This window comes from Rhodanobacter denitrificans (genome assembly GCF_003335105.1).
Lineage (GTDB): Bacteria > Pseudomonadota > Gammaproteobacteria > Xanthomonadales > Rhodanobacteraceae > Rhodanobacter > Rhodanobacter denitrificans_A.
Window position 1 is genome coordinate 113,387 of sequence record NZ_QFWQ01000009.1, and the last position, 54,894, is coordinate 168,280.

Consider the following 54,894-nt stretch of genomic DNA (forward strand, 5'->3'; position numbering starts at 1 on the left):
GAGGCGCAGTTGTGCATGGAGATGATCGCCGATGCGGGGCGCGTGGCGTCGCTGGACATCGTCGAGCTGAACCCGGCCTTCGACAAGCGCAACCAGACCGCGAAACTGGCGGTGGATCTGATCGAGTCGCTGTTCGGCAAGTCCACGCTGATCCGCTGATCCGGAACGAAGAGGTTTCGGCGCGACCCGCTGGGCCGCGCCGAAGGATTGCTCATTCCTCGACCAGCTTGGCGTCCGGTGCGTTCGCCATCACCGAGTCGATGCCGACATCGCGCGAGCGATCGCTCTCGTACATCTCGCTGCTGCCGATGACCTGGTGATTGGCGGCTTTCAGGTTGAAGTGGAACTTGCCGTTGGTCGAGATCTTCTTCTCGTAGCGCGCCGCATCCGGCGCGTTCTTGCGCACCGACTCGATGCCGTTGCGTGCGCCGGCCTTGTCCTTGTATCCCTCGCTCTTGAGGATGATCTCGCCGTTGCCGGCCTTGAGGTTGAAGTAGGTCTCGCCGTTTTTGCCGGTGAACATCGTGAACTTGCCGCTCATCAGCTTCGAGCTCCTTGCCATGGTCAGGGTTGGCAGAATCTGGACCGGTTTGCGTGATTTTTTTGGGAAGGTGTGCCGCCGGTCGCGGCAGCCGGCCGGTCGAGCCGTTTTGCCGGATGTCGTAGACTGGCGCTTTACCTGCGCGGCACAGCATGAATACCCGAGTCCTCACCGGCATCACCACCACCGGTACCCCGCACCTGGGCAATTACGTGGGCGCGATCCGCCCGGCCATCGAGGCCAGCCGGCGCGACGACGTCGATGCGTTCTTCTTTCTCGCCGACTACCACGCGCTGATCAAGAGCGACGACGCGGCGCGCATCGAGCGTTCGCGGCTGGAGATCGCCGCCACCTGGCTGGCCGCCGGCCTGGACCCGCAGCGGGTCACCTTTTACCGCCAGTCGGACATCCCGGAGATCCCGGAGCTGACCTGGTTCCTCACCTGCATCGCGTCGAAGGGCATGCTCAATCGCGCGCACGCGTACAAGGCCGCGGTGGACAAGAACGCCGCGGCGGGCGAGGACGCCGATGCCGGCATCACCGCCGGCCTGTACATGTACCCGGTGCTGATGGCGGCCGACATCCTGGCGTTCGACGCGAACCAGGTGCCGGTGGGACGCGACCAGATCCAGCACATCGAGATGGCGCGCGACCTCGGCCAGCGCTTCAACCATCTGCATGGCGACGAGTTCTTCGTGCTGCCGGAGGCGCTGATCGAGGAGCAGGTGGCCACGCTGCCGGGCCTCGACGGCCGCAAGATGTCGAAGAGCTACGACAACACGATCCCGCTGTTCGCCGGCGGCAGCAAGCAGCTGCGCGAGACGATCATGCGCATCGTCACCGACTCGCGCCTGCCCGGCGAGCCGAAGGATCCGGACGACTGCGCGCTGTTCACCATCTTCCGCGCGTTCGCCAACGAGGCCGAGACCGCGGTGTTCCGCCAGGCGCTGCTGGACGGCATCGGCTGGGGCGAGGCGAAGCAGGTGCTGTACGAGCGGATCGAAACCGACGTGGCGCCGATGCGCGAGCGCTACGAGGCGCTGATGGCGGACCCCGCCGCGATCGAGACGATCCTGCGGCAGGGTGCGCAGAAAGCCCGCGCGATCGCCACGCCGAAGGTGGCCGCGTTGCGTGGCGTGCTGGGGCTGCGCGCGATGACGACCACTCCGGCAGGTGCTGGCCAGACGAAGGCTGCGCCAAAGCAAGACAGGATGCCGCGCTTCGCCAGCTTTCGCGATGCCGACGGCAGCTTCCGTTTCCGCCTGTTCTCCGCGGACGGCGAGGAGCTGCTGCTGTCGAAGCCGTTTGCCGACCCGAAGGCGGCCGGTGCACTGCAGAAACGCCTCAAGGGGCTGGGCACCGCCGCCGTGCTGCAGGTCCTGCCGCGGGCCCTGGTGCTGGAGCTGGATGGGGCGCCGGTCGCCACGACGCCCGAGTATCCCGTGGAGCCGGCACGCGACGAAGCGCTGGCGCGTCTGCGCGAAGCGCTGGATCTGCTCGCCCTCGCCGCGCAGGAGTGAGGCGCAGCGAGTCCCTTTTCCCGCGGAGTCCGTGATCCATGCGCTATCTCGCCATCCTGCTGCTCGCCCCGTGGCTGCTGATTCTCGGCTGGGCCTACTGGGCCTACCCGAAGAACCTGCCGCGCACGCCGGGACGGCGGATCTTCGATTTCACCGCCCTGCTGCTCGCTGCGGTGGCCACGGTGCAAGGCGCCGTGCTGGGGTTCGAAGGGGCCGGAAAGCCGGTCGCCGGCGAGTTCGGTCCGGCCAGCGGCGCGATCTGGCAGCAGGTGCTGCCGGCGTTGTACGGCTATGGCGCCTGTGTCGCCGTGCTGGCGGTGGCGATGATCGTGCGTCGCATCATCTTCCGCCGCGGTGCAGGCTGAGCAGAGCCGCGTCATGCGTGGGCGACAGTCCACAAGAACCGGAAGTGGCGCACAGAGTAATCCGTAAAATATTGCGGATCATGCACTTGCCGGACGCCGGCAGGATTTTCCGTGGGATACTCGGCCACCAGCCGTGGGGAGCCATGACAAGGCATGTCGCGGGACGGCTGGTCATCATCGGTTTGCGCGTAGCGCCGGATCATCGGCAGTTGCGGGTGCCGTACGCGTGACCCGATCCTTTCGATAGATCCATGCATCTTCACTGGAGGGGATTACATGTCACCATGCAAATTGGGAGGCGTTGGCGTCGTGCTGTGCGCAGCCGTCAGCCTGGCCGCCGTGGGCATCGCCCACGCCGACACCATCGGATCACCCGAAGTCACTTCGGCGCAACACGACACCTTGCATTCGCTGCGCGGCACCATGCCGCGACCGGACGATTTCTCCAAGAGCGGTCGCAGCCATCCGGCACGCCCGCTGCCCTGGCTGGACGGCCCCGGCACACCGGGCGACGGCGCGGTGCAAAGCACGACCACCGGCGTTGCCGCACCCACGCTCGGTTCCGGCGTGGATGGCGTCGGCAATGGCTTCAGCGGGCCGCAAGGCACGTTCACCGTGAACAGCGCGCCACCGGACACCAATGGTGCCGTCGGTGCCACCCAGTACGTGCAGATCGTCAACAGCGGCTTTGCCGTGTTCGACAAGGCGACCAAGTCGGTGACCTACGGCCCGGTGGCCACCAAGACCCTGTGGTCCGGTTTCGGCGGTCCCTGCGAAGCGGACAACGACGGTGACGCCACCGTGGTCTACGACAAGGCGGCCGGCCGCTGGGTGATCTCGCAGTTCGCGGTCACTGCCGCGCCGTACTTCGAGTGCGTGGCGGTCTCCGCCACCAGCGACGCCACCGGTGCCTACTACCGCTACGCGTTCCCGTACGGCAGCACGTTCCCGGATTACCCGAAGATGGGTGTGTGGCCGGATGCGTACTACGAGACGTTCAACATGTTCAATGGCAACACGTTCGCCGGCGCGAAGCTGTGCGCCTACGATCGCAATGCCATGTTGAGCGGCGCCGCGGCCACCCAGCAGTGCTTCCAGCTCTCCACCGCCTACGGCGGCGTGCTGCCGGCCGACCTGGACGGTTCCACCGCGCCGCCGGCGGGTTCGCCGAACTACCTGCTGAACTTCACCGCGGGCCAGCTCAACATGTGGAAGTTCCACGTTGACTGGAGCAACACTGCCAACACCACGCTGACCGGCCCGGTCGCCATTCCGGTGGCATCGTTCGCCACGGCATGCGGCGGCGGCACCTGCGTGCCGCAGGCAGGCGTGTCGCAGAAGCTCGATTCGCTGGCCGACCGCCTGATGTTCCGCCTGGCCTACCGTCACTTCACCGACCACGAGTCGCTGGTGGTCACCCATTCGGTGAAGGTCGGCACGACCAGGCAGAACCCGTACACGGGCGTGCGCTGGTACGAGGTCCGCAACCCGGGCACCACGCCGGTGGTCTATCAGCAGTCCACCTTCTCGCCGGACACCACCTATCGCTGGATGGGCTCGGTGGCGATGGACAAGCAGGGCAACATGGCACTGGGTTACAGCGCCTCCAGCAGTGGCATCCACCCGGCCATCCGCTACACCGGCCGCCTGGCGACCGATGCGCTGAACACCATGCAGGCCGAGAACAGCATCATCGAAGGCCTGGGTTCGCAAAGTGGCAGCAACCTGTCGCGCTGGGGTGACTACAGTGCGATGACCGTCGATCCGGTGGATGACTGCACGTTCTGGTATACCAGCGAGTACCTGAAGACCACCGGTGCGTTCAACTGGAGCACGCGGATCGCGTCGTTCAAGTTCTCGACCTGCCAGTAAACCGGAACTCCTGTCCCGCAAGGCACGCGGGACAGGACCTGCATGGATGAAAGGAGACGGGGCCGCCTTCGGGCGGCCCCTTTTTTTGCGCGGGTCCGCCGCCGGCATGGCCGCGGCACTTCGGCGAGGCGCCGGGCGAATCCGCCGGCCCTCACTCCCAGCGGTTGAGGTGCGGGCCGAACGCCTCGCGTTGCCGCCGCACCACGCAGAAGCGGTGGCCGCTCGGCGCTTCCATCACCCACCAGCGCTTGCGCGCGAACGCGATGCGCTTCGCGCCGAGCCGCTCCAGCCGCGATGCCTCGGCTTCCAGGTCGTCGGTCTCGATGTCCAGGTGTACGCGGCTGTCATGCTCGACCTTCTGCAGCAGGATGACCGGTTCGTCGTCGTCGGTTGCCAGCTCGGCATAGCGGCCGTCGCCGTCCTGGTCGGGCGCGGCGATCGGCTTGCCGAGCGCCTGGCTCCAGAAAGCGGTGGATGCGGCGAGGTCGTCGACGCGGCAATCGATGACGATGGTGCAGAGTCGGCTGTGGTGCATGGACGCCTCCGTCAGGTGGTCGATACGTGCGAAGCGGTGCAGTGCGAGAATACCCGCATGATTCCGCTCCGGTACCTCCAGGCCTATCCCGCCACCTTGCAGGACAAGGTGCGTATTCTGATCGCGCAGGAGCGCCTGGGAGAGCACCTGGCGCAGCGGTATCCGGGCCGCCATGAAGTGCAGAGCGACAAGGCGCTGTATGCCTACGTGGCGTCGCTGAAGCTGCAGCACCTGAAGAACGCGCCGGGCATCGACAAGGTGCTGTACGACAGCAAGCTCGACGTGGTGCAGCGCGCGCTGGGCCTGCACACCGCGATCTCGCGCGTGCAGGGGCGCCGGCTCAAGGCGAAGAAGGAGATCCGCGTGGCCAGCCTCTTCAAGGCCGCCGCGCCGGAGTTCCTGCAGACGATCGTGGTGCATGAACTGGCGCACCTGAAGGAAAGCGATCACGACAAGGCGTTCTACCAGCTGTGCACGCACATGCTGCCGGACTACCACCAGCGCGAATTCGACCTGCGCGTCTACCTCACATGGTGCGAGCTGCCCCCGGCGAATGACGCCGCCGGCAAGGAATGACGATGGACGATACGGCACTGCAGAAGTACCTGTTGCGGCTGTTCGAACGCCACGATGTCGAACTGGAGGTGGACGAGGACGGCTGGCTGGTCACCGACGGTGATTTTCCGGCGGTGCGGGCCAGCTGGCAGGAGGGGCCGCCGGGCGAGCCCGGCCGGCTCGACCTCGACGTGGTGCTGAGCGAGGAGCGCCACATCGAGGAAAGCTTCGCCGGCAGCGGCGGTGGCGACACCGGCTGTCGTGATGCTTTGCATGCGTTCGAGCAGAGCGCGTTCCATGTGCTGCTGGCGGCGTGCTGGTACGTCACCGACGACCGCAGGATGCGGATTGCCGCCTGGGATATCGGCGTGCGCACGTGGGACGTGTTCATCGGTCCGTTCGGCGTGCGCGGCGCAGGTGCCGCGAGCATGCCGGCCGAAGCGCTGGCGTCGATCGAGGCGGCACTGCAGCGCGAGGCGCTGAGCCCCGAACTGCACTGGCTGCGGTTGGTGCACAGCCATGCCGCGGCGGGCGATTCGCGCTGCGAGGCGCTGCTCGACAACGAGCCCTGGACGGCCGGGACGCTGGCGCTGGCCGCCGTGCCGTGGCCTCGCGGCAGTGACTACGTCGCGCGCTGTTTCATGCTGCTGGACGTGCGCGATTACTGACCTGCATCTCCATCGCAGTAGCCCGCTGGCGGGCGATGCTTTCTCGAGTCCAGATAAAAGCATCGCCCGCCAGCGGGCTCCTGCCGGAGTTTGCATGAGTGCGCAGAAAAAAACGGACGCCTCGAGGCGTCCGTTCTTGCCGCATGACAACTGCTCTGATCAGTTCGGCAGCGCCAGATCGTCCAGCATCGCCTTGAGGAACCTCGCGGCCTCGCCGCCGGTGGCGGCGCGGTGGTCGAAGGTGAGGCTGAGCGGCATGCGCCGGTGCACCTCGATGCCGCCGATCACCGCCACCACGTCGTGGCTGAGCTTGCCGGCGCCGACGATGGCGACAGTCGGCGGTACGACGACGGGCGTTGCGTAGCGGCCGGCGAACATGCCGAAGTTGCTGAGGCTGATGGTGTAGCCGGACAGTTCCGAGGCCGGGATCGAACGATCCTCGACCTGCGAACGCAGGCGCTTGATCGCGGCGCGGATGCCGGCACCGTCGAGCACGTCGGCATTGCGCAGCGCGGGCACGAACAGGCCGTCGTCGGTGTCCACCGCGATGCCGATGTCGACATGCGGATGCAGGGTGCGACTGAGGTTCTTGCCGTCGAACCACGCGTTCAGCGCCGGCACCGTCTTGCAGGCGAACGCGATGGCGCGGATCAGGCGCGCGGTGATGTCCTGCTTGCCGATCCAGGCGTGCAGGTCGGCGTCGTCGACGAGCGTGGTCGGCACGACCTGCGCGTGCGCGTCGGCCATCACCCGGGCCATGTTGCGGCGCACGCCCTTCAACTGCTCCGGCTGGCCGCTGGCGCTGACGCTCGGTGGCGAGGTGCGCACCGGCTTGCCGGCCAGCGAGACCGGGCCGCGCTGCGGCTCCGGCTGCGGCAGTTCCGGCGCCAGGTGGCGGCCGGCCGAGGCGGGCACCGCGCGTGCCGGGGCGGCGCCGAGGGCGGCGCTGCCGTTGGCGGCGGCGTCCTTCACGTCCTGCATGGTCACCACGCCATCGGCGCCGCTGGGGCGCACGCGGGCGAGATCGACCTTGAGCTTCTTCGCCAGCGCACGCACCGCCGGCACGGCTTTCACGCCACCGATGCTGGCGGCCTGTTCGACGTGCACGGCGTTGCCGCTGACCATCGCGCCGACCACGGTGCCTTCGTCCTCGCGATCGGCCTTGGTCGCGGCGGGTACCGGTGCCGGTGCGGCTTCGGTCTTCTTCGGGCCATGATGGTGGCCGGTGGCTTCGGCCTCGGCGCGCTGCTTCGCGTTCGGATCGGGCTCGAAATCGGCCAGCGCGGCGCCGGTCTCGATGATGTCGCCGGGTGCACCGTGCAGCTTGACGACCTTGCCGGTGTACGGCGAGGGCACGTCGACCACCGCCTTGGCGGTTTCCATCGAGCACAATGGCGCGTCGAGCTTGATGCTGTCGCCCACCTTCACGTGCCACTCGACCACGGTCGCGTCGGGCAGGCCTTCGCCGAGGTCGGGGAGGTAGAACGTCTTGATATCAGCCATGAGGTCGGATCCGTATGGTAGGGCGGGCACTGCCCGCCGGCTTTTGCTCAGGTCTTGCGCGGCCACGTGCGGTAGTGCGACGGGCAGTGCCCGCCCCACGCGGCGTTTCTGCGCCGATTATGACGCCGCCAGCGTGCGCTTCGCCGCGTCGACGACGCGTTCCACGCTCGGCAGGTATTTCATCTCCAGGCGGAACAGCGGGATGTGCGTGTCGAAGCCGGTGACGCGCTCGACCGGGGCGAGCAGGTCGTACAGGCATTCCTCGGCGACGCGCGCGGCGATCTCGGCGCCGAAGCCGGCGGTCTTGGGCGCCTCGTGCACGATCACGCAGCGGCCGGTCTTCTGCACCGACTCGGCGATGGTGTCGAAGTCCAGCGGGGTCAGCGTGGCCACGTCGATCACCTCGGCGCTGATGCCTTCGGCGGCCAGTGCATCGGCGGCTTCCAGCGCTTCCTTCACCTGCGCGCCCCAGGTCACGATGGTCACGTCGGCGCCGTCGCGCAGCACGAAGCACACGTCCAGCGGCAACGCCTCGCCGTCGTCCGGCACTTCTTCCTTGTACTGGCGGTAGATGCGCTTGGGTTCGAAGAACATCACCGGATCCGGATCGCGGATCGCGGCCAGCAGCAGGCCGTAGGCACGCGCTGGCGAGGACGGCATCACCACGCGCAGGCCGGGGATGTTGGTGAACAGGTGCTCGTTCGCCTCGGAGTGATGCTCCGGCGCACGGATGCCGCCGCCCCACGGCGCGCGCCATACGGCCGGCACGGTGAGGCGGCCGCGGGTGCGGTTGCGCATGCGCGCGGCGTGGCAGGCGATCTGCTCCATCATCGGGTAGATGAAGCCTTCGAACTGCGCCTCGGCCACCGGCTTCATGCCCTGCACGGCGAGGCCGACTGTGACGCCGGCGATGGTGGTTTCGTCCAGCGGCGTGTCGAGCACGCGCAGTTCGCCGAATTTCTCCTGCAGGCCCTGGGTGGCGCGGAACACGCCGCCGTTGACGCCCACGTCCTCGCCCAGCACCACGACGCTCGGGTCGTGCGCCATCTCGTAGGCGAGCGCCTGGGTAACCGCTTCGATGAGAGTGATCTGTGCCATGACTCAGTGGGCCTTGTTTTCAAGCGAGAGGACGTAGTCGCGCTGTTTCGCGAGATCGGCGGGGACTTCGGCGAAGGTGTAGTCGAACATCGCCGAGACCGGCTGGGTCCTGGTCTCGAGGTAGGCGTTCACCTCGTTGTCCATCCACTCGTCGCACTCGGCCTTCCAGGCCTCTTCCTTCGCGTCGTCCCACACCTTCTTCGCCACCAGCCAGTTGCGCAGGCGCTTCATGGGTTCCTTCGCCCAGCCGTCCTTCACTTCCTGCTCGCCGCGATAGCGGCGCGCGTCGTCGGCGGTGGTGTGGTCGCCGAGGCGGTAGGTGACCAGTTCGAGCACGCTGCCGCCCTGGCCGCTGCGCGCGCGCTCCAGTGCATCCTCCATCGCCTTGCGCACGGCGATGATGTCGTTGCCGTCCACCTGGATCGAGAACAGGCCGGCGGCGATGCCCTTCTGCGCCAGCGTCGGCGCGCCGGACTGGATCTTGCGTGGCACCGAGATCGCCCACTGGTTGTTGACGATCACTGCCACCAGCGGCAGATTCTGCGCGCCGGCGATGTTGATGGCGCCATAGAAGTCGCCCTTGGACGAACCGCCGTCGCCGATGGTGCATACCGCCACGCGCTTCTCGCCGCGGATCTTGAACGCCAGCGCCGAACCCGCCGCGTGCAGGCATTGCGTGGCGATCGGCACCGACCAGGCGAAGTCGTGCCGCGCCGGTTCCTTCTGGTAGTCGTTGCCGCGCTCGTCGCCGCCCCAGTACATGTACACCTCGCGCGGCTGCACGCCGCGGTACAGCTGCGCGCCGTATTCGCGATAGCTCGGCGCGTACACGTCTTCCGGCCGCATCGCGCTGCCGATGCCCACGTGCGCGGCCTCGTGGCCAAGGCAGCTGGCATAGGTGCCCAGCTTGCCGGTGCGCTGCAGGGCGATCGACTTGGCGTCGAACACGCGGGTCGACAGCATCAGCTTGTACAGCTCGACCATGTGGCCGAGGTCTTTCGCGAACTCGGGCAGATCATCACGTACCTGCTTGCCCTCGGCATCGAGGTATTGCAGATATTCGATTTCAAACTTGGCGGCGATGGTCACGACTCGCTCCGGAGTGAGGAATGGGGAAAGCCTGGAACTGGCGTGTCCGGAAGCCTGCGGCACGCGCAAGACGACCGGACAAGACCGCGCTTGATAGCAGGCTGGCATGTTGCGCTGCAAGGTACAGCGCAGCATGCGGAGCCGTACGGGAGTGCATGCATCCGCGTGATTCCTGCTTACGGGCGGGCGCGGCGGTGCCTCCAGCCGCTACCATGATCCTTTCGGCGTGTGACGGAACAGCATGAGCGACAACCAGCGCGATCTCGAAGCGGGCATCCGGACCGACCTCAACGGACAGATCACCTATGGCGGCTACCTGCACCTGGACACGCTGCTGTCCGCGCAGCGCCCGCTCAGCCAGCCGCCGCATCACGACGAGATGCTGTTCATCGTGCAGCACCACGTGGCCGAGCTGTGGATGAAGCTGCTGATCCACGAGTTGAAGGCGGCGCTGGCGCACCTGCGGGTCGATGACATCGATGCCTGCCTGAAGATTCTTGCGCGGGTGAAGCAGGTGCAGCGCCAGCTGTTCGAGCAGTGGGCGGTGCTGGAAACGCTGACCCCGGCGGAGTACCTGGAGTTCCGCGGTGTGCTGGGGCCGTCGTCCGGCTTTCAGTCGCTGCAGTATCGCCAGATCGAATTCCTGCTGGGCAACAAGAACGCCGACATGCTCAAGGTGTTCGCCCACGACCCGGCCGCGCAGGCGGAATTGCGCGCGGTGCTGCAGGCGCCCAGCCTGTACGACGAGTTCCTGCGCTACCTGGCGCGACGTGGCCACGCGGTGCCGGCCGCGCTGCTGCAGCGCGACTGGACCGAAGCCTACCGGCGCAACGAGGCGCTGCTGCCGGTGCTCAAGCGCATCTACGAGGATCGCGCGGAGTTCTGGCCCGAATACCACATGTGCGAACAGCTGGTGGACGTGGAGGAGAGCTTCCAGCTGTGGCGCTTCCGCCATATGAAGACGGTGGAGCGGATCATCGGCCACCGCCGCGGCACCGGCGGTTCGTCCGGCGTGGCGTTCCTGAAGAAGGCGCTGGACCTGGAATTCTTCCCGGAACTGCTGGACGTGCGCACCGTCCTCGGCAGCTGAAGGCCTGATCTTTGCGATCATCCCTGATCGCAAGGATCAAACGGGCGGCCATCCATGGCCGCACTTTTCACGACAATCCTTGCGATCATCCCTGCTCGCGAGGATCAAACGGGCGGCCATCCATGGCCGCACTTTTCATAACATCCACCCACACGCCACGGACCACTGGGGAACGCATGAACCAGACCATCGACGCCGGCAGCGCGCCCGATTACCCGCAACTGCTCGGCCATCCGCGCCCGCTGTGGATGCTGTTCATGACCGAGTTCTGGGAGCGCTTCGCCTACTACAGCGTGAGCTGGGCGCTGGTGCTGTACATCGTGGCGCAGTTCTTCCACGGCGACCCGGCGGGGCAGGGTTGGGCCGCCGGCATCTACGGCGCCTACACCGCGCTGATCTACGCCGCCTCGATCTTCGGTGGCTGGGTGGCCGACCGGGTGATCGGCTACCAGCGCTCGATCCTGCTAGGTGCGGCGGTGATGGCGGCCGGCCTGTTCACCCTGCTGGCGCCGAGCAAGCCGCTGATGATGCTGGGGCTGGCGCTGGTGATCGCCGGCGACGGCCTGTTCAAACCGAACATTTCCACCATGGTGGGCCAGCTCTACGGCCGCGACGACCCGCGCCGCGACCGCGGCTTCACCCTGTTCTACATGGGCATCAACGCCGGTGCCTTTGTGGCGCCGCTGCTTACCGGCTGGATGGCTGCCGCCTTCAGCGACACGCCGATGCAGCAGAACTACCGCGTGGTGTTCGCCGCCGCCGGCGTGGGTATGCTGCTCAGCCTGCTGTGGTTCTGGTTCGGCCGGCGCAGCCTGAAGGGTGTGGGGCGGCCGCTGCCGGGCATGGAGAACCGTGCGCGTGTGCTGTGGGTGCTGCTCGGCGCGGCGCTGGCGGTGCCGCTGATCTACGCGCTGCTCGCCTGGGTCGGCGCCGACGGCCTGCAGTGGCTGCTCGGCGTGCTGTTCGTGGGCGTGGCGGCGGTGCTGATCCGCGAGGCGCTGCGCCACGACCGCGTGCAGCTGCACCGGGTGATCGCCATGCTGATCGTGTTCGGCTTCAGCGTGCTGTTCTGGACCTTCTACTTCCAGTTCGGCACCTCGCTCAACTTCCTCGCCGAGAACTGGGTGGACCGGCGGATGTTCGGCGGCTGGATCTTCCCGGTCGGCTGGTTCCAGTCGGTGACGCCGCTGGCGATCCTCGTGTTCGCGCCGCTGCTGACGCTGGTGTGGGGCGCGCTGGCGCGGCGCGACGCGGAGCCGTCGATCCCGCGCAAGTTCGGCTTCGGCCTGATCTTCAACGGGCTGGGCTTCGTGGTGCTGGTGTATGCGCTGAAGGAACTGCTCGGCCCCGCCGGGCTGATCCCGTTCTGGCCGCTGGTGCTGTGCTACGTGATGCAGACACTGGGCGAGCTGTGCCTGTCGCCGATCGGCCTGTCGATGGTGACCAAGCTGGCGCCGCCGCGCTTCGTCGGCCTGGCGATGGGCGGCTGGTTCCTGTCGCTGGCCGTCGGTGGTGACTTCTCCGGCCTGGTGGCGCGCTCGATCAGCGGCGCGCACGGCATGACGGTGGCCTCGGCGCTGTCCGGCTTCGGCTTCTGCTTCTCGGTGCTGCTCGGTTCGGGCGTGCTGCTGCTGTTGCTGGCGCCGCTGATCAACCGGCTGATGCACGGGGTGCGCTGAGCGGTCCGGCGCCCGCGCGCCGGGCGCCGTGTTGCGCTGCATTTGACGGGGCCCGCGGTCTGCGGTTACACCTTCCCGAAAGAATTTGCGGATCCGCACGCGAGGTGCCGATCCACCATCGGGGAGCATCCATGAGTCAAGCCACCGATATGGCGCCGCGCGCCGTACCCGAGTATCCGCAGCGCCTCGGCCATCCACGCCCGCTGTGGATGCTGTTCATGACCGAGTTCTGGGAGCGCTTCGCGTTCTACGGCATCCGCTGGGCACTGGTGCTCTACATCGTGGCGCAGTTCTTCGGCGGCGAGGGCGCGGGCCAGCAGCCGGCCAGCCGCACCTACGGCGCCTACCTGGCCCTGGTGTATGCCGCGGCGATCTTCGGCGGCTACATCGCGGACCGCGTGCTCGGCTACCAGCGTTCGATCCTGGTGGGTGCGGCGGTGATGGCGGCGGGCCTGTTCATGATCGCCGTGCCGAACCAGCAGGTGTTCGAGCTGGGCCTGGCCACCATCATCGTGGGCAACGGCCTGTTCAAGCCGAACATCTCCACCATGGTCGGCCGCCTCTACCGCACCGGCGACGAGCGCCGCGACAGCGGCTTCACCATCTTCTACATGGGCATCAACGCCGGCGCGCTGATCTCGCCGATCATCACCGAATACCTGGCCAAGGCCGTGTTCGGCAGCGAGGCGATGCCGAGCTACAAGTACGTCTTCATCGCCTCGGGCGTGGGCATGCTGATCAGCCTGGTGTGGTTCTGGATCGGCCGCCGCGGCCTGCAGGGCGTGGGGCTGGTGCCCGCCGGCGGCGAAAGCCTGGCGCGCGTGGCCTGGGTGCTGCTCGGCATGCTGGTGTGCATTCCCGGCGTGTACTTCCTGCTCGCCGCGGGCGCGGGCTTCCTGCAGTGGGTGCTGAGCCTGCTGTTCGTGGCGCTGGCCGTGCTGCTGATGGTGGAAGGCATCCGCGAGGGCAGGGTGCAGCGCGACCGCGTGATCGCCATGCTGATCATCTTCGCGTTCAACGTGCTGTTCTGGATGTTCTTCGAGCAGGCCGGCAGCTCGTTCACCTTCCTCGCCGACCAGATCGTCAACCGCCAGTTCGGCGGCTTCACCTTCCCCACCGCGTGGTTCCAGTCGGTGAACTCGCTGGCCATCATCTTCCTGGCGCCGCTGATCGCGTGGATCTGGGTGGCGATGAAGAGCCGCAATCCGTCGATCCCGCGCAAGTTCGGCCTGGGCCTGGTGTTCAACGGCCTGGCCTTCCTGCTGCTGATGTTCGCCCTGTCCAGCCTGGTGGACGGGGCTGGCAAGATTCCGTTCTGGACCCTGTTCATGGTCTACGTGATCCAGTCGGTCGGCGAGCTGTGCCTGTCACCGATCGGACTGTCGATGGTGACCAAGCTGGCCCCGGTGCGCCTGGTCGGTCTCGGCATGGGTGGCTGGTTCCTCTCCACCGGCATCGGCAACAACTTGTCGGGGATCTTTGCCGGCCACGTCAGCGGCGAAAGCGGGATGACCGTGCAGTCGGCGCTGGGCGGCTACACCTTCGGCTTCTGGTCGCTGCTGGGCGCCGGCGTGCTGCTGTTCCTGATCGCGCCGCTGATCAACCGGCTGATGCACGGGGTGAAGTGAGCGGGAACGGCGCGGGAAGCCGGGTGGCTTCCCGCCAAGGCCGCTTCACGGCTGCAGCTTGTCCAGGATCCGCATCAGCCAGGCCCGCTCCTCCGCATCGAGCCGGGCCAGCACTTCGCGTTCGCGCACGCGGGCCATCGGCGCGACCTCATCGTGCATGGCCCAGCCGGCCTCGGTGAGGCTGAGCACCGAACGCCGCTTGTCGTTGTCGTGGGTGGCCCGGTCTACGCGGCCGGCCTCGACCAGCCGTGCCAGCGCCCGGCTTACCGCCACCTTGTCCATCGCGGTGCGCTCGGCCACCTCGCGCGCGGACAGGCCCGCGTAGCGCCCCAGCACCGCCATCACCCGCCATTCGGTCACCGAGAGGTCGAAACGGCTCTGGTAGTCGTCGGCGATCGCCTGGCTGATCGTGTTGGACAGGATCGACAGCCGGTAGGGCAGGAAGTGTTCCAGTTGCAGCGGGGCATGCTCGGCCGTGGCAGGGGCAGGCTTGTGCTTGGCGGACATTGCGGCGGTGGTCCTTGCAAATGGTTTCATATGAAACTATAACGCAAGACTAATCCACGGGTGGCACGCTTGCGTGCGGCCATCGTGCACCGACAGACAGGAGAGCGCCATGAACGCCCAGCCGAACCTTGGCATGCAGGTCACCACGTTCGAGAACCCGATGGGCATTGACGGTTTCGAGTTCGTCGAATTCGCCGCCCCGGCCGGCCGCGCGAACGAGCTGCACGCGCTGTTCAGGCGGATGGGCTTCAGCGCCGTGCTGAAGCACAAGCGCCGGCCGATCACCGTGTACCGCCAGAACGGCGTGAACTTCCTGGTCAACGAGGATCCGGACTCGTTCGCCGCCGACTTCGCCGCGAAGCACGGTCCCAGCGCCTGCGGTTTCGCGATCCGCTTCCGCAAGCCGGCCGCGCAGGTGCATGCCGCCGTGCTCGGCAACGGCGGCGAGGCGATCGGGCCCGGAGAGGCGAGCAAGGCGGTGAACGCACCGGTGGTCAAGGGCATCGGCGACTGCATGCTGTACCTGGTCGACCGTTACGGCAGCGCCGGCAGCATCTACGACGGCGACTATGCGCCGATCGAGGGCGTCGCGCAGGACCCGAACGGCTTCGGGCTCACCTTCATCGACCACCTCACCCACAACCTGTACTTCGGCAACATGCAGAAGTGGTCGGACTACTACGAGAAGCTGTTCAACTTCCGCGAGATCCGCTACTTCGACATCAAGGGCGCCAAGACCGGCCTGGTGTCCAAGGCGATGACCGCGCCGGACGGCATCGTGCGCATCCCGCTCAACGAGTCGAGCGATCCGAAGAGCCAGATCAACGAATACCTCGACGCCTACCACGGCGAAGGCATCCAGCACATCGCCTGCTTCACCGACGACATCTACACCACGGTGGAGCAGATGCGTGCCGCCGGGGTGGAGTTTCTCGACACGCCGGACGCGTACTTCGAGGTGATCGACGTGCGCGTGCCGAACCACGGCGAGGACGTGCCGCGGCTGGCGAAGAACAGGATCCTGATCGATGCCGACCCGGAAACCCACCAGCGCAAGCTGCTGCAGATCTTCACCCAGAACGCGATCGGCCCGATCTTCTTCGAGATCATCCAGCGCAAGGGCAACGAGGGTTTCGGCGAAGGCAATTTCCAGGCGCTGTTCGAGTCGATCGAGCGCGACCAGATGAAACGCGGGTTCCTCTGAGGAGCGTTCCATGGCGATGATCGCGGGCAACGGCTACCAATCCGGCTTCGGCAACGAATTCGCCAGCGAGGCGATCCCCGGCGTGCTGCCGGTCGGTCAGAACTCGCCGCAGCGCGTGGCACACGGGCTGTACGCCGAGCAGCTGTCCGGCACCGCATTCACCGCGCCGCGGCACGTGAACCGGCGCAGCTGGCTGTACCGGATCCGCCCGGCGGCGGTGCACGAGCCGTTCCGGCCGCTGGCGCATGCCAGCTTCCACAACCGTTTCGACGAGGCGCCCGCCACGCCGAACCAGTTGCGCTGGGACCCGCTGCCGCTGCCGTCCGTGCCGACCGACTTCGTCGACGGCCTGGTCACCCTGGCCGGCAACGGCGGCCCGGCCGAGCAGGGCGGCATCGGCATCCATCTCTATGCGGCGAACCGCTCGATGCAGGGGCGGTTCTTCTACGACGCGGACGGCGAGCTGCTGATCGTGCCGCAGCAGGGCCGGCTGCGGCTGGCCACCGAACTGGGAGTGATCGAGATCGAGCCGCAGGAGATCGCGGTGATTCCGCGCGGCGTGCGCTTCCGCGTCGACATCCCCGATGGCGACGTGCGCGGCTACGTCTGCGAGAACTTCGGCGCGCTGCTGCGCCTGCCGGATCTCGGCCCGATCGGCTCGAACTGCCTGGCCAATGCGCGCGACTTCCTTACCCCGCAAGCGGCCTTCGAAGATGTCGAGGGCGACTTCGAACTGGTGGCGAAATTCCAGGGCGCGCTGTGGTCGGCGAAGATCGGCCACTCGCCGCTGGACGTGGTGGGCTGGCACGGCAACTACGCGCCGTACAAGTACGACCTGCGCCGCTTCAACACGATCGGCTCGATCAGCGTCGACCACCCCGACCCGTCGATCTTCACCGTGCTGACCTCGGCCAGCGACACTCCCGGCACGGCGAACGTGGATTTCGCGATCTTCCCGCCACGCTGGCTGGTGGCGGAGCACACGTTCCGGCCGCCGTGGTTCCATCGCAACGTGGCCAGCGAGTTCATGGGCCTGATCACCGGCGTGTACGACGCCAAGGCCGAGGGCTTCGTGCCCGGGGGCGCCTCGCTGCACAACTGCATGAGCGCCCACGGCCCGGACGCCGCCACCTTCGAGAAGGCGTCGCGGGCCGACCTGTCGAAACCGGACGTGATCGGCGGCACCATGGCCTTCATGTTCGAGACGCGCAAGGTGATCCGTCCCACGCGGCAGGCGCTGGACGCGCCGCAATTGCAGCACGATTACCATCGGTGCTGGCAGGACATCCGCAAGCACTTCGCGCCGTGAACGCGACCGACCCACGCACCCGACACAAGGCAGCACGATGAAACTCGGATCTCTCAAGGAAGGCGGCCGCGACGGCACGCTGGTGGTGGTCAGCCGCGACCTCACGCGGGCGGTCAGGGCCAGCGGCATCGCGGCGACGCTGCAGGCGGCGCTGGATGACTGGTCGAACGTCGCACCACGGCTCAACGCGCTGTCCGATGCATTGAATGCCGGCACGGCGACGGATGCGTTCGCGCTGGAGATGGCCGCGCTCGCCTCGCCTCTGCCGCGCGCGTACGAGTTCGTCGACGGCTCGGCCTACCTGCCGCACGTGGAGCGCGTGCGCCGCGCCCGCGGCGCCGAGGTACCGAAGTCGTTCTACACCGATCCGCTGATGTACCAGGCCACCAGCGCCGGCTTCCTCGGACCGCGCGATCCGGTGGTGGTGCCCAGCGAGGACTACGGCATCGACCTGGAGGCCGAGGTCATCGTGATCACCGACGACGTGCCGATGGCGGTGACGCCGGCGCAGGCGTCGCAGCACATCCAACTGGTCGGTCTGGTCAACGACGTCAGCCTGCGCGGGCTGATCCCGGGCGAGCTGGCCAAGGGCTTCGGCTTCCTGCAGAGCAAGCCGCGTTCGGCGTTGTCGCCGGTGCTGGTGACGCCGGACGAACTCGGCGAGGCGTGGTCCGGCGACAAGCTGCACCTGCCGATGCGCACCTGGCTCAATGGCGCGTGGTTCGGCGAAGCGGAGTGCGGCGTCGACATGCAGTTCAGCTTCGCCGAACTGGTCGCCCACGTGGCGAAGACGCGCCCGCTCACCGCCGGCACCATCGTCGGCTCCGGCACCATCGCCAACGAGGATACCGGCAAGGGCGCCTCCTGCCTGGCCGAGCAGCGCACGGTGGAAACCCTGCGCGACGGCCATCCGACCACGCCGTTCCTGAAGTTCGGCGACCGCCTGAAGATCGACGTCACCGACGCCGCCGGCGCCTCGATCTTCGGTTCGATCGAGCAGCAGGTTGTCCCGTACCGGCGGTAGCGCGCCGGCGGGCTGCTGCGGCATCTCGCCGCGACATGGCGGCAATTGACCCGGATCAAGGCACGCCGGGCGGCGCGTCGACAGACTCGCCACCATGGCCATCCCCATCACCCCTCCCGAATTCGACCCGGCGCTGATCGCCCGCTACGACGTGGCGGGGCCGCGTTACACCAGCTACCCGACGGCGCCGCAATTCCGCGCCGACTTCGACGAGGCGGCCCTGCGCGCGGTGATCCGCGCCTCCAACGAGGAGCCGATCCCGCGCCCGCTGTCGGTGTACGTGCATGTGCCGTTCTGCATGAGTCCGTGCTTCTACTGCGGCTGCAACCGGGTGATCACCCGTGACGCGACCCAGGCGGACCGCTATCTCGAGCGGTTGTACCGCGAGATCGAGTTGATCGCGCCGCTGTTCGACCGCGACCGCCCGGTACGCCAGCTGCATTTCGGCGGCGGCACGCCGAACTTCCTCGACGCGGCGCACATGGGCGAACTGCTGGAGTCGCTGGCGCGGCATTTCAGCTTCAGCCACGAGGCGGACCGCGAATACGGCATCGAGATCGACCCGCGCTTCGCCGACGGCGCCTACGTGCGCAACCTGGGCGAGCTGGGTTTCAACCGGATCTCGGTGGGCATCCAGGATTTCGATCCGGCGGTGCAGAAGGCGGTCAACCGGATCCAGAGCTTCGAGCAGACCCGCGAGGTGCTCGAGGCGGCGCGTGCGGCGTCGTTCCGTTCGGCCAGCGTCGACCTGATCTACGGCCTGCCGCTGCAGACGGTGGACGGCTTCAGCCGCACGCTGGAGCAGGTGGTGGCGCTGAATCCCGATCGGGTGGCGGTATATGGCTACGCGCACCTGCCGGAGATGTTCAAGGCGCAGCGGCAGATCGAGGCGTCCGAGCTGCCGGACGCGGCCACCCGGCTGGCGCTGTTCGGACGCGCACTGGAGCAGCTCAGCGCAGCCGGCTACGTCTATATCGGCATGGACCATTTTGCCCGCGCCGACGACGAACTGGCGCTGGCGCAGCGCACCGGCACCCTGCAGCGCAATTTCCAGGGCTACTCGACCCACGGCGACTGCGACATCGTCGGCCTCGGCGTCAGCGCGATCGGCCGCATCGGCGACAGCTACAGCCAGAACGCGCGCGACCTGATCGGCTACTACGCGGCGCTGGACGCGGGCCGGTTGCCGCTGATGCGCGGCCTGCAGCTGGACGAGGACGACCTGATCCGGCGCGAACTGATCAACGAGCTGATGTGCCACGGTGTGGTCGACAAGCAGGCCTTCGGCACGCGCCACCGGCTGCTGTTCGACGAATACTTCGAGCGTGAGCGGCAGCGTCTGCTGCCGCTGCTGGAGGACGGGCTGGTGCTGGAGAGCCCGCGCGAGATCCGGGTGACCTCGCGGGGCCGGCTGCTGTTGCGTATCATCGCCATGTGCTTCGATGCCTACTTGGGCGACAATGCCCGGGCCTCGCGATACTCGCGCGTGATCTGACCAACGCAGCCTCCACCGGCACGGCCGACATCATGCAATCCAAGTACCCGGCAGGTCGCCTGCCTGATCCGCCCAGCCCGATTGCCGACGACGGCGACGAAACGCATTTCTGCGGTACCTGTGCCTTTTCCAGCGCCTGCATCGCGGCGGGCTACCACAAGCCCGAGCTGGCCGCGCTGCAATGCCTGGTCGAGCACGTGGGGCCGTTCCGCGCCGGCGAGCACATCTTCCGCACCGGCGATCCGTTCCGGGCGATCTTCGCCGTACGCAGCGGCACCGTGAAGACCCGCATGGTCGACAAGGAAGGCCGCGAGCAGGTGCTCGGCTTCTACCTGCCGGGCGAGGTGATCGGCCTCAACGCGATCTACCCCGAGCACTTCCCGTGCGACGCGGTGGCGCTGGACACCACCTTCTTCTGCCGTTTCTCGTTCCCCGCGATGAGCGCGCTGGCCTCGCGCGTGCCGGCGGTGCAGCAGCATCTGTTCCGCATGCTCAGCAAGGAGCTCGGCACGGCCTCGCTGCTGGCCGGCGACCACAGCGCCGACGAGCGCGTGGCCGCGTTCCTGCTCGACCTGGCCAGCCGCTACGCCGCGCGCGGCTTCTCCGCCACCCGCTTCCATCTCAGCATGTCGCGCGGCGACATCGCCAACTACCTGCGGCTGGCCGCCGAAACCGTCAGCCGCGTGCTGAGCCGCTTCCGCGCGCAGAAGCTGATCTCGATCGAGGGGCGCGAGCTGGAGCTGCTGAACCCGGGGCGGCTGCGCGAGATCGGGCAGACGCTGCTGCGGGAATAGGGCCGCCTGCCGGACCCGCCGTGCACGGGATCAGTGCTGCATCAGCACCGGCACGGTCGCATCTTCCAGCACCCGCTGGGTGGCGCCGCCGAACACGCGTTCGCGCATGCGCGAACGGCCGTAGGCGCCCATGACCAGCAGGTCGGCCTGGATATTGCCGACCTCCTGCAGCAGGATCTCGCCGGCCATCGCGGAGGACGAGCGTACATAGCTCGGCTTCGAGGCGATGCCGTGGCGCAGCAGGTAGACGAACGGATCGAAGCGCGGGCGCCGCTCGTCGCCGTCGCGCACGTCGCCGTCGACCAGGGTGACCTGCCCGGCCACCCGCAGGAACGGCAGCGCGGCGTGGATCGCGCGGATCGACTCGATGCTGCCGTTGCAGCCGATCACGATGCGCTCGAAGCGGATCTCCCGGTCCCAGCCCGGCGGCAGGATCAGGCAGGGCACGCGGCAGGCCAGGATCGCCTCGCCGAGCACGTCGAGCAGGCCGGACGCCTGCACCATGTCCCGCTCGATCACCGCGAGGTCGTGGCGTGCGCCGAGCCAGCGCAGGGTGTCGGCGATGCCGCTGCGGGCCACGATCCAGTCGGCGCCATGCACGCCGGCTTGCCGCGCGAAGGTGCCGAACGCGGCCAGTTCGTCGGCCGATTCGGGGCGTGTTTCCAGCAGCAGGTCCAGCACGGTCGGCTCCGCGGCGTGCGTACGCAGCGCCGGGTCGACGAAGCAGCCGGTGAGGTTGCTGCCCCAGCGCGCGGCGATCGCGACGCCCGCGGTGACGGCGGGGCTCCATGGCCGGGTCGAGGTGGCCAGCGCGAGGATGTCGCCGGGACGCATGACGCGTGTCGACGGATCGGCTTGCTCGTGGCTTGTCATGTGATGGCAGTGGTCGAGGGTTGGGGCCGGCGCGGCACTCAGAGGTCGAAGGTATGGATGACGTGCGCGGCATCGTCCGGGTCGAGCCGGCGGGTAAAGCCCAGATAGGCGGCCAACTCGCGCATCGGCTCGTTTTCGGCGGCGTCGATCGAGAACATCTGCCGGAAACCGTTCTTGCGCGCAGCCTCGATCAGGCGGCGCATCAGCAGCACCGCCAGGCCGCGGTGGCGCCAGTCGTCGGCGACCGTCACCGCACATTCGCAGTGCTTGTCGTCGGCGCTGGCGGCATAGCGGCTCACGCCGACCTCGCGCAGCTCGCCGTTGTCGTGGGCCAGCGCCAGGAAGGCCATCCGCTGCCGGGCATCCACGTCCATCAGCGAATCGATCAGCGCCGGGTTGGCGCCCTTCATGCCGCCGAGGAAGCGGAAGCGACAGGCTTCCCCGGACAGCCGGTTGATGAAATCCGTCTCGCGCTGGCGGTCATCCGGGCGCAGCGGGCGTATCAGCACCGGGCTGCCGTCGGCGAGGGTCTCGATCCAGTGGGTTCCCTCGATGGCGCCGAAGGGCGTGGCGGCCGGGCTGTCGTGACTGGTCTGGTATGCGCTGGACATGATCTGCCCCGATGACGGATGGATCGCGGTCGATTCCCGCGTCCAGGCGGCTGCCCGCCGTGGCGCGGTCCCTTGCAGGGTCGATTTGTACGCCGCGCGGCACCGCCTGCTGTTGACCTGGGTCAACCAGGCAGGCGGGAGGTCAGCCGGCGTCGTTCCGGCGGGATCCGGTCGGGTGGCCGTTGCGGCAGAGGTCGGCGAGCAGGTCGGGGCGCAGGATGCGCACGGCCTTGCGGTTGACCTCGAGTACGCCCATCTCCTCCATCCGCGAGAACAGCCGGCTGACCGTCTCCACCACCAGGCCGAGGTAGTTGGCGATGTCGTAGCGCGACATGGTCAGGGTGAGCGCGGCGCCATCGCGCTGCAGGCGCTCGTAGCGGTCGGCGAGGCTCTTCAGGAAGATAGCCAGCTGCTCCTGCGCCTGCTGCCGGCCCATCATCACCAAGTGTCGATGTTCCTCGACCACCTCGCGGCTGATCACCCGCATCAGCTGGCGGTGCAGCGCGGGCACCTCGCTGGTGACCTGCTGCAGTTGCGCATAGGGCAATTCGCAGATGCTGGAGCGCTCCAGTGCCTCGGCCTGGCTGGCGTGCCGGTTCGAGGCCAGCGCGTCGAAGCCGATGATTTCGCCGGGCAGGTGGAAGCCGAGGATCTGCGTGTCGCCCGCCTCGTTCTGCACGAAGGTCTTGAGCGAACCCGACCGCACCACATAGAGCGCCTTGAACGGGTCGCCGTCGCGGTACAGCACGCCGCCACGCTCCAGCGTGCGCTTGTCCTTGACGGTGCCGTCCAGCCGGGTCAGGTCGTCGCCACCGATGCCGGCGGGCAGGCACAGCTCGTTCAGCGCACAGGAGCTGCAGCTGCGGCGCAGCAGGTTCAGATCGAGGACGTTTGTGCTGGGTTCCATCGCATCATCTATCGATTGGGAAACGGTCCTCGCGGGGCTCCGTCCGGCTGGACCCGAACTTAGCACGGAAGACCGCTGCGCCACGTTGCGGCCGGTGCGGCCGAACCGCGCAGGGCGGGCTGCTGCGAATCATTCGCGTCGCTGCAGTGTGCTGTCCGCTCCGCATTTGACCACGCTCAAGTCACCGGCGGCCCGGCGCCGGCAGACTGCAGGCGTCAGGGCCATGACCCGCATGCCAGGATCCGGCATCATCCACGACCCTGCATCACCGGAGGCCTCATGAACTGGAAGAACACGGTAGATCGATACGGCTCGCCGTCGATGGCGATGCACTGGCTGATGCTGCTGTTGCTGGCTGCGGTATACGCCTGCATCGAGCTGCGCGGCATGTACCCGCGCGGGAGCGACATGCGCGAGCTGCTGAAGACCTGGCACTTCATGCTGGGGCTGGGCGTGTTCGCGCTGGTTTTCGTGCGCCTGGCATTGCGCCTGGTGGCCGGGGCGGCACCCCTGATCCGGCCGGCGCTGCCTGTGTGGCAGGCGCGCCTGGCCGCGCTGATGCATCTGGCGTTGTACGCCTTCCTGCTGGCGATGCCGCTGCTCGGCTGGCTCACCCTCAGCGCCGCGGGCAAGCCGATCCCGTTCTTCGGGCTGCAACTGCCGCCGCTGCTGGGCGCGGACAAGGCGCTGGCCGACTCCCTCAAGGAGATCCACGAGACCATCGGCACGATCGGCTACTACCTGGTCGGCCTGCACGCCGCGGCCGCGCTGTTCCACCACTACTGGACGCGCGACAACACGCTGCTGCGCATGCTGCCGGGTTCCGGGCGCCGGGCCGGTTGAGCGCGTGCACCGTCGTCGCGGCGTGACGGAAAGGCCACCGGTGACGGTGGCCTTTCCGCGACGACGCCCTGCTCAGGATCGTACCGGCAGCGGCAGCAGCACATTGGCCGCGACGGTGGGCGATGGCAGCGATGCACGGGCTTCCAGCGAGGCCAGGAAGCGCCAGACGAAGGCCAGCGTCACCAGCAGCAGGCCGGGATAGCCGACGCCGGCCAGCAGGTAGGGCAGGGTCGGGTCGGCCAGCACGCGTACCCGCGGCAGGTTGAAGCTGAGCAGGCCGAGCGTGATGATGCCGCCGAACACCCACATCATCATCAGCCAGATGCCCGCCTCGAAGCCGCTCAGCGGGCGGCCCCAGCCGGTGTTGCTGCGCGGCAGCGCCGCGTCGCCGTGGAGGACGCCGCGCGGATCGGCGGCCGCCGGCGCACGTACCCGCCGGCCCAGCGTGAAGAGGTCGTAGGCGAGGATCCCGGCACCGAACGTGAAGGTGATGCCAAACATCGGCAACAGCAGCTTGAACAGGCCCATGGCTCGCGAGACGTCGCCGCCGAACCAGCCCAGGCCGAGGATTCGGTACACGTAGATCTGCACCGTGCCGCCCAGCGCGAAGGCGAACGCCAGGCCGAGCACGCCGGTGAGCACCAGCCAGAAGCCGAGCTTGCCCAGCCGCTGGTCGTAGTCGGGTGCCTTGCGCATGATCGGCACGGCGTAATACGCCGCGGCGATGCCCAGCATGCCGAAGGTGCCGAACAGCGCCAGGTGGGCGTGTCCCGGCGTCACCCAGGTGCCATGCGACCAGACATTGGTCAGCGCGAAGGTCATGCTGAAGCCGAGGATGCCCGCTCCGATCTGCTCCAGCACCACCGAGCCGAGGATGAAGTAGAACGCGGGCGCGTTCTCCAGCGGGCGCTGGTTAGTGTGCGCGTCGAGGTAGATGTGCCAGAAGCAGAACACCAGCGGCAGCGGCTCCAGCGCGCTGAACAGCGAGCCCCAGAACTGCCAGAACTCCGGCGTGCCGATCCAGAAGTAGTGGTGCGCGTTGCCGATCAGTCCGGACAGCCACACCAGCGCCACGCCCCAGAACACCGCGAAGCCCACCGACTTGATGTCGACCTTGAACATCAGCACCAGCAGGAAGCCGACCAGGCTGATGTGGATCACCTCCCACACGCCTTCCACCCAGTAGTGCACGACGAACCAGCGGAAGTACTCCTGCAGGTCCAGCCGCGCCACGTAGAACAGGCCGAACACCCACACCGCCATCAGCGCCGTCACGCCGAGGCCCAGCCCCCAGTGGATCTCGTTCCACTGCCGCACCGGCGGGAAGGTGCGCAGCACCACGTAGGCGAGGATCGCGAAGCCGACCAGCACCAGCACGCCGGCGATGCGCCCGGCCTCCAGGTACTCCAGCCCCTGCTGCAGCCACGGCTGCCCGTGCCACCAGCCGGCGATGCCGTACTGCGCCAGGCGCAGGGTGAAGAAGTTCCACACGGCGATGACGATCAGCGCGTAGAACAGCAGCTTGATCAGCCACGGCGCCACCATCTCGCGCCTGGCGAGCAGCGGTGCGACGAACAGGATCGCGCCGATGAAGCCGGACAGGATCCACAGGATGCCCAGGTTGAGGTGCTCGGCGCGGGCGATGTTGAAGTTGATCGTGCCGGCCTGCACGCTGGGGTCGACATGCTGGGTGGCGAGAACCAGGCCGTAGCCGACCTGGAGGAGGAACAGCACCAACATGAGCATGAAGAAGCGCAGGCTGAGCCGCTGCGTCTGGTATTCGATTTGCATCACTGCTTCTCCAGGGAGTGGAGGTAGGCCACGATGGCGTCGACTTCATCGTTCTTCAGCAGGGTGTCGTAGCTGGGCATCACGCTGGCCGGATAACCCGCCACGATCTTCGCGTTCGGCTGGCGGATCGACTCGACCAGGTAGGCGTCGTCGGCCATTACGCTGCTGCCGTCGGCGAGGCTGACGCGCGAGCCATACAGGCCGCCCCAGCCGGGCCCGACCAGCCGTTGCCCGGTGGTGGCGTGGCAGGCGGTGCAGCCGTTGTCCTTCACCAGCTGCGCGCCGCGTGCCGCCGGATCGGCCGCGGCCGCGACGGGCGGGATGGCAGGCGCGGCGGCCGCCGGCGCGATCGCCTGCACGCCGAGCGCCAGCCGCACGCGTTCGTCGAGCCCGGCCTCGGCCTCCACCCGCGGCGGCCAGCCTTCGGTGTTCATCGCCGAGGTGTACTTGAGGTAGGCGATCAGCTGGCCGATCTCGTCCTTGCTCAGTGGCAGGTTGGGCATGTTGCTCGGCTTGCCGCCGCGCCGGCCGACGCGATCCGCGGCCTCGGGGAACTTGCCGTCGTAGGCCTCGATCGTGGCGGCGCCGGTATCGGCGTGTTGCACGGGATCCTGCAGCTGCGCGCGCACCGCGGCGGCCGTGGGCCAGCTGCCCGCCGACGGCAGGAACGCGGCCAGCCACGCCGGGCCGGCCTGCGCATACTCGCGGGTGAGGTCCGGGCCGAGATATGCGCCGTTGCCCACCATGGTGTGGCAACCCATGCAGTTGTAGGCCTGGAACACGCGCTTGCCGTCCTCTGCCTTGTACGGGCCGTAGCTGACCGTGTCCGGCGTCACCTGGCCACGCGATTTCATGAACGAGAAGAGGGAGAGCACGACGAAGGCCAGCGTCATGATGCCAAGCATCACGAACGCACCGCGCCGCCGCGGGGTTTCGCAGCTGCTGCCGCCGACTCCGCAGCTCATGACCGCTTCGCCTGGTCGTCGCCGGCCGGGCTCGGCGCGGCGTCATGCAGGAACAGGATGCGCAGGCTGCCGATGAAGACGTAGAAGACGTATACCGACAGTGCGAAGCCGACGCAGAAGTAGACCAGCCACGCGGCGTGCGACTCCGGCCAGTACTCGAAATCTCGCCAGAACGGCCACGAAAGCAGGAACGCGGCCACGCAGGCCAGCACCGAAATCGTCAGATCAGTGATCCGTTGCATCGCACGATTACCCCCGAGAGTTGGTTTGACGCATTGCCAGGCAACGCCGAAAACCGCCGGACCCTCTCCCCTGACGGAGGGCCGCGCGTGGGACGGGTCGACTATAGGTATGGCGTGGGGCGGTGCGTCTGATCCAGGTCAAGCGTTGCCGTATCGGCGGCAGCTGCCGCAGGTGCGGCCGGGCAGCGGCGCCCCTGCATGCGCACGGCGCGAGGGGCGCGGTCGTTGCGGCTGCGGCCGTCGGTTCAGTCGATCCTGATCGGCTCGTGCAGGCCAGGCAGCTGGACGGCGACGCCGCGCGCTTCCAGCGCTTCCTGCATCACCCGCATGCCGCGCTCGTATTCGCCGTGCACCAGGAATACCTTGCGCCGTGATGCGTCGCCCAGCCAGGCCAGCAGCGAGGGCTGGTCGGCGTGCGCGGAGAAACCGTTGATCGTCCACACCTGTGCGCGCACCGGAATTTCCTCGTTGAACACGCGCACGCTGGGCGCGCCGTCGATGATCCGCCGCGCCAGCGTGCCCTCGGCGGCGTAGCCGACGAACACCACGCTGCTGCGTTCGCGCCACAGGTTGTGCTTGAGGTGATGGCGCACGCGGCCGCCGTTGCACATGCCCGAGCCGGCCAGGATGATCGCGCCGCCATCGACGTTGTTTATCGCCATCGACTCGGCCGTCTCGCGGGTGAAGTGCAGGCCGGGCATGGCGAACGGATCGCCGTGCCGTAGCTCATCCAGGAAGCGTTCGTCGAAGCATTCCGGGTGGCGCCGGAAGATCTCGGTGGCGGAAATCGCCATCGGCGAGTCGAGGAACACCCGCACATGCGGCGGGATCGCGCCGTCGAGGATGCCGCGGTGCAGGTAGTACAGGATCTCCTGGGTACGCTCCAGCGCGAAGGTGGGGATCACCACGTTGCCGCGGCGATTCACCGTTTCGCGAATGGCCTGGTACATCTCGTCCACGGAGTCGGGCACCGAGCGGTGCGGGCGGTCGCCGTAGGTGCTTTCCATCACCACATAATCGGCGGTCGGAGCGGGCGTCGGGTCGCGCAGCAGCGGCCGGCCAGGGTTGCCGAGGTCGCCGGAAAACAGCATGCGGCGGTGTTGCCCGCCGTCGTCCAGTTCCAGCAGGACCGAGGCCGAGCCGAGGATGTGGCCGGCATCGAGGAAGCGCGCGGTGATGCCCTCGACGACGGGCACGGTGTCGCCATAGCCGACATCCGGGCCGAAGAAGTCCAGCGCGTGCAGCGCGTCGTTCAGCGTGTACAGCGGCGGCGTCAGCGCCTCGCCGCGGCGGTTGTTGCGCTGCGCGCGGCGCGCGTCCTCCTCCTGCAGGCCGGCGGCGTCCAGCATCACCACCCGCGCCAGTTCGCGGGTGGCGGCGGTAGTCAGGATGCGTCCGCGGAAACCGCGGCGCACCAGCAGCGGGATCCTGCCGCAATGGTCCAGGTGGGCATGGGTGAGCAACAGCACGTCGATGCCGGCCGGGTCGAAGCCGAACGGCTCGGCGTTGGCCTGTTCGACCTCGTCGCTGCCCTGGAACATGCCGCAGTCGATCAGCACGCGGCGGTCGTTGCAGGTGACCAGGTGGCAGGAACCGGTGACCTGCTTGGCGGCGCCGTGGCAGCTGTAGATGATCATGCAGATGTTTCCTCGGGGATGCAGTTCGCCGGACTCTCGCATCAAGCCCGCGCGGGTGTACTGACTGGCGTCAATCGGCTGGCCTGCTGCCTTAAGACTGGCATAAGCGATCCCGGTTGCAATCGCAACCAAGGCAATCGTGCCGATACCGGAGACGCACCATGAAACGCATCGTCATCGCACCCCTGTTCCTCGCCGCGGCCGCCTTGTCGGCCTCCGCCTTCGCAGCACCGCAATGCACCAGCGCACCGCGTGCGCAGTGGCTCACCGAGGCGGCGATGAAGCAGAAGGTGCTCGACCAGGGTTACACCATCAAGGTGTTCCAGGTCTCGGGCAACTGTTACGAGATCTACGGCAAGGACAAGGCCGGCAAGAAGGTGGAGATCTACTTCGACCCCACCGACGGCCGCATCGTCAAGCAGAAGGGCGGCTGATCATGCTATCGCGCGAGGACAAGCCCATGCACGCCACGGTCAAGGTCTGGGATCCGCTGGTCCGCGTGTTCCACTGGTCGCTGGCGGGCTTGTTCCTCGCCAACTTCTTCACCGACGACGGCGAGCTGGCCCACCGCGGGATCGGCTATGCCCTGCTGGCCCTGCTCGCCGTGCGTTTCGCGTGGGGCTGGGTCGGCACGCCCCACGCCCGCTTCAGCGACTGGGTGCCCGGCCCGCGCCGCGTGCGCGATTACCTGCGCGAGCGTCTGGCCGGGCGCTCGCGGCGGCAGCTGGGGCACAACCCGGCGGCGGCGGTGATGATCCTGGCGCTGCTCGCCGGCGTGCTGCTGGTCGGCGTCACCGGCTGGCTGCAGACGACCGACGCACTCTTCGGCGCCGGCTGGCTGGAGGACCTGCACGAAGCGCTGGCCTATGGCGTGCTGGCCCTGGTCGGCGTGCATGTACTGGCCGCGGTGGGCGAAAGCGTGCATTACGGCGAGAACCTGGTCGCCGCGATGGTCCACGGCCGCAAGCGTGCCCTGGAGCAGGACGCCGCCGATGACCGGAGGATGCGATGAATTGCCTCAGCCACGGTTGGCCGGCGGGCCGCTGAATAGAATCGCGCCATGCGCATCCTGCTAGCCGAGGACGACCGGGCACTGGGGCAGGCGCTGGCCGACGGCCTGCGCCAGCTCGGCCATGCGGTGGACTGGATCACCGATGGCAACCAGGCCGCCGCCGCGCTGGCCGACACGACCTACGCCGCCGCGGTGCTGGACTGGAACCTGCCGCGCAGCAGCGGCCCGGCCATCATCGCCGGCATGCGCCGGCGCAAGGACGCCACTCCAGTGCTGTTGCTGACCGCACGCGACGAGCTATCCGACCGGGTCGCCGGGCTGGATGCCGGTGCCGACGATTACGTGGTCAAGCCGGTGCATCTGGACGAACTTGCCGCCCGCCTGCGCGCATTGCTGCGCCGGGCCGATGGCCAGGTCGAGCCGGCGATCCGCCTGGGCGAACTGGAAGTCACCCCGGCCGCGCGCAGCGCCACGCTGGCCGGAGCGGCACTGGAACTGACCGCGCGCGAGTACGCGCTGCTGGAGATGCTGGTGCGCCATCCCGGGCGCGCGTATTCCCGCGAGCAACTGGAGGATGCGCTGTACGGCTGGGACCGGGAGGTGGCCAGCAACGCGGTGGAAGTGCATATCCACTACCTGCGCCACAAGCTGGGGCCGGGCTGGATCCGCACCCTGCGCGGCATCGGCTACGCGATCAACCCGCCCGGCGGGCCGGCGGCATGATCCGCCCCTCGCTCAACCGGCGGTTGGTGCTGCGGCTGGTGGCCGGCATCGTGCTGGTGTGGTGCGCCGCCGCCGGCTGGCTGGCCTGGCGCAGCCTGCACGAAGTCGACGAGATCTTCGACCAGATGCTGGTGCGCACCGCTGCCAGCGTGTTCGCGGTGATGCCGGCCACGCCGGTGCCGGGTGTCGCGGCGCGCCTGCCGGACCGGCCATCGCTGGACTCTGACGCCACCGCGCATCGGCCCGCCATCACCGTGCGCGACACCCACGGCCGGCTGCTGGTGCGCAGCGCCGAGCTGCCGGCGCTGGGTTTCGATCCGGGCGATGCGCACTTCCATTCGGTCACCTACGGGCAACGGCGCTGGCGGGTGTTCCAGCGCTGGGATGCGCAGCGGCAGTACTGGATCCAGGTCGGCGCGCCGCTGGACGAGCGCGACGAGCTGATGCGCAAGCTGCTGGTGCCGGCGTTGCTGGCCTTGCTGGCGCTGCTGGTGCTGGTGCCGCCGACGGTGTTCGCCGGCCTGCGCGGCGGGCTGAAACCGCTGCGCCAGCTGACCCGCGGACTGTCCGCCGGAGCCGGCCCGGCGGCGGCCTCGCTCACCGACGAACGCGTGCCGCTCGAGCTGGCGCCGTTCACCGAGGCGATCGACAGGCTGGTCGACCGCCTCAGGCTCAGCCTGGAGCACGAACGCCGCTTCACCGCCGATGCCGCCCACGAACTGCGTCACCCGCTGGCGGCGCTGCGGCTGGAGCTGGACCTGGCCGGGTGCGGCGACGATGCGCCCGCCCGTGCGCTGCACCTGCAGCGTGCGCAGGAGGCGCTGGACCGCATGCAGCGGCTGGTGACCCAGCTGCTGATGCTGGCGCGGGTCGAGAAACTGACCGAGCTGGACGATGCCGGCCCGTTGCGCTTGTCGGGCGTCGCCGAAGCCGTCCTGTGCGACGCCAGCGAGCGCGCGGCGGCGCGCTCCATCGAGCTGTCGCTGGACCATGGCGGCAACGACTTCGTGCTGGGCAGCCGCGGCCTGCTCGTCATCCTGGTGCAGAACCTGCTCGACAACGCCTTGCGCCACGTACCCGACCACGGCCGCGTGGACGTGCGCGTCGGTGGCCATGCCGAGCGGGTGACACTCGAGGTGGATGACGACGGCGCCGGCTTCGCGTCGACCGACACGGCACGGCTGGGCGAACGCTTCCATCGCCCCGAAGGCAGCGTGGGCGAAGGCAGCGGGCTGGGCCTCTCCATCGCGCAGGCGATCGCCGGCCTGCATCACGGCGAGCTGGTGTTCGGTTGCTCCGCGCTGGGCGGCGCGCGGGTAAGTGTCAGCTTTCCGCGCATCGCGACCAAGGCGCCGCATGCGCCGGACTATGCGTGAACAATCAACGCTGCCGGGCAAGCTTCGTCGTGCGCCACACCTGACGGATGCCGGTGCCGCGGGCGCCGCCATTTTCAGTGCGTCGTTGGATGGCGTGTGCCGGCATGGCGTGTCCGGCGCAGGATCTCCAGCCATGCGACGGTGACGACAAGCATGCCCAGGGTGCCGGGTATCGCGATGAGGTGCGGAACGCCCAGCCCCATCACTTCGCGGAGGAACGGCACGCCGAGCACGGCGGCCAGCATCAGTGCCACGCCGACGAACATCCGCCCCAGCCACGGATTCGCCCTCGTTGCGCAAGCCAGCGCCGGACGGGACGGGTCGCGATTGGCCAGGGTCAGCAGGAACAGGCCGAGCACGAGTGCGATGAACACCGCGCTGCGGCTCTGCGCGGCGTCGAGGCCCTGGCCGAGCAGCAGGCCGTAGCCGAGCAGCAGGATGGCGGCGAAGCCCAGTCCCTGCAGCACCGCATGGCGCAGGTTGGCGGCGGCGAACGGGGAATCCGACGGCGTGCGCGGCGGCCGCCGCATGATGTCGCCGGCGGCGGGCTCGGCCTCGAACACCACCGAGCAGGCCGGGTCGATCAGCAGCTCCAGCAGCACGATGTGCACCGGCATCAGCAGCACCGGCCAGTGCAGCAGGGTGGGCACCAGCGCCAGCGCGATGATCGGCATGTGCACGGCGAACACGAAGCGGGTGGCCTTGGTGATGTTGTCGTAGATGCGCCGGCCCTGGCGGATCGCGCTGACGATGCTGGCGAAGCTGTCGTCCAGCAGCACCAGCGCAGCCGCTTCGCGCGCCACGTCGGTGCCGCGCTCGCCCATCGCGACGCCGACGTCGGCGGCCTTCAGCGCAGGCGCGTCGTTGACGCCATCGCCGGTCATCGCCACCACCTCGCCGTCTTCGCGCAGCAGTTGCACCAGGCGCAGCTTCTGCTCGGGCTTGAGCCGTGCGCACAGGTCGACGTGGCGCAGGCGCTCGCGCAGCGCGGTGTCGTCCAGCAGCACCATCTCCGCGCCGGTAATCACCTCGGCGCGTTCGCTCAGCCCCACCTGGCGGGCGATCGCGCGCGCGGTGGCGGGATGGTCGCCGGTCATCATGATGATGCGCACGCCGGCGTCGCGGCATTCGGCGATCGCCGCCGGCACCTCCGGCCGCGGCGGGTCGACGAAGCCGACCAGGCCGAGGAAGCGGAAGTCGAAATCGTGCTGGCTGCGCGGCCATGCCGCGCCCTGCCATTCGCCGCGGGCCACGCCGAGCACGCGCAGGCCGCGCTCGGCCATCGCCTCGACCTGGCGCAGGATGGCTGCCGCATCGTCGGCGCCCAGGTGGCACAGGTCGATCACCGCCTCCGGCGCGCCCTTGGTCGCCAGCAGGTGCGTGTCGCGCGCGTCGCCGCGGAACACATGGGTCATCGCCAGGATCTCCGGCGACAGCGCGTACTCGAATTCCGGCGCCCATTCGGCGTGCACGTGCTCGGTGTCGGTGAGCCAGCGCAGGCCGAACTGCTGGATCGCCTTCTCCATCGGGTCGAACGGGTCGACCGGGGTGGCCAGCATGGCGAACTCGACCAGTTCGTGGAACAGCTCGGGCAGGTCGGTCGCATCCTCGTCGTGCGAGCTGTCGTCCACCAGCCGCAATTCGGCCACCTGCATGCGGTTCTGGGTCAGCGTGCCGGTCTTGTCGACCGCCAGCACCGAGATCGCGCCCAGCGCCTCCACCGCGGGCACGCGGCGGGTCAGCACCTTGTGCCTGGAGATCCGCCACGCGCCCAGCGCGAGGAAGACGGTGAGGATCACCGGGATCTCTTCCGGCAGGATCGCCATGGTCAGCGCGATGCCGGCCAGCACGCTCTGCAGCAGGCCGTGGCCGTCCCACAGCCAGCCGAGCAGGGCGTAGGCCGCGGCCAGCACCAATCCGCCGACGGTGAGGTTGCGGATCAGCCGGCGCGAGGCCTGCTGCAGGCCGGACACCGGCTCGACGGTGTCGGCCAGTGCCTGGCCGATACGACCCACCGCGGTGGCGCCGGCAATGGCATGAACCTCGGCGACGCCCACGCCCTTGGTCACCACGGTGCTGGCGAACAGCTGGCCGGTGTCCTCGCCGGGCAGCTTGGTGGCCGGCACCGCCTCGCCGGTGAGCAACGATTCGTTGACGTCCAGGTGGCCGCCCAGCAGCCGTGCATCGGCGGCGATGCGGTCGCCCTCATGCAATACCAGCAGGTCGCCCACCACCACCTCGCGGCCGGGGACGCGGATCTCCTGGCCGCCGCGGATCACCAGCGCGCGTGGCGCGGACAGCTCGCGCAGCGATTCCAGCGCCCGCTGGGTCTTGCGCTCCTGTGCCAGCGTGATGCCGATGACGACGAAGACGAACGACAGCAGGAACGCCGCTTCGGCGCGGTCGCCGAGCGCCAGGTACAGGCCGCCGGCGACCAGCAGCATCAGGAACATCGGCTCCAGCAGCACGCCGGCGACCATCGACCACAGCGTCCACGGCGCGCTGCCGGGCAGCAGGTTCGGCCCGTGTTCGGTCAGCCGGCGTGCCGCCTCGGCCGGGTCCAGGCCGGCCAGGTTGGCAGGGTGGGGCGGCCGGGTGGCACTCATGCGCGGTTCCGCGGCGCGGCGGTGGGCCGGGCGCGGCGTATGCGAGACCGGTTCAGCGGCAAACCAGCACCGGCACGTCGCCGTTGAGGATCACCTTGTGCGTCTCGCTGCCCAGCAGCAGCCGGTCGAAGCCGCGCCAGCCGTGCGAGGCCATCACGATCAGGTCGCACTGGTGCTTCTTCGCGGCGCCGACGATGGCGGCAAAGGGGCGCGCATCCGTCTCGTGGCTGCTCTCGCAGGGAACCCCGGCCGCTTCCGCCCGCCGGTGCACCTCCGCCAGGTAGGCCTCCGCGCTGGCCATCGCCTCGCGGGTGTACGTCGCCTCGCTGGCCTGGATGAACTCGGCGAAGTAGACGGTGGCGGGGAACGGCACCAGCACGTGGAAGGCGTGCACGCGTGCGCCCAGCCGCGCAGCCAGTTCGATGCCGGTGTCGACGGCGCGCAAGGACAGTTCGGAACCGTCGGTGGGCAGCAGGATGTGCTTGAACATGAGGGGATTCTCCGCGGGAGGAAGCGTCAGTGGCAGGTGTAGCCGCCGTCGATGACCAGTTCGCTGCCGGTGACGAACTTCGATTCGTCGGAGGCAAGGTAGACCACGCCCCACGCGATGTCATCCGGCTCGCCCATGTGGCCGAGCGGATGCAGCGCGCCGACTTCGCGCCGGTGTTGTGCGGGATCGCCGCCCATCGAGGCGAGGTGCTGCTCCACCATCGGCGTCCAGATGAAGCCGGGGTGGATCGAGTTGACCCGGATGCGGTCGGCCGCGTAGAGCATCGCGTCGGTCTTGCTCATCAGCCGCACCGCACCCTTGGAGGCGTGGTACGGCGGCGAGTCCGCCGCGCCGACCAGGCCGTAGATCGACGACAGATTGATGATGCTGCCGCCACCGGCCGCGCGCAGCGGGGGGATCGCGTGCTTGGTGCAGAAGAACACGCCCTTCACGTTGACTGCCTGTACCCGGTCCCATTCGGCCTCGGTGAGCTCATGGGTGGGCTTGTTCGTCCCGGCGATGCCGGCATTGTTGACCAGGACGTCCAGACGTCCAAACGCCGCCACCGCGGCGGCGATCGCCGCCGCCACCTCGGACTCCACCGCCACGTCGGCGTGGAAATAGCGTGCGGCCGCGCCGAGGCGGGCGGCCAGCTGCCCGCCCGGTTCGTCATGCAGGTCGACGATGGCGACCTTGGCCCCCGCTTCCGCCAGCCGCGCCACGCAGGCGGCGCCGATGCCCACCGCGCCGCCGGTCACCAGTGCCACCTTGCCATCGAGCCTGCCCATGAGCGCACCTCCCGCCTGGATGCCGATAGGGTGCGCGAGTCGGCGCGGATCGGCGTTGACCGGAGTCAACTGCACGGCGGGTTCCCGCCGTCGCGCCGTCGCTGGCGCGGTGCGGCGGCCGGCGGGGTCTGATACAAGTCATGGCAGGCACGGCGGACGAACTGCCAACATGGCAAATCGTTCTCATTCAGGCGGGCACATCATGGCTGACACTCCGACGTCGACGGCGAAGCCGGCGACCTTCGCCGAACTGCCGGCCCTGCTGGCCTCCGCGCCGCACCGGCTGCTGTTCTTCGCCGGGACGGTGGCGGTGCTGCTGAGCATGGCGTGGTGGGCGGTGGAACTGACCTGGATGCGCTTCGGGCTGGCCGGCTGGCCGCAGCCGCCGATCCCGCCGGGCTGGGCGCACGCGATGCTGATCCAGTACGGGTTGTTCCCGCTGTTCATGTTCGGCTTCCTGCTGACCACCTTCCCGCGCTGGCTGGGGCGGCCGGCGCTGCCGCGCGCGCGCTACGTGCCGGTGGCCGGCGGCATCTTCGGCGGCTACGTGCTGGCGAACGTGGGCCTGCTCGACCTGATGTGGCTGCTGCGGCTGGGCGTGGCGCTGATGCTGGCGGGCTACCTGGTCGGCGTCGTCACGCTGGCCCGGGTGCTGCGCGGGGCCGACGACAAGCTGCATCACGCGAAATCCTGTCTGGCGGCGCTGAGCCTGGGCACGCTGGGGCTGGCCGTGTTCCTGGCCTTCCTGTTCGGTGCGCCGGCGGAGTGCGCGCTGCTGGCGATCAAGCTGGGCACCTACGGCCTGCTGCTGCCGATCTATTTCACGGTGACCCACCGCATGCTGCCGTTCTTCAGCGGCAACGTGGCGAAGGGCTACACCGTGGTGCGTCCGCGCTGGAGCCTGCAGGTGGTGTGGTTGCTGCTGCTGGCGCACCTGCTGCTGGAGTGGCGCGACGCGCTGGGCTGGCTGTGGCTGGCGGACGTGCCGCTGGCGCTGGTGTTCGCCTGGCATGCGCTGGCCTGGCAGCCGTGGAAGGCGATGCGCCCCGGGCTGCTGGCGGTGCTGCACCTGGCGTTCGCCTGGCTGCCGGTGGCGTTCGTGCTGTACGCGGTGCAGGACGTGGTCTATGCCCTGAGCGGTCATCACATCCTCGGCCGCGCTCCGCTGCATGCGCTGGCGATCGGCTACTTCGGTTCGATGCTGGTGGCGATGGTGACCCGGGTGACCCAGGGCCACTCCGGCCGGCCGCTGGAAATGGGCGCGATCCCGTGGCTGTGCTTCGCGCTGCTGCAACTGGTCGCGCTGGTGCGCATCCGTGCCGAGCTGGGCGGCGACGTCTACCTGTGGCTGGTGATCGCCGCGTACGGCTGGCTGCTGGCGTTCCTGCCCTGGGTGCTGCGCTCGGCGTGGATCTACCTGACCCCGCGGATCGACGGCAAGCCGGGCTGAAAAACGGACGCTTCGCGCGCTGTGGCAGGGTGACGCAGAAGCGCTCCGAGTGGCAGGCGGTTGACCCAGGTCAAACGCAAAATGTTACGTTTCCCTAGGCTGGCACCAGTACCCAGGGAGAACGTTTCATGACACGTCCATACCTCTACGTCGCCGCTGTCGCCATGCTGGCGCTGGCCGCCTGTTCAGGCAAACCATCCGCTTCGTCATCCGGCCCGGCCGCCAACGCGACCGCGCCGGTCACCAGCACCTCGGTCGCCTCCGAGCGCGGCGACTTCGGTCCGCCGCAGGGCGAGCCGATCCACGCGGTGCTGACCAGCCCGCCGCATGTGCCGCCACCCATCCACCGCAACTACCCGGCGAAGGTCATCGTCGAGCTGGAAGTGGTCGAGAAGGAGATGCCGATCTCCGAGGGCGTGAGCTACACGTTCTGGACCTTCGGCGGCACGGTGCCGGGCAGCTTCATCCGCGTGCGCCAGGGCGACACGGTGGAGTTCCACCTGAAGAACGCGCCGGACAGCAAGATGCCGCACAACATCGACCTGCACGGCGTGACCGGGCCGGGCGGCGGCGCGGCATCGAGCTTCACCGCGCCGGGGCATGAGTCGCAGTTCACCTTCAAGGCGCTGAACCAGGGCATCTACGTCTACCACTGCGCCACCGCGCCGGTGGGCATGCACATCGCCAACGGCATGTACGGCCTGATCCTGGTCGAGCCGCCGGAGGGCCTCAGCCCGGTCGACCACGAGTACTACGTGATGCAGGGCGACTTCTACACCACCGGCAAGTACCGCGAGAAGGGCCACCAGCCGTTCGACATGGAGAAGGCGATCGACGAGCACCCGACCTACGTGCTGTTCAACGGCAGGGAAGGCTCGATCACCGGCGACAACGCGCTGACCGCCAAGACCGACCAGAAGGTGCGCCTGTTCGTCGGCAACGGCGGCCCGAACCTGGTCTCCAGTTTCCACGTGATCGGCGAGATCTTCGACAAGGTGCAGCCCGAGGGCGGCACGGTGGCGCAGCACAACGTGCAGACCACGCTGATCCCCTCCGGAGGTGCCGCGATCGTCGAGTTCCACACCGACGTGCCGGGCAGCTACGTGCTGGTCGACCACTCGATCTTCCGCGCCTTCAACAAGGGTGCGCTGGGCATCCTCAAGGTGGACGGCGCGGAGAACAAGGCGATCTACTCGGGCAAGGAGGTCGACTCGGTGTACCTGGGCGATCGCGCCGGCGCCAACCTGCAGGCGGTGAGCACGGCGGCGAAGGCGCATGCGGCCGGCACGCTGACCAAGGACGAGCAGATCGCCGCGGGCAAGCAGCTGTTCGCCGGCACCTGTTCGGTCTGCCACCAGGCGAACGGCGAGGGCCTGCCCAACGTGTTCCCGCCGCTGGCGAAGTCGGACCTGCTCGCGGCCGATCCGAAGCGGGCGATGACCATCGTCACCCACGGCCTGACCGGCAAGGTCACCGTCAACGGGCACGAGTACGACTCGGTGATGCCGCCGATGAGCCAGCTGACCGACGACGAAGTGGCCAACATCCTCACCTACGTGCTGAACAGCTGGGGCAACCCCGGCGGCCAGTTCAGCAAGGACGAGGTGGCCAAGGCACGTGCCGCGGCGACCCCGGCACCGGCGGCAGGACACTGACGATGCGCACCCGACTGGCACTGGCGTGGTTTGGCCTGGTGCTGGCGCTCCCGGTGGTGGCGGCGGATTACGCCGCCCTGCCGGGAGGCAGTTTCACCAGCGTGCTGCCAGCGGACGGCAAGGCAGCAGCGGCGCAGGTGGCGCCGTTCCGCCTGCGTACCGAGCCGGTCACCAACGCCGAGTTCCTGGCCTTCGTGAAGGCCCATCCGCAATGGCGTCGCGACCGCGTCGCCAGCATCCTGGCCGACGCGCGCTACCTCAGCCACTGGACCGGTGCCGACACGCTGGGCGAGCAGGCGCTGCCGCAGCAGCCCGTCACCAGGGTCAGCTGGTTCGCCGCGCAGGCATATTGCGAGAGCGAGCAGGCACGTCTGCCGAGCTGGTACGAGTGGGAGTACGCGGCGGCCGCCGATGCCACCCGCCGCGATGCGCGTGCCGATCCGGCCTGGCGCGAGGGCATCCTTGGCTGGTACTCGCGCCCCTCCAGCGCGGCGCTGCCGGCCATCGGCGGTACGGCCAACGTCTACCGCGTGCGCGATCTCAACAACCTGGTATGGGAATGGGTGGACGACTTCAACGCGCTGATGGTCGCCAGCGACAGCCGCCAGCAAGGCGATCCCGACCTGCTGAAATTCTGCGGCGCCGGCGCGATCAGCCTGCAGGAAAAGGAGAACTACGCGGTGCTGATGCGCATCGCGATGCTGTCCGCGCTGAAGGCGTCCGACACCACCAACAACATGGGCTTCCGTTGTGCGAAGTCCGAGTGAGGAATACGCCATGAAACGCCTGTTGCCCCTGTTCGCGCTGCTGCTGCTGTTCGGCGGCGGCATGGCGCGCGCCGCCACGCCGCTGCCCGGCGATTCGATCTACCAGTTGACGGTGCAGCTCACCGACCAGAACGGCCGGCAGCAGCCGCTGGCCGCGCGGCGAGGGCGGCCGCAGCTGGTGACGATGTTCTACACCTCGTGCCAGATGGTCTGCCCGATGATCATCGACAGCCTGCGGTTGACCCGCAACGCGCTGGATCCGGCGGGGCGCGGGAAGATCGACCTGCTGGCGGTGAGCTTCGATCCCGCGCGCGACGACATCGCCACGCTGCACGCCTACGCCGGGAAGCGCAATCTCGATCCGCGCATCTGGACCCTGGCGCGCGCCGAGCCCGCGCAGGTGCGCCAGCTCTCCGGCGTGCTCGGCCTGCAGTACCGGCGCCTGCCGGACGGCGAATTCAACCACAGCAGCGAGCTGATCCTGCTCGATGCCGAGGGCCGCATCGCGGCGCGCACCACGGTGATCGGCCGGCTCGACCCGGCCTTCGTCAAGGCCGTCAACGAGACCGCCGCCGCCCCGTGAGCCGCGTCGGCAGATGGACGTCCATACGTCCTGCACTGATTCCCATCACATGAGAACGCCGCCGTCATGGCGGCGTTGTCATGTGTGTCGCGTGGCGTGATGTCACAGCTGGCGCTTTCGTGACGACGGACTGACCGCAGTCAAGCCCGTGCGGCCCCGGCCTGCGCAGACTGCGCGCAGTCCACAAGGGGTCACACGATGAACACGACACGCAAGCTGCTTCCCATCGCCTGCCTGCTGGCCGCGACAGCCGCGCCAGCGGCCCGGGCCAGCGCCGACAACCCGTCGGCCACGCCAGCCAGCGCACCGTTGCAGCTGGAATGGGACGCGCGTCTGCGCCATGAGCAGGTCGACGACGATGCCTACAGCCGCGACGCGCGTGCCGACACCCTGCGTCTGCGGCTGGGCCTGCGCGCGAACTTCGGCAGCGGCTGGAGCGGCCTGCTGGAAGGCGCGGGCGTGGCCAGCGCCGGCGAGCACTACAACAGCGGCGCGAACGGCCGCACGCAGTACCCGGCGATCACCGACCCGCATGGCGGCGAGCTCAACCAAGCCTGGCTGGGCTGGCGCAACGACACGTTCGGCGCGACCCTCGGCCGCCAGCGCCTGCTGCTGGATAACGAGCGCTGGGTCGGCAACGTGGGTTGGCGCCAGTACGAGCAGACCTACGACGCGCTGTCGCTGCAATGGCAGCCGCTGTCGACACTGAACGTGCGCTATGCCTGGCTCGACCGCGTGCACCGGGTGGCCGGCCCCGACGCGCTCAGCCCGCCTGCGCGCGAGCGCCGGCTGGATACGCACCTGTTCCATCTCGCCTGGACGCAGGGTGCGCAGCAGTGGACGGGTTATGCCTACCTGCACGAGGACCGCGACGTGGCCAGCGCGTCCACCGCCACCTGGGGCGTGCGCTGGAGCGGCAACGCCCTCAGCGACGGCAACGGTCCGGGCTGGACGCTGGAGGCGGCGCGGCAGGACGACTACGCCAACAACCCACTGCACTTCAGCCACGACTACTGGTTGCTGGAGCCCGCGTGGACGCAGGCGGGCCTCACCGCGAAACTGGGCTGGGAGCATCTGGGCGGCAACGGCCGGCACGCGCTGCAGACGCCGCTGGCCACCCTGCATGCGTTCAACGGCTGGGACGACCAGTTCACGGTGACGCCGCCCGGTGGCATCGAGGACCGCTACGCGAGCATTGCCGGCAAGCTAGGCCGCGACGGTTTCGCCGGCAAGCTCGGCTGGGTCGTGGCCTGGCATGATTACCGTGCCGACCGTGGCGGCCGCTACGGCAGCGAGTGGAACGCGTCGCTGAGCTTCCCGCTGGCGGCGGGCCTGAGCGGCCTGGTCAAGCTGGCGGACTACCACGCCGACGGCTTCGGCCACGACAGCGCCAAGGTATGGCTGCAGCTCGAATGGAAGGGGCGGCAGGCGCTGGCGGACGCGCGCTGAGCGAAAGGCGCCGCGTCTGATGCAGATCAGCGCATCCGTGCGGCGCTTGCGCTGAGATGACGCCCATGCGAGCCGATCCGCCATCGCCCGGTTGTCGCGTCGACGATGGCGCGCCGACCGAACTGGACCTGCGCCGGCTGCCGTCGCCGGAGCCGATGCTGCGCGCGCTGGCGGCGGCCGACGCGCTGGCGCCGGGGCAGGGTGTGCAGGTGCTCACCCCGCTGCTGCCGCTGCCGCTGCTCGAGGTGCTGGCCGCACGCGGGCTGCACGCATCGGCCTCCGTGCTGCCCACTGGCGGCGCGCGCGTACTGATCCGCCGACCGGACGGCGATGGCGCGGCTGGCGCTTGACCGCGCGCCGGCCGCATCGCTGCCGCGGCGCTTCCTGCTGAGCGCGCCGGCATGGGGCATGCTCGCCGGCGCATTGCTGCTGGTCGATGGCGACGCGCTGCTGCGCACGCGCTGGCAGCCGGGCACGCTGGCGCTGGCGCACGTGTTCGCGCTCGGCGTGCTGGGCAACGTGATGTTCGGCAGCGTGCTGCAGTTCCTGCCCGCGGCGGCCGGGGTGCGGGTTCGCGGCGGCGCGCGGCTCGGGCCGCCGCTGCACGCGGCGTTCAACCTGGGCGTGCTGCTGCTGGTGGCGGGCCTGCACCAGGGTTGGCGCGGCGGGCTGTTCGGCGCCGGCGTGCTGTTGCCGCTGGCGTTCGCGATGCTGGCCGCGATGACCTTGCCCGGCCTGGTGCAGGCGGCGGGGCAGCGGCTGCTGCGCATCGGCATGGGGGCGGCGATCGGCGCGGGCACGGCGGTCGCGCTGCTCGGCAGCATGCTGGCGCTGGGCCTGGCCGGCCGTTGGGCGTCGCCGGCGCCGGCCTGGGTGGACGTGCATGCCGGCTGGGGCGTGCTGGGCTGGGTGATCGTGCTGCTGGCCAGCGTGGCGCGGGTGGTGATGCCGATGTTCCAGGGCACCGCCGCGGCCGATGCGCGGCTGCAGTCGCTGTGGCTGGGCAGCGCCTGGCTGGCCCTGCTCGGTGCATCCGGCGGGCGGCTGGCCGGTGCGGATGGCCGCTGGCTGGCCAGCGCAGTGGCGTTGCACGCGCTGCTGTTCGCGATCGCCGCGCTGTGGCTGCAGTGGCACGCCTCGCGCCAGCGCCGCGGACCGCTGGTGTGGAGCTGGCGCGCCGGACTGATCGCGCTGGCGCTGGCGGCATTAGCGCTGGCGTTCGACGTGCGTGGCGGCCTGCTGGCTGCCGCGCTGGGACTGGGTGTTGCGCTGCCGCTGCTGCTGCTCGGCATGGCCATGGAGATCGTTCCCTTCGTCGACTGGATCGAGCTGCACCGGCGCTGCGGCCGCGGCGTGCAGTTGCCGGGCGTGCAGCGCCTGCTGCCCGATGGCGACAAGTTCGGCGTGCTGCTGGCGCAGCTGCCGCTGCTGCTGTTGCCGGCTGCCGCGCTGTGGCCGCGGCCGTGGCTGGCCCGCGCGGCGGGGCTCGCGTTGTTGCTGGCCTGGCTGGCCGCCTGGTCGGCGCTGCGCAGCGTGCGCCGGCGAGCCGACGATTTCCTGCTGAAAGTGGAGCGCCGCCCATGAGCGCCATGCTGCCGCTCGTCTATTCCTGCTCCGGCTGTTCCAGCGCGGCGCAGATGACCAACCATCTGGCGCTGAAGCTGGACCGCGACGGCGTCGCCGAAATGTCCTGCATCGCCGGCGTCGGCGGTGGCGTCGCCGGCCTGGTGCGCACCGCGCAGGGCGGCCGGCCGATCCTCGCGCTGGATGGCTGCGTGCTGAAATGCGCCGCGGCCTGCCTGGCTCGCGCCGGGGTGGTCGCCGACACGCACCTGGTGCTTTCCGACTACGGCGTGAAGAAGCGCCTGCGCACCGATTTCAGCGCCGCCGAGGCACAGCGGGCGTACGCCGCCGAGGTGCTGCCGGCGGCGCAGGCGCTGCGTGATGCGATGGCCGCGCGGCGCCGCCCCGGGCCTGCCGGAGCGGGCGATCGCGGACGTCTGCCGCCCGCCGCAGACGGCGGTTGATCCCGGTCAAGGCGCACCGGTGCCATCGCCCGCCATGATGCCGGCCGCGATGACCGACCTGTCCGCCTCCGCGCACCGCGCCGGCGCGGCCCGGGCCAGTTCGTTTCCCTCCACTGAAAAGCGATCCCGATGACCGCCTCCGCAACGCTGCCCATGCCGGTCTGGCGCGACGAGCTCGAACACGAGTACGCCGCGCTGGCCGAGCGCCTGGAACCGCTGGTGCCATGCCTGGAGATCCCGCTGCACCTGCCGTGGATCGACGCGATCAACAAGCTGAAGAAGCAGCGCGGCGCGGTGATCATGGCGCACAGCTACCAGTCGCCGGAGATCTTCCACGGCGTGGCCGACATCACCGGCGACTCGCTGGGCCTGGCGCAGGCCGCCGCCGAGTGCGACGCGGACCTGATCGTGGTGTGCGGCGTGCACTTCATGGCCGAGAGCGCGAAGATCCTCGCACCTGAGAAGACCGTGCTGATCCCCGACCTGGAGGCGGGCTGTTCGCTGGCCTCGTCGATCACCGCCGCCGACGTGCGCGCACTGCGCGCACTGCACCCCGGCGCACCGGTGGTGAGCTATGCCAACACGTCGGCTGCGGTGAAGGCGGAGTCCGACGCGATCTGCACCTCGGCCAACGCGGTGCAGGTGGTCGAGTCGATGGGCGCGGCCAAGGTGATCTTCCTGCCCGATGAGTTCCTGGGCCGCCACGTCTCCAGCCAGACGAAGGTCGAGCTGGTGCTGTGGAACGGGCGCTGCGAGGTGCACGAGAAGTTCACCGCGCAGCAGGCGCGCCATGCGCGCGAGCAGTTCGGCGCGATGCTGGTGGCGCACCCCGAATGCCCGCCGGAAGTGCTCGCCGAGGTGGATTTCGTCGGTTCCACCACGGCGATGGGCAAGTGGCTGGAGCGCGAGAAGCCGGCGCGCGTCGCACTGATCACCGAATGCTCGATGGCCGACAATCTGCGTTCGCAGTTTCCCGCCACCGAATTCATCAAGCCGTGCAACCTGTGCCCGCACATGCAGCGGATCACGCTGCAGAATATCTACGCGTCGCTGCGCGACCTGCGCCATGCGATCGAGATCGCGCCCGAGGTGGTCGTGCGCGCGCGCGCCGCGCTGGAACGCATGCTGGCGGTGGGCAGGCGCGAGACGGTGTGAGGCACCCACGCCTGCCCATCGTGGTGATCGGCGGCGGCGTGGCCGGCATGGCCACCGCGCTTGCCGCGGCGCCTGCGCCGGTGCGCCTGCTGTGCCGGGCGCACGACGGCAGCGGCAGCGCCAGCGCGCTGGCGCAGGGCGGCGTCGCGGCTGCCGTTGACGCCTGCGACAGCGCCGCCGCGCATGCCGAGGACACCCTGCAGGCCGGCGCCCACCACAACGATGCGGCGGCGGTGCAATGGCTGACCGGCGCTGCGCCGGAGGCCATCGCCTGGCTGCAGGTGCAGGGCGTGGCGTTCGACCGCGCCGCCGACGGCCGCCTGCAGCTTGGCCGCGAGGGCGGCCACGGCACGGCGCGCATCGTGCACGCGGGCGGCGACGCCACCGGGGCCGCGCTGGTGCGCGCCCTGCGCGCGCGGATCCAGGAGGCGGGGCACGTGCAGTGGCGCGGCGGCGTCGATGTCGACGCGCTGCTGCTGCGCGACGGCCGCATCGCCGGCGTGCGCACCTGCGACGCGCGCGGCCGCCACGAGTGCATCGAGGCCGCGGCGGTGGTGCTGGCCACCGGCGGCATCGGCGCGCTGTTCGCGCACACCAGCAACCCGCCCGGTGCGAACGGCGCGGGGTTGGCCCTGGCGCTGGCCGCCGGCGTGCTGCCGCGCGACCTGGAATTCGTGCAGTTCCATCCCACCGCGCTGGACGTCGGCGGCCACTGCCTGCCGCTGGTCACCGAGGCGCTGCGTGGCGCCGGCGCGCGCCTCGTCGACGCCGCCGGCGATCCGCTGATGCGCGGCCTGCACCCGCTGGGCGACCTGGCGCCGCGCGACGTGGTGGCGCGTCGCGTGTGGCAGGCGCAGCGCGCAGGCGACCGGGTGTGGCTGGATGCGACGGCGGTCGATGGCGACTGGCGCGTGCGTTTTCCCACCGTGCTTGGGGCCTGCCTGGCGCACGGCATCGACCCGCGCCGGTTACCGTTGCCGGTGACCCCGGCTGCGCACTTCCACATGGGCGGCGTGGCCACCGACCTGGATGGCCGCAGCACGCTCCCCGGCCTGTACGCGGTGGGCGAGGTGGCCTGCAACGGCGTGCACGGCGCCAACCGGCTGGCCAGCAATTCGCTGCTGGAGGCGGTGGCCTGCGGTCGCCGGCTCGGTGCCGTGCTGGCCCGGGCCGCGTTGCCGCCGGGGGCCGGCGGCAACCATCGCTGGGTCGAGCGCGGGGAGGCGCTGGCCGCGGACGCGCAGGCCGCGCTCGGCGAGCTGCTGTGGCGGGTGGCCGGGCCGGTGCGCGAAGGCGCTGTGCTGCGCGATGCCTGGCGCGCCTGTGCCGCGGCGGAGGAGGCGGGCTGGCAGATGCGCCTGGCCAAGGCCCTGCTGCGCGCAGCCCGGTTGCGCCGGCACAGCCTCGGCGCGCATGCCCGGTTCGATCGCGGCTGCGACGTTATGTCCCACGCGGAAACGGCGCGTCGGTACCGAGGCTGACCCGGATCAAGACGCCTGCGACGGCCACCCAGCACACTGGGGGTTCCTCACTCCGCGAGCTTTCCATGACACATCCTTCCTCGTTCGACTACGAGCAACTGCTGGCCTGTGGCCGCGGCGAACTGTTCGGCGACGGCAACGCGCGGTTGCCCGCGCCGCCGATGCTGATGTTCGACCGCATCACCAGGATCGCCAGCGAAGGTGGTGCCTACGGCAAGGGATTGATCCACGCCGAGCTGGATATCCATCCGCGGCTGTGGTTTTTCGATTGCCACTTCATCGGCGACCCGGTGATGCCCGGCTGCCTCGGGCTGGACGCGATGTGGCAGCTCAGCGGCTTCTTCCTGCCGTGGCTGGGCGAACCGGGCCGCGGCCGTGCGCTGGGCGTGGGCCAGGTGAAATTCACCGGGCAGGTCAAGCCGAGCGCGAAGCTGGTGCGCTACGAGATCGACATCCGCCGCGTGATGCGCGGCAAGCTGGCGCTGGTGATCGCCGACGGCAAGACCTTCGTCGACGACCGCCTGATCTACGTGGCCAGCGACATGCGCGTGGGCCTGTTCCAGTCCACCGAGGGTTTTTGAGATGCGTCGCGTGGTGGTGACCGGAATGGGCATGGTGTCGTGCCTGGGCAACCTGCCGCTGACCGTATCGCAGGCGCTGCGCGAATGCCGCAGCGGAATCCGCGCGATCCCCGACTACGTGACGCGCGGCCTGCGCAGCCACGTGGCCGGCGTGCCGCAGATCGACCTGGAAGCGGCGATCGACCGCAAGCTGAAACGCTTCATGGGCGACGCGGCGGCCTACGCCTACGTGGCGATGCGCGCGGCGATCGCCGACGCCGGGCTGGCCATCGAGCAGGTGCGGCACCCGCGCATCGGCGTGATCGCCGGTTCCGGCGGCGGCTCGGCGCAGTGGCAGATCGAGACCGGCGACCTGTTGCGCGAGAAGGGCGTGCGCAAGATCGGCCCGTACATGGTGCCGCGCACGATGTGCTCCACGGTGTCGGCCACGCTGGCCACCGCATTCGGCATCCTCGGCCTGAGCTACTCGATCGCCGCCGCCTGCGCCACCTCGGGACACTGCATCGGCGCGGCCGCCGACCTGATCCGCCACGGCGCTCAGGACGTGATGTTCGCCGGCGGCGGCGAGGAAGTGCACTGGGGCATGACCGCGCAGTTCGATGCGATGGGCGCGCTCTCCAGCAGCTACAACGATACGCCGCACGCGGCGTCGCGCCCGTACGACAGCGGCCGCGACGGCTTCGTCATCGCCGGCGGCGGCGGCATGCTGGTGCTGGAGGAGTACGAGCACGCGAGGGCGCGCGGCGCGAACATCCACGCCGAGCTGGTCGGCTACGGCGTCACCTCTGACGGCGCCGAGATGGTGGCGCCCAGCGGCGAGGGCGCGGTGCGTTGCATGCGCATGGCGCTGGCCGGCGTGAACGGCCCGGTCGACTACCTCAACACCCACGGCACGTCCACGCCGCTGGGTGACATCGTGGAGCTGCAGGCGGTGCGCGAGGCGTTCGGCGCCGACATGCCGCTGCTGTCCTCGACCAAGGCGCTGAGCGGGCACTCGCTCGGTGCGGCCAGCGTGCACGAGGCGATCTACAGCCTGCTGATGCTGAAGGAAGGTTTCGTCGCCGGGTCCGCCAACATCGAGCGGCTCGACGAACGCGCCGAGGGTTTTCCGATCGTGCGCGAGACCCGCCCCGCGCCGCTGCGCACGGTGATGTCCAACAGCTTCGGCTTCGGCGGCACCAACGCCAGCCTGGTGTTCTCCAGCGTGTAGCCGGGCCGGCCTGCCCGCGGCGGCCGCACCGGCCGCCGCGTCCCCGCCACCGCAGTGAGCCCCCGCGCATGCCATCGACGCCCGCGACAGCCGCCTCGCGCGACTCCACTTTTGGCGAGGAAATCGCCAACAGCATCAGCCACGGGCTCGGCCTGCTGCTCGCCATCGCCGGCCTGCCGGTGCTGGTCGTCGGCGCGATGCGCGATGGCGGCACCATGGCGGTGGTGGCGTCGGCGGTGTTCGGCGGCAGCGCGATCGTGCTGTACCTGGCGTCCACGCTGTACCACGCTGTGGCGCATGCACGCATCAAGGCGGCACTGCAGCGGCTGGACCACGCGGCGATCTACCTGCTGATCGCCGGCACCTACACGCCGATCGCGCTGGGCGTGCTGCGCGGCGGCTGGGGCTGGAGCATGCTCGGCGTGATCTGGAGCTTCGCCGCGCTCGGCGTGGCGTTCAAGCTGGTCGTGGGCGCACGCTTCCATCGCTTGTCCACCGCGTTGTACGTGGCGATGGGCTGGGCCGCGCTGGTGGCGATCCGGCCGCTTTGGCAGCACATGTCCCCCGGTGGCCTGGCCTGGCTGTTCGGTGGCGGCATGGCATACACGCTGGGCGTGCTGTTCTTCCTGCTGCACGAGCGGCTGCGCTACAGCCATTTCATCTGGCACCTGTGCGTGCTCGCCGGCACCGGCTGCCACTACGTCGCGGTGCTGCGCTACACGTTCTGAACGGGCCTGGCGTCGATACGCGCCGGCAGCCTGCGGGAGCGGGTCAGCCCGCGGCGCGCCGGCCCCTGCGCGAGGCGGCCTTTGCGGGGCGCCGCCCGTTGCCCGTGGCGCAGTAGATGCCGTAGAGAGTGGCCATGATGTCATGGGCCGGGCCTTCGGGCAGGGCGTACCAGACGTTCTGCGCCTCGCGACGGGTGGTCACCAGGCCTTCGTCGCGCAGCCGCGCCAGATGCTGCGACAGCGCGGACTGGCTGAGTTCGGGCAGGCGCTCGTTGATCTGGTTCACCTGCATCTCGCCATCCAGCAGCAGGCACAGCACGCGCAGCCGCTGGGCGTTGCCCAGCGCCTTGAGCAGCCGGGTGGCCTCTTCGGCGCGTGCCTGCATGAGATTGAGATCGGCATTGGCGGGCAGATTCATCGGTGGGGCCTCTCGAAAAGTTCGCTTGCGGGCTTGACTTTACCACGAGTCGCTAATTAAGATAAATCTAAATTAGATACGACTTTATCGAAATCGCAACCGCCGCACGGCAACCGCATCAACCCGCACCCGGAGTCACACCATGAATGTCGATCGTCTCGTCCTCGGTTTCGCCGGCACCGTTGTGCTGGTCGGTATCGCGCTGGCGCATTTCGTCGCACCCGGCTGGATCTGGCTGTCGGTGTTCGTGGGCGCCAACCTTCTGCAGTCCTCGTTCACCGGTTTCTGCCCGCTGGCCATGCTGCTGCGCAAGCTGGGCCTGAAGCCCGGTTGTGCCTTCCCGTCCTGAGTCGTTCCAGCGCATAACGAGGCGAGCCATGTACTACGTCGTGGAAACATCCAAGAGCTTCGACCAGGCTGCGGCCGACCTGGAGGCGGCGGTCGTCCGCAACGGCTTCGGCGTGCTGCACGTGCACGACCTGGGCGAGACCCTGCGCGGCAAGGGCGTCGCGTTCGAGCACCAGTGCAAGGTGTTCGAGGTGTGCAACCCGCGCCAGGCTGGACGCGTGCTGGCCAAGGACCTGCGGCTGAACATGGCGCTGCCGTGCCGGGTGTCGGTGTACACCGAGGCGGGCAAGACCTGGATCGGCATGATCCGGCCCACGCCGATGCTGGGCATGCTCTCGCCCGATCCGGCGCTGGCGGAGGTCGCGCGCGAGGTGGAGCAGACGCTGGTGGGCATCATCAACGAGGCGGCGTAACGCACGCCGGCGCGCCCGGCCGGCCATGCCCCCGGGGGCGGCTGGCCATCCATCCCACGCCGAATTGATCAAGCTCAAGTCCATTCCGGTGCCGGCGGCGCACGCTGCCGACACCCCTGATCAGGAGTCCGTCATCATGAGCGACGTCGTCATTTTGGGTTCGGGCCTGGGTGGCATGAGCGCCGCCTACGAGATCAAGGCCGCGCTGGGCGCCGACCATCTCGTCACGGTGGTCGGCGAGGGGCGCCAGTTCTCGTTCACGCCGTCCAACCCATGGGTCGGCATCGGTTGGCGGCAGCCGGCCGACGTGCAGCTCGATGCGGCATCGGCGCTGGCCCGGCACGACATCGCGTTCATCGACTCGCCGGCCAGCGCGGTGCGCCCCGCCGACAACCTCGTGCAGCTGAAGGACGGTCGCGAACTGAAATACGACTACCTCGTCATCACCACCGGCCCGCGGCTGGCGTTCGACGAGATCCCGGGGCTGGGGCCGGTCGACGGCCACACCCAGTCGGTCTGCACCACGCCGCACGCCACCGCCGCGTGGCAGGCGTACCAGGAGTTCCTGAAGAATCCGGGGCCGGTGGTGGTGGGCGCGGCGCAGGGTGCCAGCTGCTTCGGCCCGGCCTACGAGTTTGCCCTGATCCTCGATACCGACCTGCGCCGGCGCCAGCTGCGCGACCGCGTGCCGATGACCTTCGTCACCAGCGAGCCCTACATCGGCCACATGGGGCTGGGCGGGATCGGCGACTCCAAGGGGCTGCTCGAGCGGCAGCTGCGCCAGCGCCACATCAAGTGGATCTGCAACGCGCGGATCGACAAGGTCGAGGACGCCGCCATGCACGTCACCGAGGTCGATGCGCATGGCCAGCCGTTGGAACAGCACGCGCTGCCGTTCCGCTATTCGATGGTGATCCCCGCGTTCACCGGCGTCGCCGCCGTGCGCGGCATCGAGGGCCTGGTCAATCCGCGCGGCTTCGTGCTGATCGATCGGCACCAGCGCAACCCGGGCTTCCGCAACGTGTTCTCCGCCGGGGTGTGCGTGGCGATTCCCCCGGTGGAAGCCACCCCGGTGCCCACCGGCGCGCCCAAGACCGGCTTCATGATCGAGTCGATGGTCAGCACGCTGGCGGCGAACATCAAGGCCGACATCGAGGGCCGGCCGGCCACCGCCGAGGCGACATGGAATGCGGTGTGCCTGGCCGACATGGGTGACAGCGGCGCCGCCTTCGTGGCGCTGCCGCAGATCCCGCCGCGCAACGTGACCTGGGCGAGGGAGGGCAAATGGGTGCACCTGGCCAAGGTGGCGTTCGAGAAATATTTCATGCGCAAGATCCGCACCGGCAACACCACGCCGGTCTACGAGAAGTACGTGATGAAGGCATTGGGCATCGCACGCATCCGGCCCGGCACGGGCGACGAATGAGCGCACCGGCCGCACCCCACCGACGGAAGAATTTCATGCACCGCAAGCACCTCATCGGGCGCGCCGCGCACCTTGCCGCCGTCGCGCTCGCCGTGGCTGCGCTCGCGGCCTGCGGACGCACGGCGCCGCCGCCCGCCGCGGCCACGCCGCCGCCGCTGGCCGCGCTGACCGTGCATGCGGAGCCGGCGCACGACGAGCAGGCCTGGGATGGCGTGGTGGAGGCGGTGCACGAGGCGGTGATCTCGGCGCAGACCAATGCGCGGGTGACCGAGCTGCCCTACGACGTCAACGACGCCGTGCGCAAGGGCGACGTGCTGGTGCGCTTCAGCGACGTCGAGCAGAAGTCCGCGCGCAGCGCCGCCCAGGCGCAGATCGCCGCGGCGCAGGCGGCCTATACCGAGGCGGACGCTTCCTACCAGCGCTTCGCCGAAATCTACGGGAAGGGCTTCGTCTCCAGGGCGCAGCTCGATGCCGAGCGCGCCCGCCGCGACGCGGCGCTGGCGGCGCTGCAGTCGGCCCGCGCGCAGTCCAGCCAGGTCGGCCAGCAACTCGACTACACCGTGCTGCGCGCACCGTACGACGGCATCGTCACCCGCCGCTTCGTGCAGGTAGGCGAGGCGGTGCAGGCGGGGCCGCCGGCGCCGCAACAGCTGATCGCGCTGGCGTCGCTGCAGGACCTGCGGGTCAGTGTGCAGGTGCCGCAGAGCGCGATCGCCGCGATCCGCCGCTACCACGCCGCCGAGGTGGTGCTCGACGACGGCCGCCGCGTGGCGGCCGGCAAGGTCACCGTGTTTCCCTATGCCGACCCGCAGACGCACAGCTTCAGCGTGCGGCTGGAGCTGCCCGGCGACGGCGCCGGCCTGTATCCGGGCATGACGGTGAAGGTCGCCTTCACCAGCGGCGAGGCGAAGCGCCTGCTGTTGCCGCTAGACACACTGGTGCAGCGCGGCGAGCTGGTGGGCGCGTACGTGCTGGGCGAGCACGACGTGGCGCTGCGCCAGCTGCGCCTGGGCCATCGCTACGGCGACCGGGTCGAGGTGCTGGCCGGGCTGGACGACGGCGAGCGCGTCGCCACCGATCCGGCCGCGGCGGCGCGCTGGCTGGCCGGACACCGCCGCGGAGCCACGCCATGAGCGGGTCCCGGCTCGGTTTCTCCGGCCGCATTGCCCGCGCCTTCCAGGATGCGCCGCTGACCCCGATCCTGGCGATCGCGGCGCTGCTGCTGGGGCTGGTCGCGGTGATGATCACGCCGCGCGAGGAAGAGCCGCAGATCGACGTGACCATGGCCAACGTGATGGTGCCGTTTCCCGGCGCCGACGTGCGCGACGTGGAGAACCTGGTGGCGTTCCCGCTGGAGCAGAAGCTGGCCGAGATCGAGGGCGTCAAGCACGTCTACTCGGTGAGCCAGCCCGGCATGGCGGTGATGACGGTGGAGTTCCAGGTCGGCGTGCCGCGGCAGGCGGCGATCGTGCGGTTGTACAACCAGGTGTTCCAGAACCAGGGCTTCGTGCCGCCCGGCCTCGGCGTAGGGCCGCCGCTGGTGCGGCCGATGGGCATCGACGACGTGCCGGTGATGGCGCTGACCCTGTGGAGCGACGACCCCGCGCAGGGGCCGGTGCAGCTGGCCGAGGTGGCGCACACGCTGGAGACCGAACTGAAGCGCGTGCCCGGCACGCGCGACGTCTACACCATCGGCGCGCCGGCCCGCGCGGTGGTGGTAGAACTCGATGCGGCGAAGCTGGCCGCGTACGGCATGACCCCGGGCGACCTGTCGAACGCGCTGAAGGCGGCCAACACGGTCGCCCAGGCCGGCGACCGGGTGGGCGGCGACCGCGACGTGCCGGTGACCGCCGGACGTTTCCTCGCCGACGCGGCGGAAGTGTCGCAACTGGTGATCGGCCTGAAGAACGGGCAGCCGGTGTTCCTCTCCGACGTGGCCACGATCCGCCCGGGCGCCGACCTGCCCGACAGCTACGCCTGGTTCGGCGCGCCGGCCGGCAAGGCCGGCCCCGCCACCGGCAACGCGCCGGCGGTGACCATTGCGGTGGCGAAGAAGCCGGGCACCAACGCCGCCGACATCACCGGCGCGATCCGCCAGCGGCTGGCCGCGCTGCAGAACGTGGTGATCCCCACCGGCGTGCACGTGGTGGTCACCCGCGACTACGGCCAGACCGCCACCGACAAGGCGGACAAGCTGATCCACAAGCTGATCTTCGCCACCTTCTCGGTGGTGCTGCTGGTGCTGCTGGCGTTGAGCTGGCGCGCGGCGGTGGTGGTCGGCAGCGCGGTGATCGTCACCCTGGCGCTGACCCTGTTCGCCTCGTGGGCGATGGGCTTCACCATCAACCGCGTCTCGCTGTTCGCGCTGATCTTCTCGATCGGCATCCTGGTCGACGACGCCATCGTGGTGGTGGAGAACATCCACCGGCACATGGCGCTGGGCGGGCGCACGCTGCGCGAGGCCATTCCCGAGGCGGTCGGCGAGGTCGGCGGGCCGACCATCCTGGCCACCTTCACGGTGATCGCGGCGCTGCTGCCGATGGCGTTCGTGTCCGGCCTGATGGGGCCGTACATGCGGCCGATCCCGATCAACGCCTCGGCCGGCATGCTGCTGTCGCTGGCGGTGGCGCTGGTGGTGACGCCGTGGCTGGCGCTGCGGCTGCTCGGCCACCACCCTCCCGCCGGCGAAGGCGCCGCGGCCGGTGCGCACGAGGCGGCCGGCGGCCGGCTGCTGCGGCTGTTCCACCGGCTGATGTCGCCGTTCCTGCAGGGCGCGCGCGCGCCGCGCCGCCGCCGCCAGCTGTTCGCCGTGATGGGCCTGCTGGTGCTGGCGGCGGTGGGGCTGGTGGTGGTCAAGGCGGTGGTGCTGAAGATGCTGCCGTTCGACAACAAGTCCGAGTTCCAGGTGGTGGTGGACATGCCCGAAGGCAGCACGCTGGAGCGCACCAACCGCCTGCTCGGCGAGCTGGCGCAGGCGGTGGCGAAGGTGCCCGAGGTGAAGGACTGGCAGGGCTACGCCGGCACCGCGTCGCCGATCACCTTTAACGGGCTGGTGCGCCAGTACTACCTGCGCAGCGGCCCGATCGTGGGCGACCTGCAGGTGAGCCTGGTCGACAAGCACGAGCGTTCGCGCCAGAGCCATGCCATCGCGCTGGCCGTGCGCCCGGCGCTGGCGAAGATCGGCGCGCGCTACGGCGCCTCGGTGAAGGTGGTCGAAGTGCCGCCCGGGCCCCCGGTGATGGCGCCGATCGTGGCCGAGGTGTACGGCCCGGACTACGCCACCGTGCGCAAGGTCGCGCGGGGGCTGGAGCAGGATTTCAAGGCCAACCCGGACATCGTCGACGTCGATACCAGCGTGGAGGCGGATGCGCCGCGCGACGTGCTGGTGGTCGATCGTGCCCGCGCGGCTCGGCTCGGGCTGGACCAGGCCACCATCACGCAGGCGTTGCGCACCGCCTTGTCCGGCGACGACGCCAGCTACCTGATGGACGGCCATGCGAAGTACGCGGTGCCGATCCGCCTGCGCCTGGGCGCGGGCGACCAGGCGGCGATGAGCCAGCTGCTGGCCCTGCGCGTGCGTGCACGCGGCGGCGCGCTGGTGCCGTTGTCCGAGGTGGTCCGCGTGCAGCCGGCGGGCCGGGAAATGGCGATCTGGCACAAGGACCTGCTGCCCTACGCCACCGTCACCGGCGACGACGCCGGCAGCACCGACAGTCCGCTGTACGGCATGTTCTCGCTGGTCGGCAAGCTCGGCCACGACAAGGTGGCGGGGCAACTACTGCAGCAGCATTTCATCGCCCAGCCGACCGACACCACCGACGCCTCGGTGAAGTGGGACGGCGAGTGGCAGATCACCTACGAGA

The 54,894-nt window shown here is 69.3% G+C and carries 54 protein-coding genes (2 of these 54 only partly in view); 37 read left to right on the top strand and 17 right to left on the bottom strand.

What is annotated here, in order from left to right; all coding sequences use genetic code 11:
• On the top strand, positions 1-159 hold the final stretch of the coding sequence (gene rocF, locus DEO45_RS14520; protein ID WP_114345024.1) for an arginase. The gene continues 756 nt to the left of window position 1, outside the view; 159 of the gene's 915 nt are visible here — the last part of the coding sequence; the start codon falls outside the window, past its left edge; its stop codon occupies positions 157-159.
• A gap of 52 nt (positions 160-211) precedes the next feature.
• Here the strand turns inward: rocF and DEO45_RS14525 are convergent, their stop codons facing one another.
• Positions 212-541 carry a YegP family protein gene (locus DEO45_RS14525; RefSeq protein ID WP_114345026.1) on the bottom strand — a complete coding sequence of 110 codons (330 nt, stop codon included), beginning with the start codon at positions 539-541 and terminating at the stop codon, positions 212-214.
• A 152-nt stretch (positions 542-693) separates the two neighbouring features.
• On the opposite strand from DEO45_RS14525, the gene DEO45_RS14530 reads away from it, so the two are divergent.
• The 3 genes from DEO45_RS14530 (at position 694) to DEO45_RS14540 (ending at position 4,298) form a co-directional block, all read left to right on the top strand.
• Positions 694-2,061, top strand: coding sequence for a tryptophan--tRNA ligase (locus DEO45_RS14530; protein WP_114345028.1), 1,368 nt, complete (start codon positions 694-696; stop codon positions 2,059-2,061).
• Positions 2,062-2,099: 38 nt separating this feature from the next.
• Positions 2,100-2,426 carry a hypothetical protein gene (locus DEO45_RS14535; protein ID WP_114345030.1) on the top strand — a complete coding sequence of 109 codons (327 nt, stop codon included), beginning with the start codon at positions 2,100-2,102 and terminating at the stop codon, positions 2,424-2,426.
• Between the two features lie 276 nt (positions 2,427-2,702).
• Positions 2,703-4,298, top strand: a complete 1,596-nt coding sequence (locus tag DEO45_RS14540; protein WP_114345033.1) for a hypothetical protein — start codon at positions 2,703-2,705, stop codon at positions 4,296-4,298.
• A 151-nt stretch (positions 4,299-4,449) separates the two neighbouring features.
• Here the strand turns inward: DEO45_RS14540 and DEO45_RS14545 are convergent, their stop codons facing one another.
• On the bottom strand, positions 4,450-4,833 hold the full coding sequence (locus DEO45_RS14545; RefSeq protein WP_114345036.1) for a VOC family protein: 384 nt from the start codon (positions 4,831-4,833) through the stop codon (positions 4,450-4,452).
• A 57-nt stretch (positions 4,834-4,890) separates the two neighbouring features.
• On the opposite strand from DEO45_RS14545, the gene DEO45_RS14550 reads away from it, so the two are divergent.
• Positions 4,891-5,409: a M48 metallopeptidase family protein gene (locus DEO45_RS14550; RefSeq protein ID WP_114345228.1), complete on the top strand. Its 519-nt coding sequence runs from the start codon at positions 4,891-4,893 to the stop codon at positions 5,407-5,409.
• Positions 5,410-5,411: 2 nt separating this feature from the next.
• A complete protein-coding gene (locus tag DEO45_RS14555; RefSeq protein ID WP_114345038.1) occupies positions 5,412-6,056 on the top strand; it encodes a DUF6348 family protein in 645 nt (214 codons plus the stop codon).
• 159 nt (positions 6,057-6,215) lie between these two features.
• On the opposite strand, the gene DEO45_RS14560 is transcribed toward DEO45_RS14555, so the two are convergent.
• From DEO45_RS14560 to pdhA, 3 genes are all read right to left on the bottom strand, one after another.
• Entirely contained in the window at positions 6,216-7,559 is a 1,344-nt protein-coding gene (locus tag DEO45_RS14560) for a dihydrolipoamide acetyltransferase family protein (protein WP_114345040.1), read from the bottom strand.
• Positions 7,560-7,676: 117 nt separating this feature from the next.
• A complete protein-coding gene (locus tag DEO45_RS14565; protein ID WP_114345043.1) occupies positions 7,677-8,657 on the bottom strand; it encodes an alpha-ketoacid dehydrogenase subunit beta in 981 nt (326 codons plus the stop codon).
• A gap of 3 nt (positions 8,658-8,660) precedes the next feature.
• A complete protein-coding gene (pdhA, locus tag DEO45_RS14570) occupies positions 8,661-9,746 on the bottom strand; it encodes a pyruvate dehydrogenase (acetyl-transferring) E1 component subunit alpha (RefSeq protein WP_114345046.1) in 1,086 nt (361 codons plus the stop codon).
• 241 nt (positions 9,747-9,987) lie between these two features.
• Here pdhA and DEO45_RS14575 point away from each other — a divergent pair, with 241 nt between their 5' ends.
• The 3 genes from DEO45_RS14575 to DEO45_RS14585 all read left to right on the top strand — a co-directional run bounded on the left by DEO45_RS14575 (position 9,988) and on the right by DEO45_RS14585 (position 14,143).
• The gene (locus DEO45_RS14575; RefSeq protein WP_114345048.1) at positions 9,988-10,836 is read left to right on the top strand and encodes a tryptophan 2,3-dioxygenase; all 849 of its coding nucleotides are present in this window, start codon (positions 9,988-9,990) and stop codon (positions 10,834-10,836) included.
• A 176-nt stretch (positions 10,837-11,012) separates the two neighbouring features.
• On the top strand, positions 11,013-12,515 hold the full coding sequence (locus DEO45_RS14580; RefSeq protein WP_114345051.1) for a peptide MFS transporter: 1,503 nt from the start codon (positions 11,013-11,015) through the stop codon (positions 12,513-12,515).
• 131 nt (positions 12,516-12,646) lie between these two features.
• The gene (locus DEO45_RS14585; RefSeq protein ID WP_114345057.1) at positions 12,647-14,143 is read left to right on the top strand and encodes a peptide MFS transporter; all 1,497 of its coding nucleotides are present in this window, start codon (positions 12,647-12,649) and stop codon (positions 14,141-14,143) included.
• 45 nt (positions 14,144-14,188) lie between these two features.
• Here DEO45_RS14585 and DEO45_RS14590 read toward each other — a convergent pair whose 3' ends face one another.
• A complete protein-coding gene (locus DEO45_RS14590) occupies positions 14,189-14,650 on the bottom strand; it encodes a MarR family winged helix-turn-helix transcriptional regulator (protein WP_114345060.1) in 462 nt (153 codons plus the stop codon).
• Positions 14,651-14,759: 109 nt separating this feature from the next.
• Here DEO45_RS14590 and hppD point away from each other — a divergent pair, with 109 nt between their 5' ends.
• The 5 genes from hppD (at position 14,760) to DEO45_RS14615 (ending at position 20,476) form a co-directional block, all read left to right on the top strand.
• Positions 14,760-15,854 (top strand): 4-hydroxyphenylpyruvate dioxygenase, encoded by a 1,095-nt coding sequence (gene hppD / locus DEO45_RS14595; RefSeq protein ID WP_114345063.1) that lies wholly within the window; start codon positions 14,760-14,762, stop codon positions 15,852-15,854.
• Positions 15,855-15,864: 10 nt separating this feature from the next.
• Positions 15,865-17,163, top strand: coding sequence for a homogentisate 1,2-dioxygenase (hmgA, locus tag DEO45_RS14600; protein WP_114345065.1), 1,299 nt, complete (start codon positions 15,865-15,867; stop codon positions 17,161-17,163).
• A gap of 37 nt (positions 17,164-17,200) precedes the next feature.
• On the top strand, positions 17,201-18,187 hold the full coding sequence (locus DEO45_RS14605) for a fumarylacetoacetate hydrolase family protein (RefSeq protein WP_114345068.1): 987 nt from the start codon (positions 17,201-17,203) through the stop codon (positions 18,185-18,187).
• Between the two features lie 94 nt (positions 18,188-18,281).
• Positions 18,282-19,682 carry an oxygen-independent coproporphyrinogen III oxidase gene (gene hemN, locus DEO45_RS14610; RefSeq protein WP_114345071.1) on the top strand — a complete coding sequence of 467 codons (1,401 nt, stop codon included), beginning with the start codon at positions 18,282-18,284 and terminating at the stop codon, positions 19,680-19,682.
• Positions 19,683-19,714: 32 nt separating this feature from the next.
• Entirely contained in the window at positions 19,715-20,476 is a 762-nt protein-coding gene (locus DEO45_RS14615; protein ID WP_114345073.1) for a helix-turn-helix domain-containing protein, read from the top strand.
• A gap of 30 nt (positions 20,477-20,506) precedes the next feature.
• Here the strand turns inward: DEO45_RS14615 and DEO45_RS14620 are convergent, their stop codons facing one another.
• From DEO45_RS14620 to DEO45_RS14630, 3 genes are all read right to left on the bottom strand, one after another.
• A complete protein-coding gene (locus DEO45_RS14620; protein WP_223250892.1) occupies positions 20,507-21,310 on the bottom strand; it encodes a universal stress protein in 804 nt (267 codons plus the stop codon).
• 77 nt (positions 21,311-21,387) lie between these two features.
• Positions 21,388-21,960 (bottom strand): GNAT family N-acetyltransferase, encoded by a 573-nt coding sequence (locus tag DEO45_RS14625; RefSeq protein ID WP_114345078.1) that lies wholly within the window; start codon positions 21,958-21,960, stop codon positions 21,388-21,390.
• 142 nt (positions 21,961-22,102) lie between these two features.
• Positions 22,103-22,867, bottom strand: coding sequence for a cyclic nucleotide-binding domain-containing protein (locus DEO45_RS14630; RefSeq protein WP_114345080.1), 765 nt, complete (start codon positions 22,865-22,867; stop codon positions 22,103-22,105).
• A 279-nt stretch (positions 22,868-23,146) separates the two neighbouring features.
• On the opposite strand from DEO45_RS14630, the gene DEO45_RS14635 reads away from it, so the two are divergent.
• Complete coding sequence (locus DEO45_RS14635; protein ID WP_114345082.1) at positions 23,147-23,710, top strand: cytochrome b; 564 nt, start codon at positions 23,147-23,149, stop codon at positions 23,708-23,710.
• A 72-nt stretch (positions 23,711-23,782) separates the two neighbouring features.
• Here the strand turns inward: DEO45_RS14635 and DEO45_RS14640 are convergent, their stop codons facing one another.
• The 4 genes from DEO45_RS14640 to DEO45_RS14655 form a co-directional block, all read right to left on the bottom strand.
• Positions 23,783-25,501, bottom strand: a complete 1,719-nt coding sequence (locus DEO45_RS14640; protein ID WP_114345084.1) for a cbb3-type cytochrome c oxidase subunit I — start codon at positions 25,499-25,501, stop codon at positions 23,783-23,785.
• Positions 25,501-26,466 (bottom strand): c-type cytochrome, encoded by a 966-nt coding sequence (locus DEO45_RS14645; RefSeq protein ID WP_114345086.1) that lies wholly within the window; start codon positions 26,464-26,466, stop codon positions 25,501-25,503. The genes DEO45_RS14640 and DEO45_RS14645 overlap by 1 nt, the downstream gene beginning before the upstream one ends.
• Positions 26,463-26,708 (bottom strand): hypothetical protein, encoded by a 246-nt coding sequence (locus tag DEO45_RS14650; protein ID WP_114345088.1) that lies wholly within the window; start codon positions 26,706-26,708, stop codon positions 26,463-26,465. Before DEO45_RS14650 ends, DEO45_RS14645 begins: the two co-directional genes overlap by 4 nt.
• Before the next feature lie 245 nt (positions 26,709-26,953).
• A complete protein-coding gene (locus DEO45_RS14655) occupies positions 26,954-28,345 on the bottom strand; it encodes an MBL fold metallo-hydrolase RNA specificity domain-containing protein (protein WP_114345091.1) in 1,392 nt (463 codons plus the stop codon).
• Between the two features lie 161 nt (positions 28,346-28,506).
• Between DEO45_RS14655 and DEO45_RS14660 the strand changes: the two genes are divergently transcribed.
• From DEO45_RS14660 to DEO45_RS14675, 4 genes are read left to right on the top strand one after another with little or no spacing between them, the layout of a single operon-like run.
• Positions 28,507-28,779 (top strand): PepSY domain-containing protein, encoded by a 273-nt coding sequence (locus tag DEO45_RS14660; RefSeq protein ID WP_114345093.1) that lies wholly within the window; start codon positions 28,507-28,509, stop codon positions 28,777-28,779.
• Positions 28,780-28,805: 26 nt separating this feature from the next.
• The gene (locus tag DEO45_RS14665; protein WP_114345229.1) at positions 28,806-29,357 is read left to right on the top strand and encodes a cytochrome b/b6 domain-containing protein; all 552 of its coding nucleotides are present in this window, start codon (positions 28,806-28,808) and stop codon (positions 29,355-29,357) included.
• A gap of 48 nt (positions 29,358-29,405) precedes the next feature.
• The gene (locus tag DEO45_RS14670) at positions 29,406-30,080 is read left to right on the top strand and encodes a response regulator transcription factor (protein ID WP_114345096.1); all 675 of its coding nucleotides are present in this window, start codon (positions 29,406-29,408) and stop codon (positions 30,078-30,080) included.
• The gene (locus tag DEO45_RS14675) at positions 30,077-31,456 is read left to right on the top strand and encodes an ATP-binding protein (protein WP_114345098.1); all 1,380 of its coding nucleotides are present in this window, start codon (positions 30,077-30,079) and stop codon (positions 31,454-31,456) included. The genes DEO45_RS14670 and DEO45_RS14675 overlap by 4 nt, the downstream gene beginning before the upstream one ends.
• 74 nt (positions 31,457-31,530) lie before the next feature.
• Here the strand turns inward: DEO45_RS14675 and DEO45_RS14680 are convergent, their stop codons facing one another.
• The 3 genes from DEO45_RS14680 to DEO45_RS14690 are packed head-to-tail and all read right to left on the bottom strand — an operon-like array spanning position 31,531 to position 35,340.
• Positions 31,531-34,062 carry a cation-translocating P-type ATPase gene (locus tag DEO45_RS14680; RefSeq protein WP_114345101.1) on the bottom strand — a complete coding sequence of 844 codons (2,532 nt, stop codon included), beginning with the start codon at positions 34,060-34,062 and terminating at the stop codon, positions 31,531-31,533.
• Positions 34,063-34,114: 52 nt separating this feature from the next.
• Complete coding sequence (locus DEO45_RS14685; protein ID WP_114345104.1) at positions 34,115-34,552, bottom strand: universal stress protein; 438 nt, start codon at positions 34,550-34,552, stop codon at positions 34,115-34,117.
• 26 nt (positions 34,553-34,578) lie between these two features.
• Complete coding sequence (locus DEO45_RS14690) at positions 34,579-35,340, bottom strand: glucose 1-dehydrogenase (protein ID WP_114345106.1); 762 nt, start codon at positions 35,338-35,340, stop codon at positions 34,579-34,581.
• A gap of 202 nt (positions 35,341-35,542) precedes the next feature.
• Between DEO45_RS14690 and DEO45_RS14695 the strand changes: the two genes are divergently transcribed.
• The 13 genes from DEO45_RS14695 to trhA all read left to right on the top strand — a co-directional run bounded on the left by DEO45_RS14695 (position 35,543) and on the right by trhA (position 48,426).
• Positions 35,543-36,790 carry an NnrS family protein gene (locus DEO45_RS14695; RefSeq protein WP_114345108.1) on the top strand — a complete coding sequence of 416 codons (1,248 nt, stop codon included), beginning with the start codon at positions 35,543-35,545 and terminating at the stop codon, positions 36,788-36,790.
• A 128-nt stretch (positions 36,791-36,918) separates the two neighbouring features.
• Positions 36,919-38,445 carry a copper-containing nitrite reductase gene (nirK, locus tag DEO45_RS14700; protein ID WP_114345110.1) on the top strand — a complete coding sequence of 509 codons (1,527 nt, stop codon included), beginning with the start codon at positions 36,919-36,921 and terminating at the stop codon, positions 38,443-38,445.
• 2 nt (positions 38,446-38,447) lie between these two features.
• Entirely contained in the window at positions 38,448-39,212 is a 765-nt protein-coding gene (locus tag DEO45_RS14705) for a formylglycine-generating enzyme family protein (RefSeq protein WP_114345112.1), read from the top strand.
• 10 nt (positions 39,213-39,222) lie between these two features.
• Positions 39,223-39,795 (top strand): SCO family protein, encoded by a 573-nt coding sequence (locus DEO45_RS14710; RefSeq protein ID WP_114345115.1) that lies wholly within the window; start codon positions 39,223-39,225, stop codon positions 39,793-39,795.
• Positions 39,796-39,993: 198 nt separating this feature from the next.
• Positions 39,994-41,244 carry an alginate export family protein gene (locus tag DEO45_RS14715; RefSeq protein WP_114345117.1) on the top strand — a complete coding sequence of 417 codons (1,251 nt, stop codon included), beginning with the start codon at positions 39,994-39,996 and terminating at the stop codon, positions 41,242-41,244.
• A gap of 65 nt (positions 41,245-41,309) precedes the next feature.
• Positions 41,310-41,594: a DUF2249 domain-containing protein gene (locus tag DEO45_RS14720; RefSeq protein WP_114345120.1), complete on the top strand. Its 285-nt coding sequence runs from the start codon at positions 41,310-41,312 to the stop codon at positions 41,592-41,594.
• Positions 41,575-42,828, top strand: coding sequence for a hypothetical protein (locus DEO45_RS14725; protein WP_114345123.1), 1,254 nt, complete (start codon positions 41,575-41,577; stop codon positions 42,826-42,828). The genes DEO45_RS14720 and DEO45_RS14725 overlap by 20 nt, the downstream gene beginning before the upstream one ends.
• The gene (locus tag DEO45_RS14730) at positions 42,825-43,271 is read left to right on the top strand and encodes a putative zinc-binding protein (protein ID WP_114345125.1); all 447 of its coding nucleotides are present in this window, start codon (positions 42,825-42,827) and stop codon (positions 43,269-43,271) included. Before DEO45_RS14725 ends, DEO45_RS14730 begins: the two co-directional genes overlap by 4 nt.
• 129 nt (positions 43,272-43,400) lie before the next feature.
• On the top strand, positions 43,401-44,426 hold the full coding sequence (nadA, locus tag DEO45_RS14735; protein ID WP_114345128.1) for a quinolinate synthase NadA: 1,026 nt from the start codon (positions 43,401-43,403) through the stop codon (positions 44,424-44,426).
• Entirely contained in the window at positions 44,423-45,907 is a 1,485-nt protein-coding gene (locus DEO45_RS14740; protein ID WP_114345130.1) for an L-aspartate oxidase, read from the top strand. Before nadA ends, DEO45_RS14740 begins: the two co-directional genes overlap by 4 nt.
• Before the next feature lie 65 nt (positions 45,908-45,972).
• Complete coding sequence (gene fabA, locus DEO45_RS14745; protein ID WP_114345133.1) at positions 45,973-46,488, top strand: 3-hydroxyacyl-[acyl-carrier-protein] dehydratase FabA; 516 nt, start codon at positions 45,973-45,975, stop codon at positions 46,486-46,488.
• A gap of 1 nt (position 46,489) precedes the next feature.
• Positions 46,490-47,698, top strand: coding sequence for a beta-ketoacyl-ACP synthase I (fabB, locus tag DEO45_RS14750; protein ID WP_114345136.1), 1,209 nt, complete (start codon positions 46,490-46,492; stop codon positions 47,696-47,698).
• A 68-nt stretch (positions 47,699-47,766) separates the two neighbouring features.
• Positions 47,767-48,426: a PAQR family membrane homeostasis protein TrhA gene (gene trhA, locus DEO45_RS14755; RefSeq protein WP_114345138.1), complete on the top strand. Its 660-nt coding sequence runs from the start codon at positions 47,767-47,769 to the stop codon at positions 48,424-48,426.
• Between the two features lie 43 nt (positions 48,427-48,469).
• Here trhA and DEO45_RS14760 read toward each other — a convergent pair whose 3' ends face one another.
• Positions 48,470-48,844, bottom strand: a complete 375-nt coding sequence (locus tag DEO45_RS14760) for an ArsR/SmtB family transcription factor (RefSeq protein ID WP_114345141.1) — start codon at positions 48,842-48,844, stop codon at positions 48,470-48,472.
• Between the two features lie 142 nt (positions 48,845-48,986).
• Here DEO45_RS14760 and DEO45_RS14765 point away from each other — a divergent pair, with 142 nt between their 5' ends.
• The 5 genes from DEO45_RS14765 to DEO45_RS14785 all read left to right on the top strand — a co-directional run.
• A complete protein-coding gene (locus DEO45_RS14765; protein ID WP_068097318.1) occupies positions 48,987-49,193 on the top strand; it encodes a YgaP family membrane protein in 207 nt (68 codons plus the stop codon).
• A gap of 28 nt (positions 49,194-49,221) precedes the next feature.
• Positions 49,222-49,605: a DUF302 domain-containing protein gene (locus tag DEO45_RS14770; protein WP_114345144.1), complete on the top strand. Its 384-nt coding sequence runs from the start codon at positions 49,222-49,224 to the stop codon at positions 49,603-49,605.
• 136 nt (positions 49,606-49,741) lie between these two features.
• Positions 49,742-51,031: an NAD(P)/FAD-dependent oxidoreductase gene (locus DEO45_RS14775; protein ID WP_114345232.1), complete on the top strand. Its 1,290-nt coding sequence runs from the start codon at positions 49,742-49,744 to the stop codon at positions 51,029-51,031.
• A 35-nt stretch (positions 51,032-51,066) separates the two neighbouring features.
• A complete protein-coding gene (locus DEO45_RS14780; RefSeq protein WP_114345235.1) occupies positions 51,067-52,164 on the top strand; it encodes an efflux RND transporter periplasmic adaptor subunit in 1,098 nt (365 codons plus the stop codon).
• Positions 52,161-54,894, top strand: the 5' portion of a protein-coding gene (locus DEO45_RS14785) for an efflux RND transporter permease subunit (protein ID WP_114345146.1). 518 nt of this gene lie beyond the right edge of the window; only the first 2,734 of its 3,252 coding nucleotides appear in the window; it begins with the start codon at positions 52,161-52,163; its stop codon lies off the right edge, out of view. Before DEO45_RS14780 ends, DEO45_RS14785 begins: the two co-directional genes overlap by 4 nt.

Bases quoted from the DNA above. Each gene is read 5' to 3' on its own strand.
- DEO45_RS14525 (WP_114345026.1), bottom strand. From the start codon at position 541: ATGAGCGGCAAGTTCACGATGTTCACCGGCAAAAACGGCGAGACCTAC.
- DEO45_RS14530 (WP_114345028.1), top strand. From the start codon at position 694: ATGAATACCCGAGTCCTCACCGGCATCACCACCACCGGTACCCCGCAC.
- DEO45_RS14535 (WP_114345030.1), top strand. From the start codon at position 2,100: ATGCGCTATCTCGCCATCCTGCTGCTCGCCCCGTGGCTGCTGATTCTC.
- DEO45_RS14540 (WP_114345033.1), top strand. From the start codon at position 2,703: ATGTCACCATGCAAATTGGGAGGCGTTGGCGTCGTGCTGTGCGCAGCC.
- DEO45_RS14545 (WP_114345036.1), bottom strand. From the start codon at position 4,833: ATGCACCACAGCCGACTCTGCACCATCGTCATCGATTGCCGCGTCGAC.
- DEO45_RS14550 (WP_114345228.1), top strand. From the start codon at position 4,891: ATGATTCCGCTCCGGTACCTCCAGGCCTATCCCGCCACCTTGCAGGAC.
- DEO45_RS14555 (WP_114345038.1), top strand. From the start codon at position 5,412: ATGGACGATACGGCACTGCAGAAGTACCTGTTGCGGCTGTTCGAACGC.
- DEO45_RS14560 (WP_114345040.1), bottom strand. From the start codon at position 7,559: ATGGCTGATATCAAGACGTTCTACCTCCCCGACCTCGGCGAAGGCCTG.
- DEO45_RS14565 (WP_114345043.1), bottom strand. From the start codon at position 8,657: ATGGCACAGATCACTCTCATCGAAGCGGTTACCCAGGCGCTCGCCTAC.
- DEO45_RS14575 (WP_114345048.1), top strand. From the start codon at position 9,988: ATGAGCGACAACCAGCGCGATCTCGAAGCGGGCATCCGGACCGACCTC.
- DEO45_RS14580 (WP_114345051.1), top strand. From the start codon at position 11,013: ATGAACCAGACCATCGACGCCGGCAGCGCGCCCGATTACCCGCAACTG.
- DEO45_RS14585 (WP_114345057.1), top strand. From the start codon at position 12,647: ATGAGTCAAGCCACCGATATGGCGCCGCGCGCCGTACCCGAGTATCCG.
- DEO45_RS14590 (WP_114345060.1), bottom strand. From the start codon at position 14,650: ATGTCCGCCAAGCACAAGCCTGCCCCTGCCACGGCCGAGCATGCCCCG.
- hppD (WP_114345063.1), top strand. From the start codon at position 14,760: ATGAACGCCCAGCCGAACCTTGGCATGCAGGTCACCACGTTCGAGAAC.
- hmgA (WP_114345065.1), top strand. From the start codon at position 15,865: ATGGCGATGATCGCGGGCAACGGCTACCAATCCGGCTTCGGCAACGAA.
- DEO45_RS14605 (WP_114345068.1), top strand. From the start codon at position 17,201: ATGAAACTCGGATCTCTCAAGGAAGGCGGCCGCGACGGCACGCTGGTG.
- hemN (WP_114345071.1), top strand. From the start codon at position 18,282: ATGGCCATCCCCATCACCCCTCCCGAATTCGACCCGGCGCTGATCGCC.
- DEO45_RS14615 (WP_114345073.1), top strand. From the start codon at position 19,715: ATGCAATCCAAGTACCCGGCAGGTCGCCTGCCTGATCCGCCCAGCCCG.
- DEO45_RS14620 (WP_223250892.1), bottom strand. From the start codon at position 21,310: ATGCGTCCCGGCGACATCCTCGCGCTGGCCACCTCGACCCGGCCATGG.
- DEO45_RS14625 (WP_114345078.1), bottom strand. From the start codon at position 21,960: ATGTCCAGCGCATACCAGACCAGTCACGACAGCCCGGCCGCCACGCCC.
- DEO45_RS14630 (WP_114345080.1), bottom strand. From the start codon at position 22,867: ATGGAACCCAGCACAAACGTCCTCGATCTGAACCTGCTGCGCCGCAGC.
- DEO45_RS14635 (WP_114345082.1), top strand. From the start codon at position 23,147: ATGAACTGGAAGAACACGGTAGATCGATACGGCTCGCCGTCGATGGCG.
- DEO45_RS14640 (WP_114345084.1), bottom strand. From the start codon at position 25,501: ATGCAAATCGAATACCAGACGCAGCGGCTCAGCCTGCGCTTCTTCATG.
- DEO45_RS14645 (WP_114345086.1), bottom strand. From the start codon at position 26,466: ATGAGCTGCGGAGTCGGCGGCAGCAGCTGCGAAACCCCGCGGCGGCGC.
- DEO45_RS14650 (WP_114345088.1), bottom strand. From the start codon at position 26,708: ATGCAACGGATCACTGATCTGACGATTTCGGTGCTGGCCTGCGTGGCC.
- DEO45_RS14655 (WP_114345091.1), bottom strand. From the start codon at position 28,345: ATGATCATCTACAGCTGCCACGGCGCCGCCAAGCAGGTCACCGGTTCC.
- DEO45_RS14660 (WP_114345093.1), top strand. From the start codon at position 28,507: ATGAAACGCATCGTCATCGCACCCCTGTTCCTCGCCGCGGCCGCCTTG.
- DEO45_RS14665 (WP_114345229.1), top strand. From the start codon at position 28,806: ATGCACGCCACGGTCAAGGTCTGGGATCCGCTGGTCCGCGTGTTCCAC.
- DEO45_RS14670 (WP_114345096.1), top strand. From the start codon at position 29,406: ATGCGCATCCTGCTAGCCGAGGACGACCGGGCACTGGGGCAGGCGCTG.
- DEO45_RS14675 (WP_114345098.1), top strand. From the start codon at position 30,077: ATGATCCGCCCCTCGCTCAACCGGCGGTTGGTGCTGCGGCTGGTGGCC.
- DEO45_RS14680 (WP_114345101.1), bottom strand. From the start codon at position 34,062: ATGAGTGCCACCCGGCCGCCCCACCCTGCCAACCTGGCCGGCCTGGAC.
- DEO45_RS14685 (WP_114345104.1), bottom strand. From the start codon at position 34,552: ATGTTCAAGCACATCCTGCTGCCCACCGACGGTTCCGAACTGTCCTTG.
- DEO45_RS14690 (WP_114345106.1), bottom strand. From the start codon at position 35,340: ATGGGCAGGCTCGATGGCAAGGTGGCACTGGTGACCGGCGGCGCGGTG.
- DEO45_RS14695 (WP_114345108.1), top strand. From the start codon at position 35,543: ATGGCTGACACTCCGACGTCGACGGCGAAGCCGGCGACCTTCGCCGAA.
- nirK (WP_114345110.1), top strand. From the start codon at position 36,919: ATGACACGTCCATACCTCTACGTCGCCGCTGTCGCCATGCTGGCGCTG.
- DEO45_RS14705 (WP_114345112.1), top strand. From the start codon at position 38,448: ATGCGCACCCGACTGGCACTGGCGTGGTTTGGCCTGGTGCTGGCGCTC.
- DEO45_RS14710 (WP_114345115.1), top strand. From the start codon at position 39,223: ATGAAACGCCTGTTGCCCCTGTTCGCGCTGCTGCTGCTGTTCGGCGGC.
- DEO45_RS14715 (WP_114345117.1), top strand. From the start codon at position 39,994: ATGAACACGACACGCAAGCTGCTTCCCATCGCCTGCCTGCTGGCCGCG.
- DEO45_RS14720 (WP_114345120.1), top strand. From the start codon at position 41,310: ATGCGAGCCGATCCGCCATCGCCCGGTTGTCGCGTCGACGATGGCGCG.
- DEO45_RS14725 (WP_114345123.1), top strand. From the start codon at position 41,575: ATGGCGCGGCTGGCGCTTGACCGCGCGCCGGCCGCATCGCTGCCGCGG.
- DEO45_RS14730 (WP_114345125.1), top strand. From the start codon at position 42,825: ATGAGCGCCATGCTGCCGCTCGTCTATTCCTGCTCCGGCTGTTCCAGC.
- nadA (WP_114345128.1), top strand. From the start codon at position 43,401: ATGACCGCCTCCGCAACGCTGCCCATGCCGGTCTGGCGCGACGAGCTC.
- fabA (WP_114345133.1), top strand. From the start codon at position 45,973: ATGACACATCCTTCCTCGTTCGACTACGAGCAACTGCTGGCCTGTGGC.
- fabB (WP_114345136.1), top strand. From the start codon at position 46,490: ATGCGTCGCGTGGTGGTGACCGGAATGGGCATGGTGTCGTGCCTGGGC.
- trhA (WP_114345138.1), top strand. From the start codon at position 47,767: ATGCCATCGACGCCCGCGACAGCCGCCTCGCGCGACTCCACTTTTGGC.
- DEO45_RS14760 (WP_114345141.1), bottom strand. From the start codon at position 48,844: ATGAATCTGCCCGCCAATGCCGATCTCAATCTCATGCAGGCACGCGCC.
- DEO45_RS14765 (WP_068097318.1), top strand. From the start codon at position 48,987: ATGAATGTCGATCGTCTCGTCCTCGGTTTCGCCGGCACCGTTGTGCTG.
- DEO45_RS14770 (WP_114345144.1), top strand. From the start codon at position 49,222: ATGTACTACGTCGTGGAAACATCCAAGAGCTTCGACCAGGCTGCGGCC.
- DEO45_RS14775 (WP_114345232.1), top strand. From the start codon at position 49,742: ATGAGCGACGTCGTCATTTTGGGTTCGGGCCTGGGTGGCATGAGCGCC.
- DEO45_RS14780 (WP_114345235.1), top strand. From the start codon at position 51,067: ATGCACCGCAAGCACCTCATCGGGCGCGCCGCGCACCTTGCCGCCGTC.